Raw genomic sequence first — 57,671 nt, forward strand, 5'->3', positions numbered from 1 at the left:
GAATGTAGAGACGTTTCATGAAACGTCTCTACATTTTTTTGACGTAAAAATTAAAGAGGAGTCATCAAGGCAGATTTAGGATTAAGGTAGGTCTAAATAAATAAGTGATAATAGTTATATTTAGATGGGGCGGGCAGGATGCCCACCCCACAAGAAAACTGTAATTCTTGTAGGGTGGGCAGGATGCCCACCCCACAAGAAAACTGTAATTCTTGTAGGGTGGGCAGGATGCCCACCCCACAAAAAAACTGTAATTCTTGTGGGGTGGGCATCCTGCCCGCCTTAGTTTTCATTTTTATTTATATCTACCTACTTAACTCTTCACAATCGGACCAAAATCTGCCAACACTCGCGCATGATTTCGTAATAACCCCAAGAGATTTAAACGATTGCGGCGAATCTCCATATTTTCATCCATTACTAACACGCTTTCTGGTCCATCAAAGAATGTGCTAACTGTGGGTGCAATGTTACTTAAAGCATCAACTAATTGTTGATAATTGCGTTGTGCTTGGGAGGCTTTTGTTTGGGGAACTAGTTGGACGATCGCATCATAAAACCCTTGTTCTGATGGCTTTTGGAATAACTGGGAATTTACCACCAAAGTAGGTTCTAATTGTTGTTTATCTAAATCTCCTTGTGCTGCTAAACGAGTGGAACGATTCACAGTTTCGTAAATTTCATCTAACTTACCATTTTGGCGAATTCGTTGTAAGAAATCAGCCCGATTTCTCACATCTAATAAATCTTGCAAGGCGCGTTCTGTGTATTCTGGGTCATTTTCTCCCAAAACTGCATTCACTAAATCGTAATCAATTCCCCTTTCTTCTTGTAACAGGGTGCGAATCCGTTGAATGAAGAAATCTTGCAATTGAGATAACAATTCATCTGCGTTCGTTTTGGAAAATTTTGCGGCGAAATCGGCTACATTTTGCTCAATTAATTGTTGTAAATTTATTGGTAATTCTGCCGCCCAAGTAATGTTAACAATGGCATTTGCTGCGCGTCGTAAGGCAAAAGGATCGGAAGAACCTGTGGGTAACATTCCTAAGCCGAAAATGCCGATTAGGGTGTCTAGGCGATCGCTAATTCCCACCACTTGTCCTGTAACAGTTTCCGGCAATTTATCCCCCGCACCACGAGGTAAATAATGCTCAAAAATCCCTGTTGCAACTGCTTCAGTTTCCCCACTCGCAGCCGCATATTTTTGCCCCATTACTCCTTGTAATTCCGGGAATTCTCCCACCATTTGGGTAACTAAATCGGCTTTACATAATAAAGCCGATCGTTGAATATTGGTACTAGTTTCTGAGTTTAATTGCAATTGCTCAGAAATTTGTCCGGCAATCTTTTGAATCCGAGTTACTTTCTCACGAACTGAACCTAAATCTTCTTGAAAAGTGACTTTTTCCAATTGAGGCAAATAACTTTCTAAAGGCTTAGTTGAGTCAACTTTATAAAAATATTGCCCATCAGCTAACCTAGCTCGAATTACCCTTTCGTTTCCCCTAGCAATGATATCTGCTTTCCCTGGATCGCCGTTTGAAATGGTGATAAAGTAAGGTAGTAACTCTCGATATTCAGCAGTTTTGAAAATCGGGAAATAACGCTGTTGAGTTACCATTACCGTAGTAATTACTTCGGCTGGTAAATTCAAAAATTCGGCATCAAAATTCCCAACTACAGCAGTAGGGAATTCTACCAAATCTACAACTTCGGCTAACAAATCGGGATAAATTTCGGCCAAACCATTTTGTTGAGTGCCAGCGGTTTGAATTTGCTCGTTAATTTTAGCTTTTCGCTGTTCTGGACTAACTTGAACGAAAGCAGATTCTAAGCATTTAACGTAATCTGTGGCGGTGGGAATTGAGACTGTTTCGGGATGTAAAACGCGATGTCCTGGGGAGGTGCGATCGCTTTTTACCGTCTCTGAACCATTGACTATTTCAATTGGTAAAACCGCATCATCTAATAAAGTAACTAACCAACGAATTGGGCGAGAAAATCTAATATCGCCATCTCCCCAACGCATTAAGCGCTTACCTTCTAACTTAGAAATCCATTGGGGAATTAACTGAGTTAAAATTTCCGCTGTAGAACGTCCGGGAATAGTTTTGCGAACAAAAATAAAATCGCCTTTTTCTGTGGGACGAACTTCCAAAGCATCTAATTCTACACCTTGCTTTTTGGCAAAACCTTCTGCTGCCTTTGTCGGTTGACCATCCTTAAAACCTGTTGCTGCTGGTGGCCCTTTTACCTCTTCTACTCTATCAGCTTGCTGGGTGGGCAGACCTTGAACCAGAACTGCGAGACGGCGCGGAGTTCCGTAAATATCAATTTTCTGGGAGTTTAAGAATTGTTCCGCCAGAGTGTTCGGGATGATGGTTTGCCATTGCTGGATGGCGCTGGAGACAAAGCTGGCGGGGAGTTCTTCTGTACCGACTTCTAATAGGAAACTAGGCATAGACGGAAATGTTAGTAGACTAGCTAAAACAGTTTATCGCGATTTGATGCCTGATATTATGTCTGGCTAATCAGCTAACTCAACACTTTGTAGAGGCTTTATATATAACGTCTCTACAGAGAGTAATTCAAATTTAGAGATTTGATCGGTAACTTTTCCAGTTTAAGCTGGTATTTTCGGTGTGCGATCGCTTTTTTCGTCGGATAAGTCAGTTTGATGTGCAATTACATCTCGCGTTGCTTTGTAAGCTTCACTAAGAGTCCGAAAAGATTCTTGGGAAATTTTTTCGTCAATTAAATCTGTAGCAGCTTGAGCAAATACTTTATCCAGTTCTTCCAGACCAACTTTTGCTGGGATTTGCTTTTCTTGTACTGATTTCATTAATCCAATAATATTAGAAATATGGCGATCGGATTCATTTTTACGTCGTCTTTCTAGCCATCCTTTCACTTCCCAAAACCAAGAACCAACCAACAAAGCTACAGTTAAGATTAATGCTAAATAATCGGCATTTTCTTGAATAAAAGAAGGTTGATCTCGCTCGAAATATGCCAGGGAACCTGCATGAATAGGAATACCCGTTCCACCCGTCGTAGTCGGTCGAGTGATACTAGCAACTAAAGGGCGCACATCAGCAAATTCATCGGGAATATTATCAGCAATTTCTTGACGATGACTATCCAAAATTTCAGTAATTTGTCGCACAACTTCACTATCAACTTTCTCGCTAGCTAACAAAAGTCGTCGCACAGCAATTGTCGGCAAATTTACCTCTGGTATTGCCGGATTACTCCCCCGATACGCACCTTTGGGAATCACCGCTTCTTCAAATGCTGGATACTTAATTCGTAAAGCTGCACCCTGATCCAAAGGCAACAAACGTCCGTTATATTGTTGCACTAAATCGAGAATATTCTTATTACCTAGCCCCCGGACTCGAAACAGAGCATCCGCTTGATTTTGCCGAAAAGCCCGATCGGATTCTTCGCTGTTATTTCCTACAAAAATAAAGTCTTTTTCTTCCATTCCATAATGATTAGCAATTTGCAGAAAAGAATGATATTGCCCACCCCTTTGCCATAAAGCAATCCGCTTACCTTTAAGGTCAGCAAAATCCTTAATATCAGAATTTGCTTTAACTGCTAATTGAAAAGTATCTGGATATAAAAAAACTACAGTCCGCGCCGATCGTCCAGCCGGAATATCCGCTTGAGCAGTAGCTAATTGCGCCTCTCCTTTCTCCAACTTTTGGATATTTTCCTCTGTTCCTTTAGTTTCTACAACATCAATTTGGATCTGGGGATTTTTGGCTTCTACAACTCGCTCCAAAGCTTTACTAAGAATGTAGCTTTCGCCATCCTTGCTCCCAGCTACCAAAGTTAATCGATGTGTTTTAAAGTTACTTTCTAAGAAAAACCATCCGAAAGCACCAATTAAACCAATACTTAAACATCCCAAACCCAAGTAAATTAAATTATTTGCGGATATAAATTTGCTCCCCAAATTTCTCTGCATCTTACCGCACCTTTTTCCTCAAAATTTGCCAAATACAGATAATTTAGTATAATTTTAAGTTCTCAAAGCACTTTTTACCAGATCGCAACTCAACTCCATTCCTGACAGCAGTTAAACCGAGCCGTATATCTAATCAAGAATTAGGCAAAAAGGGCTACATTTATGGCTAATTGGTTACACAGCACTTTACTCTGGATGGGGGTAAATATTTGGAATAGCTGGCGGAAAAATTTTCCACATATAGAGCCTGATTTATACGGAATTAATCTGAATGGAGCCAATCTTAAAGGAATCAACTTAAGCGGTGCCAATCTTGGCCCTGCTGGGCTGTTCAGCGCCGATTTACAAGGAGCAGATTTGACGGGAGCATATTTAAATGGAGCCTGTTTAAATCGAGCCAATTTGAGTGAAGCTAAGTTAGAAGGGGCATTATTGCGTGCCGCAGATATGACCAGAGCTAACCTTACAGGTGCTAACCTCACCGGGGCATACCTCAACAGAGCAGACCTTTCCACTGCATTGCTAAGGGTGGCGAACTTGGCAAAAGCAGATTTGACGGGGGCATTTTTGCGCGGCGCATACCTAACAGGAGCAAATCTCCGAGGTGCGTATCTTAGCAGAGCCGACTTTACAGGCACTTATATGCGAGCGGCTAACTTGAGCGAAGCCGATTTAACTGCGGCGGCTTTCAGTGAAGCCGACTTAACTGCTGCTTTTTTAATCAGAACTCAAGCGCTTTATACAAATTTTAATAAAGCTAAATTTACGGGTGCTTGCATTCAAGATTGGAACATTAACAGCGCTACGTTATTAGATGATATTGTTTGCGATCATATTTATCTACAATATCATCAACAAGAACGTCGTCCTATTACTGGAGAGTTTGCACCGGGAGAATTTAGCAAGTTATTTCAAAAAGTTTTTGCTACTGTTGATTTAATTTTTCTGCATGGGATTGAGTGGCAAGCTTTCTCACTTGCTTGGGAAAATTTTCCTTCGGAAATAGCAGGTAATGAAATATCTATCCAAGCTATTGAACAAAGATTAGATGGTGCTTTTGTGATTAGGTTTAAAGTACCTTGTGAGACTAATAAAGCCAAAATTGAAAAAGTTTTAAAGTTACAATATGAACTAGCATTGCGAGATATCGATCGCCAATACGGCGACCAATTAAAAAGCCAATCTGATGAGATCGCTATTCATCGCCAACAAGGTGCTAATTTAATGGAGATTGCTAAGACTATGGCTAATAGACCGATCGATCTAAAAAGTTTAACAAACCCGGAAAATTTCCAGCTTTCGGAATCTGATTTAGAAGATGGAATTGGGAATAATCATGCTCAGGATTTTAACTTTAATTAGTGGGACTGGTGTAGGGGCGATTCATGAATCGCCCCTACACCAATCCCCTATTTAGTCACTTCTAGATAGATATGTTCCAAACTGATAGGTTGGCGGGAAATAGAAGCTAGAGAAATCCCATCAAAAGCAGCAATAATTTCTTTTAATTCTAAAGTTTTTGGGAGCCAAAATGCTAAGTCATTGCCATAGCGTCGATGAGGAAAACCTAATTCTGTGGCGCGAGCGATCGCACTTTCCTCATCTTCCGTTTCTATTGTAACTATTTCCGCTGCCGGAATTAACTTCTGCAACTCTGACAAACTTCCTTCTGCAACGATTTGCCCGTTTTTCAGAATCCCAATTTTTTGACAAATGCGTTCTGCTTCATCGAGTAAATGGGTAGTTAACAAAATAGTAATTCCCTGATTTCTCAAATTGCGAATTAACTCCCAAACTTCATAACGTGCTTCAATATCTAACCCAGTAGTCGGTTCATCTAAAATTAATAACTTTGGCTGATGTACTAACGCTACCGCAATATTTAAACGTCGTTTCATCCCGCCGCTGAGAGTTTCTACGGGGCTGTTTGCGCGATCGCTCAAATTAACCGCTGCTAAACATTTTTCAACCTGTAACTGGCGAAGTTTTCCCCCTAACCCATAAATTTGAGCAAAAAAATTCAAATTTTCTTTACAACTTAGCTCTTGATAAAGTAAATTTTCTTGAGGCGCTACACCAATGATGGATTTAGTTTTTTCCGAAACAGATTGATTGTTAATTTCAATCTTGCCACTATCTGCCTTAAGCAAATTACAGATAATATTAATCGTCGTCGTTTTACCTGCACCATTTGGCCCCAGTAAACCGTAAATTTCGCCAAAATTAATTTGTAAATTCAAATTTTGCAGAACTTGACGCTTCCCGTAAGACTTATTGATCTTTTCAATTAACAACATTACTTTCCCTGATAAAGTTAGCTTTTCTCAGATCCCCGACTTCTTCAGATCCCCGACTTCTTCAAGAAGTCGGGGATCTACAGGATCTACCAGATTCATAACCTACGTTCTACGCGCAACATCCGCCGATAAGATAACCAACCTGCACCAATCATCAAAATAGCAAACCCCAACAAAAACCAAAAATGAGAGGCAATTTCTGTAAATCCATTGCCATTAGCAGACACACCGAGTAGTGCTTCAGTCATGTGATAAATTGGGTTAAATTTAGCCAAGTCTAGCAGAAATTTCGGAAAGACAAAACTCGGAATAAATGCCCCTCCTAAAATTAATAAAGGTACACCAAAAGTTGCTACTAAAGCATTAATATCATCAGCACGACGAGCTAATTGTGTACCGAGAATAAATCCCACACCAACATAGGAGATAATACTGAGTAAAATAATTATTGCTCCCAAAAGGAGAGAGCCGTGAAATTTAGCTTCCCAGAAAGAGGCGATCGCATACACCAAAAAACTCTGACCAACACCTATGCAACAATGAGCAACGAAAATGCCCAAAAAATAAGCAGTTCCACTCAAAGGAGAGATAAACAAGCGCTTGAGCGTTTGCTGCTCTCGTTCCGCTACTACCGTAGTGACAGTACCACCCAAGCAGCTAAAAAACAGCGCCGCACCTACCAAAGTAGTTGGTGCAGCATTTTCAAAAGCCAAAGTAGTCGGTGTAGCATTTTCCAAAGCAAAAACCATTGACTGTTGAGCGCGTTCTGCAAAAATAAATCCGTTGAGTAAAAGCAGCGCAATGGGAAAAACACTCCAAAAAATCAGGCTACGTCGCCGTCGGAATAACTCAATTAAAATTCGCTGAGCCACAGCCAGCGTTTCCCGCCAATATTTCATCATTATGTGAGGAGTTAGCAAAGTAGTTCATGAATCAATTATCAAGATACGCCCAATTACCGACAATTTCACGACGTACTTTTATAAAAATGTTCGGTGTCGGTGCAGTTGGTGGTGTAGTAGGGTATTCCCGTTTTTCTAAGCCACAGCCAACCATTTTTCAACAGGATACCCTCGATTTGCCCCGTTGGACAAATAAACCAATTAGTGTCACTGTAGTTGGTGGAGGTTTAGCTGGGTTAGCCTGTGCTTATGAATTAAGCCAACGAGGTTTTCAAGTTACGCTATTAGAAAAATCGCCGCAATTAGGCGGAAAAATTGCCAGTTGGCCTATTCAAGTAGGCGAAGAAACTTTCATGATGGAACATGGGTTTCACGGTTTTTTTCCTCAATATTATAACTTAAAAAGTTTAGTCAAAGAACTGCAAATCACTGAAAATTTTCTCGATTTAAAATTTTACTCAGTTGTTTATCGAGATGCCAAATATCAACCCGAAGTATTTCGCCCCAGTCATTCTGCTTTCCCTTGGAATATAGTTGATTTGGCGGTTTCTTCTCATAACCGTTTGCGCTGGGGAATTAACCTGACAAAATGGGAACATTGGCAAGTTTTTCGCGCTATAACCGGATTTCAAACTGAAAGAACATTTCAACGCCTTGATAATATCTCAGTCGCGGAATGGGTAGAAAAAGAATTTCCTCGAGGATTATATGATTTATACTTTCTTCCCTTTGCTAAATCGAGTTTAAATGCTCCTGACGAAATGAGTGTTGGCGAGTTAATGCAATTTTTCCACTTTTACTTTTTCGGTAATCCCGAAGGTTTAGCTTTTAATGGTACTAAACAGGACATGGGAACAAGTTTAGTTCAACCGATCGCCCAAGCAATTCAAAGTAAAGGCGGAACAATTATCACTGATGCAACTGTGAAAGAAATTAGTGCATCTCAAGGTCAAATTGATACCTTAACTTATTATCAAGGTAACAATAGTAACGATGTGCCTTTTTGGGTAAGTCGCAATCAATACATTGCTGATAACCAAGTCGAATATTTTGGTGCAGGAGATGAAGTTTTTGCTATCCAAAATAATCATAAAGAAGCGATTTCCTTAACTTGTACTCACCAAGGTTGTACTGTACAAAAACAGGCAAATGGCGAGTTTCACTGTCCTTGTCACGGTGCCGCTTTTGATAAAGATGGTAAAGTGATTAAAGGCCCTGCTCAAAGAGATTTGGCGAAGTATAAAGTTGTCGATCGCCAATCCAATCAACTCCAACTAATCGCCACCAAAAACAACACCAACTTAGCTAAATCAACCAACACCATTCAAACAGATTACTACGTTTTCGCCACCGATGTTCCCGGAGTGCGCCAACTATTTACCCGCATTAATGGCGATGTTAACGACACAGTAAAAACCCAAATCGAAAAACTACCAGTTGCAGATCCCTTTGCAGTTTGTCGTTTTTGGTTCGATCGCGATTTCCCTTGGGAACAAAGTTGGTTTACCTCCCTATCCGGTTATCGCCTAACTGATAGTATCACCCTCTATCATCGCATACAAGACCAATTTATTGAATGGGCAAAGAAAACCGGAGGAAGCGTAGTCGAATTACACGCCTATTGCTACAAAGAAAAAGAGTTTCCCACTCAAGAAGCACTACTCACAACCTTTGAGCAAGAACTATACGAAATAGTCCCCGAACTTCAGCAAGCAAACATCCTCCATCGCGAACTAGTAAATCAAAAGAACTTCTCAGGTTATCCGCCGAATAGTTATGCAGAACGTCCCCAAACTACCACCGAAATTCCCAACCTTTTATTTGCCGGAGATTGGGTAAAAATGCCCTTCCCTTGTGGTTTAATGGAAAGAGCAGTTAGTAGCGGTTTATTAGCAGCAAATGAAATTTTGCACCGCCAAGGTTTGCAAAGACGCGCCTTGTTCACAGTCAATCCCGAAGGGTTACTAAAAATTTAAAGTTCCCCCCAAATGAACGCAGTAAACACAAATTTTATCTGCGTTCATCTGCGTTAATCTACAGTTAAAAATTTAGTTTTAAATCAGGTTTTTTTGTCATGAATGCTCTCTCTTCAATCAACAATAATCGCGACATTCGGAAATTAGGAATTAATCTAAATCATTGGTATGTCGTCACCCAAATTAGCGAATTAAAAAACCAACCTTTAGGCGTTACTTTGTGGAATCAACCAATAGTAATTTACCGAGACAACACAGGTAAAATTCACGCCTTAGAAGACAGATGTCCCCATCGCCAAGTTAAACTAAGTCACGGAACAGTTATCAACAATCACCTAGAATGTGCTTATCACGGTTGGCGGTTTAACGCTGCTGGCGAATGTGCCGAAGTACCCTATTTAGCCGCAAATCAAAAGTTACCCAATTGTAAAATCCGCAAGTATCCCGTAATTGAAAAAGATGGCTTTATCTGGATATTTCCAGGGGATGAAACCTTATCAAATATAGTTTCGCCTTTAGCATTACCAGAATGGGAACATCTTAATTATATTGTCAGTTATACAGGTTTTGAATGTCCATCTCACTATTCATTTTTAATCGAAAACCTCATGGATATGTATCACGGACATTTGCATAAAGATTTGCAAGCTTGGGCAAATCCTGTGTTACAATATATTGATGAAGACGAAAACAAAGTTCATGCTCATTATCAAGCCCAAAGCTATTACCGAATCAACAGAGAATGGGCAGTTTTACAGTTATTTATTCCCGCTTTACGACAGTTGCATCCTGAACCTTTAGACGTGAGTTATATTTATCCCCATTGGGTAGCAACATTAGGGAATGATTTTAAAATTTGTTGTTTATTTTGTCCGGTAAGTGAAATAAAAACCCGCGCTTATTTAATCCATTTCACTTCTTTAAATGCCTTTGACAAATTACACATCTTACCTGTGTGGTTTCGCCGCTTTGTCAAAAACATTTCCTTTAATGCAGCCAAAGGTTTACTTAATAACTTAGTGCGTCAAGATTTAGTGATGATTGAAGAAGAACAACAAGCTTATTTGCAACATCCCGAAAGGAAGAATTATGAATTAAACAAAGCCTTAGTAAGCGTACAAAAACTAATAAAAACCCAAGTCGAAAAATCAATATAACCGTAGGGTGCGTTAGCGCAGCGTAACGCACCATTCCTGCTAACTGAGATCTTGCACCTGCGTTTTAGCCCGCCTGCGAAGCGAGGGGGGAATACCAAATACAGGCGCTTGCAGCTGCGTAAGGGACTAGGAAACCCGAAACCTCGCGCAACTTAATAGGGCTATATATCATAGAATATAACCACAGAGAGATGCGTGATTATGGTCTGCTGCCTCAACCCCGATTGTCAGAAACCTTTCAATCCTCAAGGGACTAAGTTTTGCCAGACTTGTGGCTCAAAACTGGTGTCTCTGCTGAGAAATCGCTATCGTGTGATTCAACCAATTGGTAGGGGAGGATTTGGACGCACCTATTTAGCTGAAGATGTAGATAAGTTAAATGAACGCTGTATCGTTAAGCAATTTGCACCGCAACTGCAAGGAACTGGCGCACTGCAAAAAGCTGTAGAATTATTCGAGCAAGAGGCAAAGCGACTGCAAGAACTGGGAGAACATCCGCAAATTCCGACTCTGTTTGCCTACTTTGAAGAAGACAAATATTTGTATTTAGTGCAGCAGTTTATTGAAGGTCAGGATTTGTCGAAGGAGTTGGCACAGCAAGGAGCTTTTAGCGAACAAAAAATTTGGCTACTTTTAAACAATTTATTGCCAGCTTTTAAGTTTATTCACGAACGCCAAGTAATTCACCGAGATATCAAGCCGGAAAATATTATTCGCCGCACTAACAATGGTCAATTGGTTCTAGTTGATTTTGGTGCGGCTAAGTTCGCAACTGGAACTGCTTTGCAAAAAACGGGAACGGTGATTGGCACTCCAGGTTATGTTGCACCTGAACAAAATGTGGGTAAAGTAACTTTTGGTAGTGATATTTATAGTTTGGGAGTTACCTCTATTTGTCTGCTAACTGGAAAAGATCCTTTTCAATTATTTGATGTTGATGAAGGTGTTTGGGTGTGGCGAGAACATTTAAATAGTCCAGTTAGTGATTCGCTTGGTCAAATCCTAGATAAAATGTTGGAATTTGCCCCTAAGCGACGTTACCAATCAGCTGATGAGGTACTTTATGCGCTCAATCCTAATACGGTTGTGCCAAAACGAAATCAAACGTCTTCATCAACATCTCAAAGTCAGAATTCCAGGTGTTTGCGAACTTTAACTGAACATTCAAATTGGGTTACGTCTATTGCTATCAGTGCTGATGGACAAACTCTTGCGAGTGCTAGTTTGGATGGTACTGTCAAAATTTGGAATATCGATAGTGGTCAACTGCTTCGCACTCTTTCTGATAATAAATCAGGTGCAGTTTTATCAGTTGCGATTAGTCCTGATAGACAAACTCTTGCTGCTGGTTGTGAGGATGGTAAAATCAGGATTTGGAATTTTCTCACAGGCAAACTTTTTCGCACCCTTGGTAATTGGGGTACTAAACATTCGGGAGGTGTTAACTCTGTTGCTATTAGTTCAAACGGACTGGTTCTTGCAGCTGGTAGTACAGCTAGCAACACCATCAAATTGTGGAATCCGAACACAGGAGGAATGGGAACACCTCATGGTGACTTTCGTCTGATGGAGGGCGTTACCTGCCTTGCTTTTAGTCCCGATCAGCAGATAATTGTTACTGGTCAATACACACTAATCAAGATTTTGAACTTAAGTTACTTGAACCGAGTAGCTAATTCATTGACATTGAGAATGGCGGTTCCTACTCTTTCTGGACATTCAGGAAGTGTTCGTTCTGTTGCTTTCAGTCCTAACGGAAAAACCATTGCTAGTGGGAGCGAAGACAAAACAATTAGGTTATGGGATATCAACACTAAAAAATGTACTTGGGAAATACCTGGGCAGCATTCTGCCTCAGTTGATACTGTTGCCTTTAGTCTTGATGGAAAAATTCTTGCTAGTGGTAGTGCAGATAAAACAATCAAACTGTGGAGTATAGAAGACCCTATTAAAAATATCGGCACTCTCACTGGTCATTCTGGTGCAGTTAATTCTGTTGCTTTCACTCCTGACGGTCGAATTCTCGCAAGTGGCAGTTCTGATAATACAATCAAAATTTGGCAGGTGTCTGTTTAAATTCTGCTATCAGGTAGTAGAGTGCGTCAGAAGTTCACATTTTCTATCATCAATTTATCACCGAACTCTGAGGCATCTTACAACAGAACAAGGGTTTTATAATAGGTATAAAATGAAATCATGGAAGCAACACCAAAGGAAATTCGACGTTACATTACGCCAGATGGCAGAATTCCTTTTTGAGAATGGTACTATTCGCTGCGCGATCGCAAAACTCAATATAAAATCGATACAAGGCTTGAGCGAGTTGAATTAGGAAATTTAGGAAACTATCGTTCAGTTGGAGAAGGTGTATTTGAACTAAAGATTAATTATGGCCCTGGCTATCGAATTTATTTTGGACAAATAGGAACAACAATTGTACTTCTCTTTTGTGGAGGAGATAAAAGCACTCAACAAGAAGATATTAACAAAGCTAAGGAGTATTGGGCAGACTATGAAAAACGTGAAAATGCCAACTAGTGATAGCTACCGTGAGTTTCTCATTGAATGTCTCAAAGATTCTGAACACGCTGCTGGTTATATTGAAGCTATTTTAGAAGAAGAAAATCCTGAACCGGAACTTCTCCGAAATGCGCTGAGAAAGGTTATTGAAGCTTGGGAAAAGAGCGATCGCCTTTCTGAATCAACAAAACAATTGCATGAAAAGCTCGATCGAATCCTAACAGAAAGTAACGCTACCGAAATTTACACCTTTGTCCAATTACTAAATGAACTGGGTTTCCAACTCACGATTACACCCAAAGAAACCCAATCCTAACTAGCAAATCACTCGAAAAAATTATCTCTTAATCAAGAGTGGGCGCATAAATAAATAGCCAGCACCAAAAGCTGTGACTACAATTAAAACGATCGCCAAAGTCAACCACCAACCATTAATTTCTGCATTGCGGTCTAACTGACTATTCCGCCGATAACGCCCTTGGGCTTGTTCTGTCACCAATTTTTCTTGAAAGATGGGGATCATAGACTCGCCATCGTCAAAAGCTTCTACTCCCAAAGTAGGGGAATTTGCTGGTGAATTTGGGTAAGGACGTTTATTTAATTGTCGTAGATAAGAAATATCTATCGAATCCGATCGCATTTCTGGATGAATAAAATCCGGCTGACGAATTCCCGGAACAGAAGCATCAGCTACCTGCTTTAGATATAGAGCGGAATGAACAACCTTTTCAATTTCCCGGCGCAATTGTTGATTTTGTTCATACAACTGCTGATTTTGGTTATTCAACGATTCCAGCATCACCCTTGTCGCTTGCAACTCGGCTGCTAGTTCGCGATAAATAGAAATTGGTACCGACCGAGCATTGTTTCCAGCTGATGTGGGGATATTCTGACCACCATTTCCTGCATTTTGGTGGGGTTGCTTGGGATTGAAATTTGGCATCATAAGTTTTGCTCTAACTTAAAGTTAGGTCAGCCAGAGGCAACCTGTTTAACAGTCTCTCGACTAAGCTTAATTGCTTAGATTTCCACTACGCCTAAGAATAGTCCCACTCAGGATAACATAAGAGCGATCGATTCCATAAATTTGTTTTTACTATAGCAGGGAACAGGCAAGTAAAATAGGTTCAAAAATCAGTCTATGCTTACGAGCGTTCTGACGACTGCGATAACAGGGGAAAGAAGTGTCCTACTGGCCCTTGACCTTTACCAATACTGAGAGCGGATTTTAAAGCAGTAGTAACATAATCTTTAGCTAATTGCACGGCGGTTAATAAATCTTTTCCTTGTGCTAGATTAGCGGCGATCGCAGCTGCTAAAGTACAACCAGTGCCATGAGTGTTGGTTGTTTCCACCAGCGATGTAGTTAGAGTTAAAAGCTGCTCACCATCAAACCAAACATCCACACCCCGCAAATCTCCCGACATTCCACCACCTTTGACCAAAACCGCTTGTGCCCCCAGTTTGTGAATGCCTTTAGCCGCTTCCTGCATATCTGCTAAACTTTTAATTTCCCAACCGCCCAGCATTTGCGCCTCGTAACGATTAGGAGTCACAATTTTTGCTTGGGGAATCAACTGCTCGCGCAAACAAACAACCGCAGCATCATCAATTAACTGAGCTCCGGCGCGAGATACCATTACTGGGTCAACTACCAAATTATCAATTTTTAACTCTCTGACTTGCACAGCTACAGCCTGAATGATCTCCTGATTGAGTAACATTCCAGTTTTTGTAGCTTGCACCCCAATATCTGCCACTACTGCCTGAATCTGAGCCACTACAGCTGCCGCAGGTAGGGCATCAACTCTGTTTACGCCTAAAGTGTTTTGGGCTGTCACACAGGTAATGGCGCTAGTTCCGTGAACGCAGTGAAAGGCAAAAGTCCTTAAATCTGCTTGTATTCCGGCTCCGCCGCCACTATCTGAACCTGCGATCGTCAAAGCTACTGGTACACTCAATGCAGTTTCCCTTGTCATACTGGAGAAAGTTTTACTTTGTGAAAGCAGGTCGAGAAACCCAACTCCTTAATGTTTTTCTGTAACTCTCCATCAGGGTTTTTCTCCTGAGAAATTACCTGCGAAAACTCAAACAAGGCGGTTTCTCGATGCAAACTTCAAGAGAAACGATATTAGTTGTTTCTCTTTCTGCGGAGAAACTCTGGTATATCTAATCCAGGTTGTTCTAATGGAGGTGGTTGCCTTTCTGGTTCAGGTCTGAGATTAACGGCATTTGCAGGTTTAACTGGTGGCTGATTTTGATGCCTTGCAGTTGGGCGTGTTTGCTGAGCCGCTTGTGGCTGCTGAGCTTCCCCACTAAACCCGGTGGCAATTACCGTAATTCTGACTTCCCCTTGCATTTTGTCATCAATCACTGCACCAAAGATGATGTTAGCGTTGGGATCAACAACGTCGTAGATAATTTCTGCGGCGGCATTCACTTCATGTAAGGTGAGGTCGCTACCACCAGTAATGTTAAATACTACACCTCTTGCGCCTTTGACGGAGGATTCTAGTAAAGGAGAAGAAATTGCCGTAGAAGCTGCTTCGCTAGCCCGTGATTTACCAGAGCCCACACCGATTCCCATTAAGGCCGATCCGGCATCTGCCATGATTGCCCGGACATCAGCAAAGTCTACATTTACTAATCCGGGGATAGTGATGATATCGGAGATGCCTTGCACACCTTGACGGAGGATGTCATCGGCGGTGCGAAAAGCTTCTTGCAGGGGGGTATTTTCCGGCACTACGGAGAGGATGCGATCGTTAGGGATAATAATCAACGTATCCACCCGACTTTGTAAAGCCGCAATCCCTTCTTCTGCTTTGTTAATGCGTTGTCGTCCCTCAAAGAAAAAAGGACGAGTTACTACACCTACTGTCAAGGCACCCGCTTCTTTGGCGACATCAGCTACGACTGCTGCTGCACCCGTACCTGTACCACCACCCATGCCAGCAGTAATAAACACTAAATCTGCGTTACCAACAGCAGCAGTTAGTTCATCACGAGATTCTTCTGCTGCCTTTTGACCAACTGCTGGATTACCGCCAGCACCTAAACCACGAGTTAATTTTTGTCCGATTTGCAAGCGTCTGGGGGCAGATGATAAAGCCAGGGCTTGAGCATCGGTGTTAATTGACCAAAATTCTACTCCTGAGAGGTCGCTGGCGATCATGCGGTTGACGGCATTGCTGCCACCGCCACCAACACCTATCACTTTAATTTTGGCTACCCGACTCGGTACGATTTCGCCGCTGCGTGCTTCTTCAGCCATATCTTTGGGTTCGCGAACTTGACCAAACTGAAATCCAGTCATCATATAAGGATTACTAGCATCCATTCCTGGTGCCAACCCCTGTTGTCCCTCTGCTTGGGAAACTTTTTTTGCGAGCCCCTGTCTATTATTAAGAATCATTGGAATCAAAAAATAGTGCCTAAACAACTTTTCAATTCTAGGTAGCTCAAGTCAACTATAGGCTAAGGTGGTTGAAAAACCAATAAATAGTGACAAGCTGATTGATTATATAGCAAGTTTTGCTAACCTATAGCTTATCGCTGTCTGTTAAGGTTTAGTGTTCTTTTTGAGCGAATCTTTAGGTTTTGCGCCGACTCTGAGTCGAGTTGAGTCGTTGGATATTGTAATTGAATAGCGGGTGAATTGGGGTCGCTTAGGTCAATGTAAGCAACTGGGTGTCCATCAACTTCCTTTGACAATTGGCGCATTTGGTCTAATACTGCGAGTTGGTCGGCGAACTGAGAACCATATATTCCCAAATGCACTGTACCGATGTCGGTTTGCAGGATTACATTAGCTGGGTTTTGCCAGTCTATTTCAGAAATTTTGACGGGGGAGCGACGCAATACTTGATACATTTGTCCCCAATGGGGTAAATATTTTTGGCGATCGCCAATTATTCGCAGTGTGGGCAGTGGCAGGGGTTGTCCGGCAGAATTGTAGTTTTCTATTGGTATCCAGGTTCCTTTGGCATCTATTAATCCCACTGGTACTGTTTGAGGTGGTAGAGGTGGAGGAGGGGTTGTTTCCTCTGGTTTACTTGTTTGATTTGAATTTGCTTGATTTGTCAGGGATGGGGTTTGGGAAGTTGGGGGTGTGCTGGGATTTACCGAGACTGCTGTTACCACTGGTTCCCGTTCTTCGACTTTGACCGTTAAACTGGGTGGAAATAGCTGGCGGCTGACTGATGCTTTGGCTATCAATGCTTGCTTTGTTTCTAGCTGTTGAGCTACTGTTTTTGGCTCGATTCGTAGTAATGACTGGGGATAAGTCAAGGATAGCAAAGAGCGAACTCCTTGGTCAGAAAGAATTTCATTGCCTTCAATGTTGACTTGTTCGGGTTGTTTGATCACCCATACTGGTTGGGTAGCCCCCCAGCCTAAACCACCTGCTAAACTACTAATTGCTAAAATGCGCCAAATTCCACAAACTAGCTGCCGTCTTCTTTGACGACGCAGTGTTTTTCGCCTGTGGGACAATTCTGATGAACTAACCGATAGGATGCTGGTCATACTAATGCCTCGAATGCCTGAAGTAATGCTGCTAATTGATTTGCTGTTGCTGAGTTTTACTTAGTAACTATTCTGGAGATGGTTTTGATTTTAGAGGTAATGGGGATGGGGAATATTAAAAATTGTGTGAGTTTGGCTATAGATTACTTAATTATTTTGCCATCTATCTGTTGATTGATTTCCTTTCACCGATTTGATGTAAACAGTTCGCTTATATCCCTCGTTTAAAAACGAGGATTTTACGCATCACTCTGATAAGTTTGGCAATTGGGGGATTTTCGATCGACAGCGATCTTCAGCTAAAATCACTTTCATTGTGAGTTTACGAATCTCCGGGAGTTTAAGACCAAAATGCTCGACTTGCTGTTGATGACTGCTTTGGGTTTCTTGGGAAGTTTTGGTCATTGTATCGGAATGTGTGGGCCTTTGAGTGTGGCTTTTTCCCTTTCCCAGAAGCCAAAGCTGGGTGCGAGTTGGCGACAACAATTATATTTTCATAGTTTGCTCAATTTAGGGCGAATTTTGAGCTATGCGTTGGTGGGTGCGACTATTGGGGCTTTTGGTTCGGTGTTGATTGCTAGCGGACAAATGGCGGGAATCGATAGTGTGTTGCGGCGATTTATTGCTGTGTTTACGGGGATCATGTTGATTTGGTTTGGTTTGGCCCAGGTAAAGCCGGATTTTCTGCCTCCGATTCCGATTTTTCACCCTTTGACTCAGGGGAAGTTGCACGATCGCTTAAGTAAAATCATGCTAAACCTCTCTTTCCAAAATCGTTGGTGGACTCCAGCAATTTTGGGGATGGTTTGGGGTTTTATTCCCTGTGGTTTTCTCTATGCTGCCCAAATTAAGGCGGCGGAAACTGGTAGTCTTTGGATCGGTGCGGCGACGATGTTGGCTTTTGGGTTGGGAACTTTGCCGATGATGTTGGGGGTGGGGGTTTCGATTTCTGGTGTGAGTGCGAATCGGCGCTCTCAGTTGTTCCGCATGGGTGGTTGGATGACGATCGCGATCGGTGTTTTAACTTTACTCCGCACTGGTGATACGATGATAGACTTCACCAGTCACGGCGCTTTACTATTTTTAATGTTGGCTTTAATTGCCCGTCCAATTAGCAGAATTTGGCCCCATCCTTTGCGATATCGCAGGGCTTTGGGTGTGGCTGCTTTTGTCTTAGCTTTAGCTCATGTTGCTCATATTTTAGACCATACTTTGAGTTGGAATTTTAACGCGGTTTCGTTCATGTTGCCTTTACATCAATTGGGTATGGTGACGGGGATTGTGGCGTTAATATTAATGATTCCGGCAACGGTGACGAGTTTCGATCGCTTTCAGAAAAATTTAGGCAACCGTTGGCGACAAATTCATTTATTAGCTGTGCCAGCTTTTCTGTTGTGTGCGATTCACGCTGTAGTGATTGGTTCGCATTATTTAGGTGGGTTGCAATGGAGTTGGGAAAATAAGTTAAGGACGGGGATTTTAATATTAGTTAGTGTTAGTGTTTTGTTGGTGCGATCGCGCCAATTCTGGTCAATCTTATCTTTAGAAAAATTCTATGCTGCACCGCTTAAGGCTGAATAAAACTTTGGCGACCATCCTATTTTTCGGATTAGCAATTACTCCGGTTTACGCACATACTGTAAAAGTCGCTGAAGATGTGGGCGGAACTTTACACATTGAACCCAATGATAATCCGAAAGCGGGTGAATCTTCGGAAACTTGGATAGCGCTAACTCGGAGAGGAGGAAAAATAGTCCCGCTAAAAGATTGTAACTGTAAAATTGAGGTTTACAGTAAACCTCGCACTAAAGCATCTGCTCCTTTGTTAAAACCTGCTTTAAAACCTATTTCAACTTCTCAATATCAAGGCATTCCGGGAGCAGATATTGTATTTCCTAAACCGGGAAATTACGAAATACAATTAAGCGGCACTCCCAAAGCAAATACAAATTTTAAACCTTTTAAATTAACTTTCCCGGTGACTGTTGCTGCTGGTAGAACTGTGGCAGCATCAACACCTAGCCCGAAAGCGGTGAATTCGCCAAATCAAACAAATCAAAAGCTCCAAAAAAATACCGGAGAAACAGATAAGAATGCTGGATTAACTACAGAGAAAAAACCAGGAATTAATCCTGCATTACCTTTAATTATTACTGGCGCAAGTATCGCCGGAATTGGGGTACTTGGGGCAGTTTTGCAAAAGAGAAAATAGGCAAGCAGGGGAGATAGGGAGGTGGGGAGGTGGGGAGGTAGGGGGAGTATTTTTTCCCCATCTCCCCATCCCCCCATCTCCCTATCTCCCTACCTCTACCTTCGGTTAGCCCATTTTGGCAGAGGCGCTACTCATGAAGCTGGTTTGGTTTTCAAAGTCTAATTGTTTGACTTGATTGAAGATATCTTGAGCTTCTGAGGAGAGTTTATAATTGTTGGGCATGGGAATAATGCTTTGGTTTTCCATGCCTTGTGCGAGAATGTACCAAACACCTAATCTGGCGCGAGGATTTAAAGCGCGGTATTGTTGAACGATTTCGTTGTTTGCGCCTGTAACAATGTCGCGTTGTGCTTGCAGTTGTTCCTCGTGAGAGAATTGCTCAATGCGATCGACAATTGCTTGAGAAAGTTCTAATCCTGCTGTTTTAGGATCTGGGGTAATACCGCGTTTCATTTCTTCGTAAACAAACCACAAAACAGCCAATTGATCGTCTGCATTTAAGCGGCGCAAAGCGTCAACGATTTGTTCTACGTTAGCTTGAGTATAAGTCATTTGATTCTCCAAAAATTACGTTTGCTTTTGAACACGCTCAGTGTTGACAACTAACTGTGCTAAATTCGAGAACCGCCCGCTGGTTCTGTTCCCATTGGTAAAACTGATCCCCGCAGAAAATCAATTTGTTCTTGGAAACTTAAGCCTTCAATTCTGCCTAATAAGTCTTTTCCTGCTTGGGGAAGTTCATAGTTAGGAGGCATGGGGATAATAGTAGCGTTCTCCATTCCTTGCGCTAAGAAATACCAGAAAGCTAATTTTGTTTCGGGACTCAAAGAACCATATTCGCGGCTAATTTGAGTGTTAGCTTTGGTGGCGATATCGCGCATTACTTGCAATTGTTCTTGATGGGGAAGTGCTTTAACTTGGTTGAACAAACCTTGAGCAATTTCCGATCCAGAAGCGCCGGGAGCGGCTGGTGTAATTGATTTTCCAAGCTTGGTGTAAACAACCCAAAGTAATCCCAATTGGTCGTCTACATTCAAGTTTTTTAGTGCTTCTTTACCTTGGTCGTAAGCGCTTATATTGCTGACTGTCATTGGTGTTTTGCTGATTGTTAACGAACATTTACATATTGAAACAAACAGCAAGATTAATACCCCTACAAAAGGACAGAGACTTTGCAGGGGATCAAAGAAAAGCAAGTCTTTCTCAAGACAGATGAAGGTTTTAAACGGCGATTTTTTCCAGTTCAGCGGTGATTTCTGTGGTTTCTAAATCTCGCCCAATTAGGACTAATTTGGTTTGTCTTGGTTCGGTTTTTTGCCAAGGTCGATCGTAAAAGTATTCTAAGCGATCGCCAACTCCCTGTAATACTAAACGCATGGGTTTGTTCGGCACGGAAACAAAGCCTTTAATCCGATAAATCTCTAATTTTTGCACTAGGTTTTGTAATTTATCGACTAATGTTTGGGGTTGGAAGTTGCCTTCTAAAACAAAGTGAACTGAGTTAATTTTATCGTCGTGTTCGTGTTCTTCTTCTGTGTCATGGTGACTGGGACGAGTTTCTAAATTATCTTCAACTGCGGCATTAAAACCTAGCAGTAATTCGGGATTTATTTCGCCTTGTTTACAAGGAACTAACTTGACAGCAGAACGTAATTGTTGTTTTAACCATTTCTCAACTTGAGTTTGAGTTTGGTTGTCTAGTTGGTCAACTTTACTGAGCAATACTAAGTCAGCACAGGCTAATTGGTCTTCAAATAATTCTTCGATCGGTGTTTCATGATCTAAATTGGGATCGGCTTGTCTTTGAGTATTTAAAGCGTCGAGATCGCCAACTAAATTTCCTGAAGCAAGGGCTTGGCAGTCTACTACTGTAATGACACCATCAACGGTAGCACCTGTGCGAATTTCGGGCCAACGGAATGCTTGAATTAAGGGTTTAGGTAAGGCTAATCCTGATGTTTCAATTAAGATACAGTCTAAGTTTTCCCGACGTTTTAATAATTCTTGCATTGTGGGCAAAAATTCTTCTTGAACGGTGCAACAAAGACAACCGTTAGTAAGTTCGACAATGTTGTTATTGGCTTCCTCTTCATCACAAACTTGACAGGAACGTATTAATTCTCCATCTATTCCGAGTTCGCCAAATTCATTGACGATTACGGCAATTTTTCGACCTTGATTATTTTGTAATAAATGGCGAATTAAAGTGGTTTTACCACTGCCGAGAAATCCGGTAATAACTGTAACGGGGATTTTGTGCATTTTTGGTTATTGGTCATTGGTCATTAGTCATTAGTTCTAGGTTAAGAACTACTCTTTGATATTACATCTAACTGTTAACAAATGACTAATGACTAATGACTAATGACTAATGACGACTAACTGATTAGGACTAAACTGAGGATGGGAATCATGCTAAGTTGTGGTGGGAATTTTTGCTGATGGGAAAAGCTGGAAGCTGAAGCGGTGGAAATTTTATACAGTGAAAGAGAATTTATGGGCATAATTTTTTCCTCACAGAGCGATCGCACAATCACTGTTGATGGGTATTCTGATTACAGTAGCTACCTGGCGACAGTATCAACTGAGCTTCGGTATTTTACCGCACTGTTAGTTGTTTGGGAAAGTGTCGAGTAACATTTTTATTCATAAATGTTGCAAATTGTTTTCTCAAGGTCGTCTGTTGTGGAACTATTATGATTGATTTAGCTTCAGCATATTTGTAGATTGAAAAAATGAGGAATCCTGTCAATTTGTTTAGATCATCTAGGGCGGCAATCTTAGCTTTTTTGTTATTAGCAGGTATTTTAGTTGCCGTTTCGCTTCCGGTTTTTGCTGGCGGCCCTCCCCGGCGAAGTCAACAACAAATCAGTCAAGAACGTTTTTTGGAATGTACTGAGGTTAGTGGCGATGTGACTTATTACAATAATGGTTTTCTCAAGCAAGTACAACGTCAAGCAAAAGTTGGCGATCGCATTTCTCGTCCAGGCCAAGGAATTAGAACTGGCGGTAATTCTAGTGCCACTTTAGCAACTGATAATGGAATTGCTAATAGTAGAATGTCACAAAATTCTAATTTGTCAATTAGAAATTTGGGTAGGCAACCTAATGGTGCTACTACTACGGAATTAAGGATGAATCAAGGGCAAGTTCGCTCAAAAGTGCGCCGTTTTACAAATCCTAGATCTAATTTTACAATTCAAACACCTACTGGGGTTGCTGGTGTCAGAGGAACGGATTTTATCGTCATAGTTCAGCCGGATGGCGAAACACAAGTTATCACAGTTGAAGGGTCAGTAGCAGTTAGTGGAGGAAAGCAAAATCAGCAGGTTACGGAAGAAGTTAATGCGGGAAATTATGCGATCGTTAGACCAGGAAATCCACCGACAAAGCCTGCTTCATTTAATGGTGATGCCAGAGTTAGTTTAGAACTTTTACCAGCACCGGAAACTGGTAAAGTCCGGGTAAGTGGTGTGGTAAATCCGATTAATTCTGTTTTTCTGGAAGGGCAGAGTTTGCCAGTTAGTCCTACGGGTGAATTTGAAGCTGTTGTTTCTTTCCCTGCACAAGGAGTTCTGAGATTACTGGTGCGTACTCCTTTAGGTGAAGAACAAGTTTATGAGTTGAAATTACCGGAAAATTAGAGATAATGGACTTAGTTAAAAATGCAAAATAACCAATCAAATTTTGCATTTAATCGTCAGGGTTGCATTGAGATTGCCAATTTAAGATGTGAGATTGCCAATTAATAATATGAGGCGATTTAACATCTTAACTTGAGAAAAATCGGGGTTTACCAGCAATTTCAAAGTAGTAATTATGCTATCTAAACAATTAATTTGTGGACTGCGCCGTTACTTTTGCCATAGTTCGCCCTGGCTGACTGGTGCAGCAGCGACAATTATATCTTTGGGAATGTGGCAATTAAATGCTTGGCAACCTTTGGAAAGAGTGGGTTACAAATTGCTATTTCAAATTCGCGAAACGGGGGTTTTATCTCAACAGGAATGGGATAAAAGAATTGTTGTGATTGCGATCGATGAAAAGAGTTTGCAGAAATATGGTCAATTTCCTTGGCAACGCGATCGCTATATTCCCCTGTTGAATGCTTTACAAAAATCTCGTCCAACGGCAATTGGATTTGATATTAAATTTGTCGATCGTAGTGATAAAGATGCTGAGTTTGCGAAAGCGATCGAGCAAACTGGTAATGTAGTATTAGCCAGAGCATGGGACGATCAAGGAAAGCCACTGGTACCTGTACCAGAATTAAGTGAAGCTGCTAGCGATCAAGGACATATTTCCCGTCAAGTTGATGGCGATGGCATTACTCGTCAAGCCCCAATTTGGATAAATAGCGAAGATTTTTCTCTTCCTAGTTTGGGTTTGACAATGATTGAAGTTTACAATTTAAATCAGACAAAACAACCTATTTCTCTACCACAACCTATAAATCAACAATTTCAAAACATCTGGTTAAATTGGCCTGCAACTGTAGTTTCTTCTGTTAATAATCCCCAAAAATCATCTCCAACAACTTATTCTTTCGTGGATGTCGCGGAAGGTAGAATACCTAGTGATAAATTTACTGATAAATTTGTGTTAGTTGGGTTTACTGCCTTAGCGTTAAACGATCCATTGCGAACACCTTACAACTCAGAACCTCCGACATCTGGAGTTTACTTTCATGCAGCAGTAATTGATAATTTGATCAATAAAACATGGTTAAAAAAATTACCTGATGGTCAGGAGTTTTATCTACTAGTTTTGTTAGCATTTGGGGCTAGTTGTCTATTTTTTGGCAGTGATTTAAAGACTAGAATAATTTTAATTGTTATCTTACCGATCGCTTGGTTTGGAATTGCTAATGTAGTATTTGCTTTTTATCAATGGTGGATACCGATCGCCGCCCCAATTGGCACAATATTAATAGCAGCAGTTGGTTTACAGTTGCGAGAACAGTATGAAAAACAACAATTAATGAGCTTATTTGCCAAGCACGTTTCACCGGAAACAGCCCAATTAATTTGGCAGCGCAAAGAAGAAATAATCGAAGATGGAAAACTGCAAGCGCAAGAATTAATAGCTACTGTATTATTTATGGATATTCGGGGGTTTACTACTATTTCTGAAAACTTGAAACCGCGAGAATTACTCAGTTGGCTAAATCAATATTTAGATGTTATGACTAATTGTATTATGGATCATGGTGGGGTGGTAGATAAATATATCGGAGATGCAATTATGGCGGTTTTTGGTGTGCCTTTTCCCAACACAAAACCAGAGGGAATTCGCCAAGATGCGCTAAATGCGATCGCCGCTTCTATTGCTATGCACAGCCGCTTAAGACAACTAAATAAACGCTTAAAATCCCAAGGTAAACCTGTAATTGAATTTGGCATTGGGATTCACACAGGAATGTTAATTGCTGGGAGTGTGGGAGGAACAAGACGCTTAAATTATTCCGTAGTTGGAGATACGGTTAACGTAGCATCTCGACTAGAATCAATGAATAAAGAATTAACGGCTGATAAACCATTCAAAATATTATTAACAGATGAAACTTTTAGTTATGTTAGCGATCGCTACCGAGGGGAACAAGTAAAAACCATCCAACTTCGCGGTAGACAACAAGAAACCATGATTTACACTATTCTAGGTAAAAAGAAACGTTCGTTGTCAGGACTTTAGTCTTAGAAAGCACTCAATACTGCTCGGTTAACGATTTTCCCCTTTGTAGGGGCGAAGCATTCGGACAGAAAATTTAGGGTTTGAGTCATAAATTGTCGCCCGAATGCTTCGCCCCTACTCTTAACTTAAATACTTTCATTAAGATACACTGTCATTTGTTGTACCCGAATTCCTAAAGGTTGCCAATTAGGATTTGATGAAGTGAAAGTGCCATCTCCCATAACTGCTTGATACTGTCGAGGAAATTTTTTCGCTGCATCAGGTGCAGGTGCTACCTGTAAGTTTAATTTGCCTTTATAATTCGATAATTTGGTATTTTCCAGCAAAATTGTACCGCTATAATCCCAAGCAAGTCCGTAAAGTTTAAACTCACCTAATTGTTTTCTTAATTCTGCAAGGGAAGTGCCTATACCGATGCCTTGAGGCGTTTTCCAAGCTGAACCAAAATCCCGAATAGTAGCAGGTCTAGTGCGTTTTTCATCCGCCCAAACTACTGTAAATGACCGTTCTTGTCCCAGGTTAACGCGAGTAGCAGGAAATTTCCCCATTCCTTCAGGGCCAAAAATTGTTTTGTCTTGCAAACTTGACGCGCCAAACAGTTTAGTTAATTCTTGACGGCTGGTATTTTTAGTAATTGGGCCAACTCTTTCTCCGGGAATTACTAAGGTGTCTCTTAATGGGTTAGTTTGGGTAATTGTAAATTGCTGGTTTGGGCTTTTAGCTACTGCTAAATAATTGCTTGAGTAACCAATTAGTAATGATAATCCAACAATTACGAGGTGTTTCATAGTTTGATCTAATCGTTTTAACTTTTAGATGTAAAACTCTAGGGTTTTGTTCCCATTAATTAGTGAAGTTAAATAAGCTGTAGGAGAAACTGATTATTTCCCCTGTAAAGATGTGTGTTATATCCTACTGTCTTGGCTTGGGAAATATTATTGGGAGAATCATCAACTAGTAAACAGTCTGCTGGTTGAAAGTTGTTTTCCTGAAGTGGTAAGTAGTAAAATCCTAATCCGGCTTCTTTTACTAAGTTGCGATCGCTAGAAAAATACAATCCATCAAAATAAGCTTTTAAGTCTAAGCTTTCTTCAATTAGCTGTGTTTTATCAATGCCACTATCGGAAATAATTCCTAAAAAATACCGCTTTTTTAGTTCGGGTATGATCTGCCATAATCCCTGATTTAAGTCGATAGTTAACAAGCTTTGTTTGGCTAATGCTACATCAGTTGGGTCAAAGCGATCGGCAATAAATTGTCCCCAAAACTCTGCCGGAGTAATGTCACCTGCAAGGTATTCTATTTCAAGCGGAAAATAGTGCTTTCGTAGGCTTAAAGGATCGTTTAATTGCTTGAGTTTTGCTGTTTCTGTTGCTGCTAAAATCTGATAAACTAATCTGATAGAACGTTTATCTAAGACTCCATGATAGTCGAAGTAAATTGCTTTAATCATTGAAGTGGCGATCGGTTTTATCAATTGATTAACAATTTAAGTCAAAGAAAATCTGAGACTTTCTTTGACCAAAAAAACTTTGTTAGTTAAATCAAAAAATCACTCTTTTGGTAACATTTCGCTGACAACTTCATAAAAGTCTGTTACGGGCGTAGCAGCAAACAAAGGTGACATTTGTTTCAAAATTTCTTGATAGGCTTCCGATTGATTTTCGCCCATATCTTGTTCGCTTTCCCAAAAGATTATGGCAATACCTTTATCAGTGTTGGGAATTTGTAACAAATATGCGCCCTGAAAACCATGATCGTAAGTAGAAATTGCTTTTTCGTAAAGTTGTTTAGCTTCTTCAAATTTACCAGGTTTGAATTCTCCTACAGCTACGTAGGCAAACTTATGTCGCAAAAAGTCTAGAAATTCTGACATATTCTACTCCTCTTTTTGTGGGCAATGCACAAAGTTTAAGTTTAGCTTACAAGTGTAATTTGGTGAAGTGCTGACGGGTAAAGTTTTTTTTTCACCACAGATGTCCACAGATGAACACAGATGAAAACAGATGTTTTTATTGTTGGTGGCGAAAGTTTTTTTATAACGCAGATGAACCGCAGATGAACGCAGATGAACGCAGATGTTTTTTAGAGATTTTTTGATTTTCGCAAAGGTTTGGCTCTTAATTAAAATTAACGTCTTTTGCGTTTCGCTTCTACCTTCTATAAGAAATTCCCAGGTTTTTTTAATTGCCTGGGAATTCAAAAAACCTAACTATTATGAGAGAGCAATAGCAGGTTTGTAAGTTTGAACTGCTCGCATATATTGAGCGCGTTCAAAGGCTGATTCGTCTGGACAATTGATTTGACTCATGCTACCAATCATCTGTTTGACTGATTCATATTCATGTTCGATCATCCAGTGTTTCATTTCGTTTTCAATGTCGCGAATATGGGCGATTCCATGACGCATTAATACTGAACAAATTTGGGTGATTTTTGCTCCAGCCATGAGCATTTTAATCACTTCTTGTCCTTTGTGAATCCCGCCTGTTGCCGCTAATTCTGGGCTAATTCTTCCGTACAAAATCGCTATCCAACGCATCGGTAAACGCATGGCTTGGGGTGTACTTAAAAGAACGTTTGGGCGAACTTCTAAGTCTTCAATGTCAATGTCTGGTTGATAGAAACGGTTGAATAAAACCAGTCCATCTGCACCTGCTTCTTCCAGTCGTTTTGCCATGTATGCCATGTTGCTGAAGAAAGGACTTAATTTGACAGCAACGGGAATTGTTACGGCTGATTTTACGGCGCGAACAATGTCAATATAATTTTGTTCGACTTGTGCGCCACTCATGTTGAAATCAGTAGGCACATAATAGATGTTTAATTCGAGTGCATCTGCGCCTGCTTGTTGGATTTGGCTGGCAAAATCTGTCCATCCGCCGATCGTGCTACCGTTAAGACTGGCGATAACCGGAATATCAACCATTTGTTTGGCGCGGCGAATATGATTTAAATATTCTTCTGTGCCAACGTGGAAAATTTCTGGTTCGGGAAAATAGGTGAGTGCTTCGGCAAAAGATTCGGAATGATAAGTTAGGTGATGGTGTAATTCTTCCCGTTCTTGCCGAATTTGTTCTTCAAACAAAGAGTGCAAAACTACTGCACCTGCACCCGCATCTTCCATTTTTCTAATGTTGTCTACATTCTCGGTGAGGGGTGCTGCGGCTGAAGGTACAATAGGCGATCGCAACGTTAATCCCAAATAATTAGTAGTTAAATCCATTCTATTTCTCCTAATAAATCAGGCAACCTTTCGGAACTGAAAGTTAAAGACTGGGGATTGGGGATGACAGGCAAGATGCCTGTCCTACGGGTTCCCCTGCCTTTCAATTAACCTTTTAACGCTTCGGGTTTTCCGCCTGTTGTTTCTTCGCCTGTGTCGGAACTTTCACCTTTTTTGCTATGACCATTATGACCGTTGCCGTTAGTAGTATGTAATTGACGGGCGGCTAAATATTGGTACATTTCCCAACGAGAATTTACGTCTTGTTGTGCTTCTTGAAGTAGCCGTTTTGCTTGTTCCGGTTTGCTAGCTGTTAACATCTTAAACCGGGTTTCAGCATACATATATTGCTCGAGCGGAAGTTTCGGCGATCGACTGTCTAATTGCAGCGGGTTTTCACCTTTAATTGCTCGTTCTGGATTGAAACGATACAATAGTTTGGCACCAGATTCTACTGCTGCTTTTTGTTGCTGCATACCAGTGGTCATGTTAATACCATGAGCAATACAGTGAGAGTAGGCAATAATTAATGATGGGCCGTCGTAAGCTTCTGCTTCTAAGAATGCTTTCAATGTATGTTCATCTCTTGCGCCCATTGCTACGTTAGCAACATAAACATTGCCGTAAGTCATAGCAATTAAACCCAGGTCTTTCTTAGCAGCAGGTTTACCAGCAGCGGCGAATTTTGCTACTGCACCACGCGGGGTTGCTTTGGACATTTGTCCGCCAGTATTTGAGTAAACTTCGGTGTCCAAAACTAAGATATTTACGTTACGTCCGCTAGCAATTACGTGGTCTAATCCGCCGTAACCAATATCATAAGCCCAACCGTCTCCACCGATGATCCAAACACTCTTCTTGACGAGATAATCTGCGAGAGATTTTAGTTGTTTGGCTTTGGATTTAACGCTGTTATCCGATGCTGAATTAATTACTTCGTCTAAGCGTTGTTTTAAGGCTGCAACTTTTTCCCGTTGTTCCCAAATGTCGGCTTCGTTCTTTTGTTCGTTGTTGAGGATTTCGGTTACTAAAGTTTCGCCAATTTCGCTGGCTAATTTCTTCAGTAATTCGACGGCAAATTCGGTTTGTTTGTCGATCGATACGCGGAAACCTAAACCAAATTCGGCGTTGTCTTCAAACAAGGAATTCGACCAAGCTGGGCCTCTTCCTTCGGCATTTTGTGCCCAAGGTGTTGTGGGTAAGTTACCACCATAAATTGAGGAACAACCTGTGGCGTTGGCAACTACCATGCGATCGCCAAATAACTGACTAACTAATTTCAAGTAAGGTGTTTCACCACATCCACCGCAAGCACCTGAGAACTCAAACAAAGGTTCTTGCATTTGTTGTTGATTAATCTTGTTCAACTTCAATTCGCGGCGGTCAGGATTTGGCAGATTTAAGAAGTAATCCCAATTCTCCCGTTCTGGTTCTCTTAATGGCAATTGTTCTGCCATATTAATCGCTTTCAGTTTCGGTTGAGATTTATTCTTCGCTGGGCAAACATCCACACAAACACCGCAACCTGTACAATCTTCTGGTGCTACTTGAATGGTGAATTTTAAGCCTTTCCAATCGTGGTCTTTAGCGTTGGTACTCTTGAAGGTTTCTGGTGCGTTTTCTAATTCGCTGGGTTCGTAAACTTTGCTGCGAATTACGCTGTGTGGACATACCATCACGCACTTACCACATTGCACGCAAACATCGGGGTCCCAAACAGGAATTTCTTCGCAAATATTGCGTTTTTCCCATTTCGATGTTGCTGTGGGATAAGTACCATCAATTGGCATGGCGCTAACCGGAAGTTCGTCGCCTTTCTTAGCAATAATTTGACCTAATACTTCGCGTACAAATGCGGGTGCTGTGTCGGGTACTGGTGGACGGAGAACTATTTCGCTATCTATTTGATCAGGAACTTTAACTTCAAATAAATTATCCAGACTATTGTCGATCGCTTTCATGTTTTTCTCGACAATTTCTGGTCCTTTCTTACCGTAGGTTTTCTTAACGGATTTCTTGATTTGGGCGATCGCTTCTTCTCTTGGTAACACTCCCGAAAGGGCAAAGAAGCAAACTTGCATTACTGTATTAATCCTTCCTGCCATGCCGCTTTCTCTAGCAACTTTGTTGGCATCGGAAACGAATAATTTCAGTTTTTTGTTGATGATGGTTTCTTGGACCGATCGCGGTAATTTACTCCAAACTTCTTCCGGCCCAAAAGGACTATTTAACAGGAATGTTGCCCCAGGTTTAGCAATATGCAACATTTCAAACTGTTCTAAAAATCCCCACTGGTGACAAGCTACAAAATTAGCTTGACTGACTAAATAAATTGAGCGAATTGGATTTGGCCCAAAGCGCAAGTGAGATACTGTTACCGATCCAGATTTCTTCGAGTCGTAAACAAAATAACCTTGGGCGTAGTTGTCAGTTTCTTCGCCAATAATTTTGATTGAATTCTTGTTCGCGCCAACGGTTCCATCAGCACCTAAACCATAGAATACTGCTCGAACTACGCTATCTGGTTCTATGCTAAACTCTGGGTCAAATTCTAAGCTGGTGTGGGTAACGTCGTCGTTAATTCCCACTGTAAAATGATTCTTCGGTTCGGCAACAGCGAGATTATCATACACAGCTTTAATCATCGCTGGAGTGAATTCTTTGGATGATAAACCGTAGCGTCCACCGACTACTTTAATGCCTGTCCGATTTTCTTCGGTTAAGGCAGTAATTACATCTAAATAGAGAGGTTCGCCACCTGCGCCCGGTTCTTTGCAACGGTCTAAAACTGCGATACTCTTAACAGTTTCGGGTAATGCTGCTACTAAGCGTTTGGCATCCAACGGGCGATACAATCTAACTTTTAATACGCCAACTTTTTGATTTACATTGTTGAGATAGTCGGCGGTTTCATGGGCGGCATCGCAACCAGAACCCATTAAAATAATCACTCTTTCCGCTGCGGGATCGCCGTGATATTCAAACAGTTGATATTGCCGTCCAGTTAGTTTGGCAAAATCATTCATTGCCTTTTCGGTAATGTCTACACAAGCTGTATAAAATGGGTTAACTGTTTCCCTTGCTTGGAAGTAAACGTCGGGGTTTTGTGCAGTTCCTCTTAATACTGGTCGATCGGGTGATAAGGCTCTTTCGCGATGAGCAAATACTAACTCGTCGGGAATTAGCGATCGCATATCATCTTCGGTCAACAATTCTAATTTTTGTACTTCGTGAGAAGTGCGGAATCCGTCGAAGAAATGTAAGAAAGGAATCCGTGATTCTAAACTAGCTGCTGTAGAAATTAAAGCGAAATCATGTGCTTCTTGTACTGATGCGGAACACAACATGGCAAAGCCAGTGGAACGCGCTGACATCACATCGCTATGATCGCCAAAAATCGAAAGTCCTTGAGCAGCTAAACTACGGGCGGCAATATGAAATACTGTAGGCGTTAATTCGCCAGCAATCTTATACATATTCGGGATCATTAATAATAATCCCTGAGATGCCGTGAATGTTGTTGTTAACGAGCCCGTTTGTAGCGCCCCGTGAACTGCACCAGCAACGCCACCTTCGCTTTGCATTTCTACTACTGATGGCACTGTTCCCCAAATGTTGGGTTTATTTTCTGATGTCCAGGCATCCGACCATTCTGCCATCGGTGAAGAAGGCGTAATCGGATAAATGGCAATTACTTCATTTAAACGGTAAGCGACATAAGCTACTGCCTCGTTACCGTCGATCGTTGCATAAGTTCTTGTAGTCATTATCTCAAACCTTTGTTAGCCACTAGGTTTTGCTTGTTTTTTTACAGAATTCCGTTGGTATTTTTTCTCTGCCTAAATTCTGTAAGCCTTGTTTATCTTTGGCTAAAATCACCCATATTTTTAGTCACCACACTGTTGAAACAGGTGATTATTAAGCCTTATTAAAACAACTTTGTAGTTGCTTTTTCTATTGATAAACCAGGTACGAAATCAACCCAATCCTTTACTCATAAGCATTAACGGAGAATTTTTTCTCAGGGTAGTTCCCTTATTGCTCCTTCTTTTATCATCTAACCAAAGATGGATTATGGGGACAACTTTTTAGTATTTTTTAACGCTGCATCAAGATTTGGTAACAATTTATAATATTCACAGAAATAAATGTAATCTTTGCAACGATCGCTTGCTGAGAATTAATAAACTGATTAATAAACTGAGAGGAGAATAACCACTCTGATAAATATACAAGTTAATTTAGTCTGATTTGCTACTAATTGCAGCTAAATCTCTCAGTGTTTATTCGGCTGCTTCTTGGTCATCAATAAAGGCGCAAAGCTTACATAAATAAGCAGATAATCATCTATTTTGGGCTTTGGGAACGTAGGCGAGATTAACTTCTTTAATCACACTGCCAAAGCTAACTCTGCCAGTTTTTGTTCCAGAATCGTCACCGTTAATACCCTTTGGGTATTTATGATTAGTCATTTCTGCTTATTTATAAGTCTTTGGTAATAGGTAATAGGTAATTTTTTCTTTACCTATTACCCGTTACCCATTACCCATTACCTACCTTATTAGACATCATACATCCGAGCTTCTAGAGCGTCTGGAAATTCCTCGCAATACTTGTCAAATGAAGTTTTTTCCAGTTTGCTAGCGCGTTGGTGGGCGGCTTCAGCTTCGAGTTCTTCAACGATATCCCAAGCAACAGCGCATTCTCTAGAATTTGGGCCTTTTTCTGCACAAATAGCACGGGCATTGGCAACTGCTTTTTGGATTTCCTCTTCAAGGAAATTTTGTTTGGGACGTTCTACAAAGTCACCTTTACTGAGAATATCAGTAATGGAAATTATGCCCATCAATTCATTTTTAATTACTGGCGCGATGCGAATGTTGGTATTAGCAAATAACCGCGCCACATATTCTACACCCAGGTCAGGATTGACCACAACGCAAGGCTTGGTCATAATTTCATAGACACGCACTTTTTTCGGGTCTAGACCAAAAGCTGCTACTTTGTAAACAATGTCACTATCTGTGACGATGCCGTAAGCATCTTGGTCGTGGCGACGCTCGACAATCAGAGTGTGCAACCCTTTTTCTCGCATCAATTTTACTGCTTCCTCTGCTGTCGATGAACCACGAATAGTGACGACTTCTTTGGTCATAATATCTGATGCTTTTAACATTTTTCTACCTCTAATTTGGATCAATCGCCATTAGTAATTATTCCTGAGAGATGAGTCTTTTGTCAAAAACTAATGGCTAAAAACATTAGTAGTAAATTGATGAGTAATGTGTTCTTCTAAACAACTATAAAAAGTTTCCATTTGCCAATCTGTACGAGCAGAAACTTCCAGGGTAGTTGCTTGAGGAACGACTCGTTTAATGTTGGCGATCGCTAATTCTCTGTTAAACTCTACCACTTCATCAATGTCAACTTTGTTAACATTTACGCTCTCAACAGTTTGAAACATGGTAGTATATTTTAACGGTTTATCTTCTCCCAGAGTTACTGATAGTTAACTAAGGTGTGAGTCCTCACTTACGATCATAAGCCGCAGAACCAACTAACATTACCGACCTTTTCAATAATTAACAATTGGATGCCTTTCAGGTTAATTTGGGCGATCGGTTTGCGATCGTGCGATAACATAAGCATTTTCCATTAAGCTAACTTCGGGCATTTGTAAAATTAAACTTCCTAATGATGAGTTTGCTGACGTAGGATAAAATCAATTTTTTCTAAAGCTTGAAAAACTCCTTGTTCTGCAACCGGAGAAAGAGTTTCTCCCATTTCAAAATTAACAGCTGGTACGTTAATACACCAAGCATGGGGATGGGAATTGTAGAGAGTTTGGGAAAGGGCGAGAAGCGATCGGGGATCGACATTATGGGTCATACTTTTTCCCGTTTCTTCTGCTTCTATTGTTAATACTTGCACCTCCTGAACATCGGGTAATTGACAAGCATCGACAAAAATTACACCATCAACATCTTTAATTGTGTCTGCTATTTCCGGCGTTAATTGATGCAAAGCTAAAGATTTAACATTTGGTACACCCCAAGCTTCTACTTCCTGAGCAACGCGAGGGCCAATGCCATCATCACTACGTAAATCGTTGCCGTAACCAATGACAATGAAAGACTTATTTAGAGTCTGTAATGTCGCGGAAAGATTAGAATTCATCTTATTAAAGGAAGATTACTAACTGTTATTTTAACAATACTCCACACTAACTTCCTTTTGTTTTGCTTGCAATATTTTTACTAATTCTTCTACCAAACTACGGCGAATTGAAATGTTTTTCGGCAAGAGGGGATTTTGATAAAAATCATTAATTTTCTGCCCCACTAAAAACAAGATAGAATCAGCATTTAAAATTTCTCTAGCTAACATTACTGCGCCATTACTATCTACTGGTAATCTTGATGGATCGCAGTTGCTATCTCTTAGGAGTTCGATCGCCTTAGAAATTGTTAATATGCCTTCTGTGACTAAATCTATTTCTTTTAATTTGCCGATCGGAGGCAGATCTTTTCGCATTGTAGCAATATCCATTTCAATAGTTTCACCCAGATATTTAGCCACAATATTACCTGTAGTACCACCACAAATTATCTTCCGTCCATCAAATTTTAATAATCTATCCACATAAGTTCTATCTTTAGTTTTTTCCAAAGGTGGGCCAGTAAATACCATTAAAGGATTCCGCCGCCGCAGATATAACCCCACAAATGTAGCATCATCTCCCATTTTCCCTCGGTAAAGAGAATGAGTTTCACTAATTACATGATGAACAATATTTCGGGCTGTATTCACTTGTCTAATAAACAATTCTTCAATATATTTAGAAATACTATCCCAACCCCAACCAAAGTTAAGAGTTTCTCCTAATCCAGCGTAAAGTACGCCATCACTAACAGCGCCCAAAAAATCCCCCCTTTCCAAATCACCCTCACAAAAGGTAATTTTCTTATCTAAAATTTGTTCTTTCTTTGATTCTAATTGAACTAACTTACCCTTCTTAAAATAGAGAATGGGAGGATTATCAAAATTAATTACTTTAAACTTATTAGTTTCGTGATCGATTTGAATCACCGTAAAGGTAGCGTAAGCAATCTTCCTTACCTGACAGATGGGTAAAGTGCCAATTACAGTTTTAATCACTTCTTCAAGTGGCACATCAGCATTCAACATTGTGATCAGAATTTCTGCCGTGAGAGTAGCGAGAATATTTGCTTTTACGCCACTTCCTAAACCATCAGACAACACAATAGTCGTTTTACTTCCAGCGCGGCGAAATTTGACTTTATCGCCGCAAAGTTCTTCCCCCTTTTTATTCAAACTGAGGTCGCAAATATCCAAAAAATTATCCATCTTCAGAAATCTCCCGTTCTAACATTTTGACTATTTTAAATAAGCTAACCTTGGTTTCTGCGGTAGTTTCACCTAGTAACCCAGCAATTTGTTGGACTACTTTCATTTGATTGTCTACCACTTCATTTACTTTAGCTAAGGTCTCACTTTTTAGCTTCATCATTTCTTTTTCGCGATGGATTTCATGGGTAATATCCACCATGATACAGGCGATCAAATCTTCATCTGGAATCGGAAAAATTACCTCTTTTACATACATATCAAGTTCCGAGTATTCTACTTCTGGAACTCGAATTACCTGTTTTTTTTCCCAGGCTTTTTGAAAATCTTTGACATCATTGAGAACTACTGTTGCTGGTTGACCAATGATCTCCTCTCGGTCTACTTGAAACATTCGACCAAATGCGGGATTAACCAGCGTAATTTGCATTGATTGATCGATCACAATTAAGCCGTTTGGGTCATATTCCCAGAGAAGTTCCCAAAGAGACTTTTCACTTTTTTTCAACACATTATTTCCTCGCTTTTAAACTATATTTGGCAAAATTTCTTCAGTGAATTTTTGCTCAATGTTATCTGGACTAATCTTGATAAATACCTTGTCTCGAAATTTCATGACGATGCCATCACTACAAGTTTCCAAGCAAAAGGAACCTTTTAACTCTACTTTGTCTTCTAAGTGATATTCGATAATCATACTTTGGAGTTTTGGCAATACTTCATAAACTCCTAATTGATGACAAGCAGAACCCATACAAAGGTATAAATTTTCTTTTTTCATATTCTTTGGGGACTGGGGACTAGGGACTAGGGATTGGGATTCCTTGTAAATTAAATATCCCCGAATTAATCAAGTTAAGTTATGTAGGGTGCGTCAGAATTGTAAAATTAGTATTTTCGCCTAAATTTGTCGTTTCTGACGCACCCTACCAAGCTGTTAATTACGATAAACTTCGTTAACAACTGTGCCATTTGCGGCGATTAATTCGATATGCAATGGCATTTGTCCAACTGCGTGAGTGGAACAACTTAAGCAAGGATCGAAAGCACGAATTCCTGCTTCGACACGGTTTAACATTCCTTCGGGAATTTCGTTTCCGTGAATGTAATGTTTAGCAATTTGGGTAACGGTTTTGTTCATTGCTAAATTATTTTGTCCGGTAGCAATAATTAGGTTAACTTTTTGAATTAAACCGTTTTCATCTACCTGATAATGGTGGAATAATGTGCCTCTTGGTGCTTCGCTAACACCAACTGCTTCTAAGTTATTAACACCTGCATCGGCGCGAACTCGACTAGAAACTACGTCGGGATCGTCTACTAATTGTTCAATTTTTTCGATCGCCGCCAATATCTCCACCAATCTCGCATAGTGATAAAAGAAAGAGGAGTTTGCAGCTTTTCCACCTGCGCGATCGCGAAATTCCAACAATTCTTTATCTGCTGCTGGCGTACCAATATTATTACAAACATTCAGTCTTGCTAATGGCCCTACACGATAAATTCCATCAGGATAACCTAAATCTTTGTAATAGGGAAACTTGAGGTAAGACCAAGTTTCCACTGCTTCACCAATGAAGTCTTTGTAATTATCTTCACTCAGTCCGTCAGCCACAATATTGCCTTCACTATCGACAAAACGTAGATGTCCGTCGTAATGTTCCCACTCGCCATTTTTGCCGACTAAACCCATATATAAAGATGGGAAAAGACCGAAAGCTTGGACTTCTGTTGTGAGATTATCTAACATCCCTTTAAACAGATTTAAAGCTAATTCTATGGTTTGGCGAGATTCGGGTAAGCGATCGCGAATCCAAGTCCTTCCTTCTTCGGAAAGAGGCGATCGCACACCACCTGGAACCGCCCAAGCTGCGTGAATTTTCCTCGCGCCTAACCATTCGATAATTTGTTGTCCAAACTGACGCAAACGAATACCTTTTCTGGCTAATTCTGCATCAGCGGCAATTAAACCAAACACATTTCTAGTTGCGGGATCGCTATCCCATCCTAACAAGAAATCGGGGCTACTGAGATGGAAAAAACTTAAAGCGTGAGACTGAGTAATTTGTGCCAAATTCATCATTCGGCGCAATTTGTCGGCTGCTGGCGGAATTTTTACGGCTAAAATTTTATCGCCAGTTTTTGCGGAAGCTAACAAGTGACTTACTGGACAAATACCACAAATTCTGGCTGTAATTCCTGCCATTTCACTCATCGGGCGACCTTCGCAGAACTTCTCAAAACCGCGAAATTCGACTACATGAAATCGGGCATCATCTACTTCGCCAGCATCATCTAAATAAATCGAAATTTTGGCGTGTCCTTCTATGCGCGTAACCGGGTCAATAACTACTGTTTTGGACATAAAATCCTCTTGAATCTTTGCTCTACTTGCTTAACTACGACAGGGGTGATTTTGTCTCATTCTTGTCCAAGGTTGTTGGGTATTCCACACTCCTAAACCTGCTTTTCTTGCTGCTGCTTCGGCACTCAATAAACCGTTGCTTAAATCAGGACAATCCTTTAAATGTCGGCAATAAGCAACTGCTTTACCTTCTCTGACCATTTGAATATTGACAGAGTTTCCGCCCGTCAATACTTCAGCAACCACACGATTTCCTGCATTTGTTCCTGTATCTTTTATGGTAATATTGCTTCCCGAAGGTAGTAATTGTTGCAGTCGGTCTTTGCTTTGTTTATAGAAAGGACTGTCCCTCCTTTCTGGCGCATCAATACAGGCAAGACGAATTCTACATTGTTGAGGATTTCCGTTTAGTGGGATTCTGCATTGTGCCATTTTTACATCTATGGTATCGCCATCTATCACCTTAAGAACGATTGCCGACTGTCCCGCAGCAGCTAAGGAAGAGTTCCCCAAAAATTGGCTAACGATACCACCGATGAGTAAAAGTAACAACAGAGTAATTAGCCCTTGCCAAAAAATGTGATTTTTGTAGTTTTTTCTACTCATAAAACCCTGATTTTTTAACTTTTACTATCAGTGGGTTTTAGTCATTTGTCATCTGTTATTTGTTATCTTTAACTTCCGAACCAATGACCAATGACTAATGACCAATGACAATTAACCAAATTTGAGCATTTCTCGCCCTTCCATTACAGGTTGTTCTCCCCTTAAAAGTGGTTCTAATGCGGCTTGAATTCTTGGTGCAGAGGGCGGACATCCGGGCAAGAACATATCAACTTTAATTACCTCATGTACCGGGCGTACTTTATCAAGTAATTCGGGAACAATGCCGGGAAAATTTGGTAATTGTGGAGTTATATCGCCCAATTCCAAATAACAGCGCCTGAGCACCGGATCGGTCCCTTTGATCATGTTTCGCATTGCTGGAACATTAGCCGTAACAGCACAATCACCGAAGGAAACTAAGAATTTAGTTCTCTCTCTAACTTTGAGAATTAACTCTAAATTTTCCTCATTGGCGATCGCACCTTCCACAAAACAAACATCCACATTTTCGGGATATTCTTTAATATCTGAACCGACAGGACTGTAAACCACATCGACTTTCTCAGCTAAATCAATTAACCATTCATCTAAGTCGAGAAAAGACATGTGGCAACCAGAACAACCAGCCAACCAAACTGTAGCGAATCTTATCTTGTCCATAATTTTTGCTCCCGTGCGGTAACGATGAAATCTAACTTGCTGCGATCGCGATCCATTTCTCCCACAGTTACGCCCTTACGGAAGATCGCCCCAGTCGGACAAGCTTCCACACATTTACCGCAACTAGTGCAAGCATCCACCGTGCCCCAAGGTTGATTTAACCCAGTAATCACCTTAGCTGCTGCGCCACGAAAACCCACATCCCAAACGTGAGCACCTTCAATTTCATCGCAAACTCTCACGCATCTTGTACACAACACACAACGGTTATGATCGATGCCAAACTCATCATGAGAAACATCAACATCGCGTTCCGGGAAACGATAGGGGAAACGAGAATGATCCATCCCCATTTCTATTGCTAAATCCTGCAATTCACAATTCCCATTCGCCACACAAACCGCACAAACATGATTACCTTCCGAAAACAACATTTCGATAATCATTTTGCGATATTCCTTCAGCTTCGGAGTGTCTGTTTGCACATCCATTCCTTCCGAAACTTCCGTCACACAAGCAGGTAAAAGCCGATTAATTCCCGCAACTTCAACCAAACATAATCGACAAGCACCAATATCAGAAACACCGTCCAAATGGCACAAAGTCGGAATTCTGATCCCCGCTTCCTTAGCCGCTTGTAATAACGTCGCGCCCTCTTCGATCGCTATTTCCTTACCATCAATCTTCAAAGTCTTAACAGACATAAACCCTCCCTTTTCTTCTCTGCGTCCTCTGCGTCTCTGCGGTTCAAATCCCTTAAAACTCTAACCATGAACAGCAACCTTTCCATTAAGAACTCCCTGCTTCAACAAAGCCAAATATTCCTCACGGAAATAACGCAAAGTGCTCAAAACTGGATTAGGTGCCGACTGACCTAAACCGCACAAACTAGTAAACTTAACCATGTCGCAAAGTTCTTCCAACTTCACCAAATCAACCTCAGTCGCTTCGCCCTTCAAAATCTTAGTTAAAGCCTGATACATTTGCACCGTACCAGCGCGACAAGGGATACATTTTCCACAAGTTTCGCCCCGACAAAATTCCATATAAAATTGGGCAACTTCCACCATACTTGTGTCTTTATCCATCACCACCATACCGCCAGAACCCATCATCGATCCGACTTTAGCGAGTGATTCATAATCAACAGGAGTATCCAACAAAGAAGCAGGAATACAACCGCCAGAAGGCCCACCTGTTTGCACAGCTTTTACTTCGCCGCCTGGAATTCCGCCGCCCATTTCCTCAACTATTTCGCGCAAAGTAATGCCCATTGGCACTTCAATTAAACCGTTATTTTTCACTTTTCCAGTGAGAGCAAAAATCTTGGTTCCTTTGCTTTTTTCGGTGCCAATACTAGCGTACCATTCTGCACCTTCGCGGATAATTACGGCGATATTAGCGAAGCTTTCTACGTTATTAATTAAAGTTGGACAATCCCAAAGTCCCGATTGTGCTGGATAAGGAGGACGAGGGCGAGGATTTCCTCTACCGCCTTCAATGGATGCAATTAAAGCTGTTTCTTCGCCGCAAACAAATGCACCTGCACCGATGCGAATGCTCACTTTAAAGTCGAAATTTGATTCAAAGATTTGACTGCCTAAAATGCCGTATTTTTTAGCTTGTTTGATGGCAGTTTCTAATCGTTCAATGGCTAAAGGATACTCGGCGCGAACGTAAATGTAACCTTCGCTTGCGCCAACGGCATAAGCTGCGATCGCCATTCCTTCCAAAACTCTGTGGGGATCGCTTTCTAGGACCGATCGATCCATGAATGCACCGGGATCGCCTTCATCACCATTGCAAACTACATACTTTTGTCCGGGTGGCATTTTCGCCACAGTTGCCCATTTCAAACCTGTAGGATAACCTGCGCCACCTCGACCCCGCAAACCGCTTTTAGTAATTTCTTCTACTACTTGTTGCGGTGTGAAATCATGAATCACTTTATATAGTGATTGATAACCACCAGCAGCGATATATTCTTCTATTCTTTCGGGATCAATTTTGCCACTAGTTTCCCGAACAATTCGCACTTGACGAGCAAAAAATGGATGTTTTAAATCGCCTTCTGGTGCAGTAGGAATACCACCACCATTTAAAGCATTAATAATACTTTCTGCATCGTTGGGTGTAACTTGTTCGTAAAGTTTTTCTTGGGAGACAATTTCTACTAATGGGCCATTGCCACAAAAGCCCATGCAACCAACGCCGACAACTTGAACGCGATCGCCCATTCCATGATCTTTAACCGCCGCTTCCAAATTCTTTTTTACTCCCATTGAATTGGCAGCACGGCAACCTGTAGAAGTGCAGCAATGAACGCGAATTTCTTTCTGATTAGCACGTTCCTTTTCCGCAATTTCTTGCAATTCTGTGATATCCATAGTCGTTAAATCACTAATTCGTCAATACTATTTGGTAATTGGTAAGTTTCCCAGGAATTAATTAGCAATTACTCCTGCTTAACTCCCCAGCCTTTGATTTTTTCTAGCGCTTCTTCAGGTGTAACTTTACCCGCTACTGTGCCATCAAAAACCACTGCGGGTGCAATGCCACAAGCACCAATACAACGTGCTGACATCAGCGACATTTGTCCATCTGGAGTAGTTTCTCCTTGATGAATTCCAGTTTTTTGTTCTAGTGCTTCTAAAACTTGTCCGCTACCTTTTACATAACAAGCAGTACCTAAGCAAACTACACAACTATGAGCGCCACTCGGTTTCAAAGAAAATAGATGATAGAATGTGGCGACACCATAGACACGGCTTAAAGGTAACTTCAATCCTCTGGCAACATAGAGTAATACATCTTCTTCTAAATAACCAAATGATTCTTGTGCTTTATGTAGTACTTCAATTAAGGCATCTTGACGGTGTTGATTACGCTTCATCGTAATGTCTAATGCCTTAAAACGCTTATCTCCGCTGGGATGTTCTTTTGTTGCTTTTTGTGGGTTTTTTGTTGTTGTCGATTGCATAGTTTATTTCCTTACGGTTTCGAGCTAGTATCTTTTAACGCCCAAGGTGTTTTTGTAGCTCATAACACATTCAACAAGTCAAACTCATCTAGCTTAATCTTTTCTTTCCTTTTTCTTAGTCTCTTATTTAAGAAAAGACGGATTTTTGGCTATCTCACTGGTCTTTTACTGTTGGTTAACTTGAGATTGTATGCTTGTGTTGCTTTTGTTCATGTAACATAACTACGCTTTGGCTTCTGACTTTAGTTTTGCATAATTACTTTCATCTGTGCTGATTTAAACAGCATTACTTAATGTTTGTAAATTTTATTTTGTAAATATCAATAACATTTCTCAACAGATAATAAACTAATGTAGTTAGATTGAGATTTAAGAAATAAAGAGTTAGCTTAGTAATATTTCTAAATAAACAACATTTATGTAGTTAAAAGCAAACAGGTAAAGACTTAATAGAAATAAACCCTGCACTTTGAGTGCAGGGAGAAGTAGATGGGGAAATTTTTGGTGAAAACTGCCGAAATTTAACCGTAGATATACTAATGTTCTACTACTACTGTTGTGCCTACTTTGACCAATTCAAATAGAGCAACTACATCAGGATTTCGCATTCTGACGCAACCGTGAGAAACTGCTTGTCCCATCACTCGTTCGTTGGGAGTACCATGAAAACCAATGGTATTTTTGCCATCAGTCCAAAAACCAATCCATCTCACACCTAAAGGATTATTTGGGCCGGGGGGAAAAATTTTCCCATTCCAAGGATGTTGCCAAGCTGGATCTTTAACCATTTGTATTACTTGAAATCTGCCTGTGGGAGTTTCCCAACCAGGTTTGCCGATCGCAACCGGAAAACTAGTTTTTACCTGATGATCTCGGTAAACATAAACGCGACGTTCTTTTAACTTAATCTTCAACCAAGTATCTTCAACTGGACTTACAGGAGATGGTTGCACAGTATCAGGAGTTTGAGTTGGTAATGCAGTTGTGGATACTACATGACCTTGGGGTATTAGCTGACTTTTCGCAAGTTCTACTTCCTTATTCCTGAAGATAGAGGCTGTAGCCAGCTGTTGAGTCCACAAAGTTAAAAATGCTGTACTAAAGCAGATTAGCAGGAAGCTTTTAGTTAATGCTTCTCCTCTCACCATTCCTTTCATTTGTTATTCCTAGCAAACGATATAACGAGAATTCAGACTTATGTCAGCTTGTCGGTTAGATCTTATAGTATTTTAATTTCCTACTCATGCTTTTTTAGTCAAAGATCCGCTATGTTAAATCAAGCTCTCTTGACTCCCGGTATAGCTGTTCGCGTAGCGTATCGGAGCTATTAGGGTTAGTAACCAGATCAATTGCTCTTGACAAATAAACCGACCCTCTGGAAACATTCTTGAGTAATTCATGTTAGGATTCAATTGGCCAAGAAATGGAGTCTTTTCGCGAAAAACCAGGTGCAAAGGACAAGTTCAAAGCCAAAGACGCGAGCAGTACGGTAGGGCATACCGGATTTTAAGCCTGTGGAGAGTGAGTAAGACTCGTTAATTTTGACATTAAAAAGCATCGCTCGATGAATCAGGAATCCCACGCTTATTGCTTGCGATCTAGCGGTGGGAGTGTCAAGAAGTGCTATTTGCTGTAGATGCGCTTTCTGCGGTTCTAAATAGCGCTAAAAAAGCCAGGTATTATTACCTGTCTATCCGTGACCAATGTCTATATAATAAAGTTCCCAAAAAAAGCAACTACCTCTGGCAACTGGTGAATTTTTAGTAGATATGCTCCGGGTAGCTACCAAGAACTGAGCAAAAGAGTTCTGTCTGTAGCAAATTCGTCTCCAAGTGAGGTTGTAATGGATGTGAGGAAAGTGAACGCATTGATGAGCAGGGGGGTATTGCTGTTGCTGACCCTGCTAGCAGTGCATCCAGCGATCGCTGCTGAACCACCTAGTACAAAACAAAGAAGTTATTGTGACTCCCAACAAGGGCAAGAAAGAAATCGCCTGAAATTAGACACGGGAGAGAAGCTGATTGGCAGAATAGTCAGCATTGTCGGCGATATAGCCACAATTAAAGCGGAAGACGGTCAATTTGAAGATGTTAGGCTGGATTTGGTGGATGCCGCCGTCCTGCCTTTGCGACCGGGAACGCTGGTGGAAGCAACAAGGTTACAGTGCGGTTACGAAGTGAGATTGTACAGACCACCAATTGCGGTAACACCACCGCCACCACCACCGCCACCACCACCGCCACCAATTCGCGGTCTTTGGTAATCAGGAGTGGATTTGGTGTAATAAATTCAACAATTGCTTAAGAAGTGATACCGTCAGTTATAAAGGCGGTATCACTTCTTATTTTTTGAGGCAAGATCGATCGTCTGTAGCAAACTTCCAAAGAAACGATATAATCCCAACTGAGTTTGTAGGTTTGTAGTAATGACTTTAGTCGTTCGCAAGGATGGGGTAGTGAAAATTAATTTGGTGGATCAATTGCGATTGAGTGTGGCAGTTTCAGCGGCAAATACAATTACTTATATAATTCGAGCGCTCAAACTAGGTGCAGCCAGTGTTTTACCCGGAGAAATTGCTAGTCGAATTCAACCAAAGATTTTATCTTTGTTGAGTCGCCAAGTGAAGTATGGCGTAATTATGATTGCGGGGACGAATGGGAAAACTACAACTTCGCGGTTGCTGCGAAAAATGTTAGAAAATCAAGGTTGGCGAGTTGTACATAATGAAGCTGGCGCGAATTTAGAAAATGGTTTAGCTACGGCGTTAATTGAACGGACTAATTTGTTCGGTAAGTTAAAGGCAGATTACGCGATTTTAGAAGTTGATGAAAATGTGATTCCCAAGGTTTTACCGAAGATTCAACCGAAGTTTATTTTGTGTTTGAATTTGTTTCGGGATCAGTTGGATAGATATGGGGAAGTTGATATAATTAGCCAACGTTGGTCAAAAGCGATCGCAACTCTCCCTCAAGATACAGCGATCATTGCTAATGCTGACGATCCGACTTTATCTCATTTAGGGCAGAATTTACAGCAAAAAGTTTTATTCTTTGGCTTAAGCGAACCGCAATATTATTTAGATGAAATTCCGCACGCGGTAGACTCAATTTACTGTCCAAGTTGCGGTGAATCTTTAAATTATCAAGGTGTTTACCTTTCCCATTTAGGAGATTTTGATTGCCCGAATTGCGGATTTAAAAAGAGCAAAGTTAATATTGATAGTAGCAAATGGCCGCAAATTCTCATCGGACTTTACAATAAATATAATACCCTAGCGGCTACGTTATTAGCGCAACAAATCGGCGTTGCAGAAAAAGTTATTTTAGAGACAATCAAAACTTTTGAAGCTGCTTTCGGACGGGCGGAAGAGTTAGAAATTTCGGGTAAGAAAGTGCGGATTTTGTTAGCTAAAAATCCGGTGGGGATGAATGAGACAATTCGCACAGTGAATGAGATTAAAAAAGCTGGTGGTGCGGCTACTACTTTGATGGTTTTAAACGATCGCATTCCCGATGGTACTGATGTTTCTTGGATTTGGGATGTAGATACTGAAAAGTTGGTTGCATCGGGGGGAAATATTGTGGTTAGTGGCGATCGCGTTTATGATATGGCGTTACGGATTAAGTATAGCCAAACTAACGGGAACAATGGCTGTAAATTGATCGTCAAAGAGGATTTATCGGAGGCGATCGCTACCGCATTAGAACACACCTCAGTTGGTGAAACTTTACACATTTTACCAACCTATTCGGCAATGTTAGAAGTGCGGGGATTGCTGACAGGTAAACAAATCCTTTAAATTTCCCAGGAGCACTTATGAAACTCGCATTGTTAGCTAATGTATTATTAGGTGTTGTCGTCGGTTGGCAAAATCCCAATCTGTTTTTGGTTTCTCAATCTGTACCTACAGACTTACAAAAACAAGTGGCATCTAATCAAAAAGCTTGTCAAATCTACGCTTACGTGATTGATAAAGATCCTCAAGGTTTAAATGTTCGCGCCAACCCAAATATTAACGGACAAATTTTGGGAAAATTGCCGACAAATACAGATGGAGTATTGGTTGATGTAATTGCTTCTCAAGGCAATTGGTTAGCAATTAATAAAGCTGAAGATGCGAGTGGGAAAACGGTTTTTACAGGGAAAGGTTGGGTTTACGCTTCTAAATTAGGCACTACTACTCGCGGTTATGATAAAAAGAAAGTTTCTGTTTATTCTAGACCCGATCGCGGCAGAAAGGAAATAGGAACAATTCCTTCTAATACAGGAGTAAAATTGTTAGGATGTCAAGGTAAATGGGCGTTTGTTGGTTATCAAAGACTTCAAGGTTGGTTAGCAGTTGACGATCAATGTGGTAATCCTTTAACTACTTGTTCTTAGTTTAATGTTTTTTTTGGAACCGCTACAGACGCAGAGGACGCTCCAGAGAGGAGAGGAGAGAAAAACGAGAATTATATGAGTAAGTCAAGGTTATTTTTAATTTCATCTGTGTTCATCTGTGTTCATCTGTGTTTCATCTGTGGTTTAATAGAAAATATTTCCGTCTCAGCGATTAATCTGAATTTAAAAACAAGCTTTGCACTTGACAAAATATCGCAGCTAAAAGCGATCGTTCGTTTGCAAAATATGGAACTACCACCGCCAAAAGTTTCAGGCGAAGCGACTTTACCAATGCGTTTAGTTGAAGGCGGACAAGTTTGGACTATTGATTTAAAATTAGGGGGAAAATCTGGCAGATATTTAGTAGATACAGGTGCAGCAACTTCGATGATTGCAACTCAATTAAGCCGAGAATTAAACTTAAAAGGAACTGTAATTCCCGGAGAAAGAGTGCAATTTGCTGTGGCGGGTAATGATTGCTTAAATATGGATGCTACCTTACATCGTTTACCGACTATAAATGCCCAAACTGCCCAAATCAATGATTTAATGGTTTTAGAATTGTCAAAGGCGGTAATTCCTGATGAATTAACAGGCGTTTTGGGAATGGATTTTTTTAGTCAGTTTGATTTAATAATCAATCCCCAAAAACAACAATTACAACTTTTGTCGCCTTCCGTGTTACCCAGAGCAGAGAAAAATCGTGCTATTCCTCTGCAAGGTAAACTAGGCGTTATGTTAGCAGAAGTAGAAATTAATGGGAAAGGGCCATTTACTTTTTTAATTGATACTGGCGCGGAAAGTATCTTTATTTCCCAGGAAGTAGCGGATAAATTAGCTGTCGATTCTAGTAAAATGCAAGATATCAGCGTGCAAGGTTTTTGCGGTTTAGAACCTGCAAAATCTCTCACACTTGACCAAGTTAAAATGCAAAATTACCAACTAAATAATCTAGAAGCAGTAGTTTTAAATACTTCAGTGTTGAAAGTGCTTGCAGTTGACGGAATTTTAGGGCAGAATTTCTTAAACCAGTTTATCCAACACTGGCGATTTGAACAACCTGCAAACGGCAAATTTCCGGCAAGAGGTAGTTTAGTTTTAACCCCATTAAAAACACAATGAACAATCAACAGATGGAATTAAAAATTGGTTGGCTTTATCCCACATTGATGAGTACTTATGGCGATCGCGGAAACGTCATCTGCATCCAACAACGCGCCCAATGGTATGGATTCAATGTACAAGTAATTCCCCTAGATTTGCAAGCATCAGTAACAGAAATTCATCAAGTTGATTTGTTAGTTGGTGGCGGCGCACAAGACAGACAACAAGAAATAGTCATGCGCGATTTAAAAGGTGCCAAAGCAACCGCATTGCGCGAGAAAATTGAAGCAGGAACACCCGGAGTTTTTACCTGTGGCGCACCCCAATTATTAGGTCATTATTATGAACCTGCATTAGGTCAAAGAATTGAAGGTTTAGGGTTATTTGACTTTGTAAGTAAGCATCCGGGAATTGACGCAAAACGCTGTATTGGTAACGTAGTTTTTGAAATTACTGCATCGAGATTAGCTGAAGAATTAAGAGCAATGTTAGGTAAACCGCCTGTAATTATTGGCTTTGAAAATCATGGCGGAAGGACTTATTTAGGTAAAGTTGAAGCGTTAGGAAAAGTAATCAGCGGTTACGGAAATAATGGCGAAGATGGGATGGAGGGGGCGTTTTATCATAATGCGATCGCTACCTATTCTCATGGCCCAGTTTTACCGAAAAATCCCTTTTTAGCTGATTGGTTAATTAAAACAGCTTTACAACAAAAATATCAGACAAATGTTGAGTTAAAATCATTAGATGATGGGTTAGCAATGCAAGCACGAGAAGCAATGTTTAAAAAGTTAGGAGTTAGCGAATTAGCCGCTTGAAAGAAATCATAAAAACTCCTTCTTCTCTGGAGCGTCCTCTGTGTCTGGAGCGGTTTGAAAATTTTCAGAAATATTCGTAATATTCAAAGGCTTTGAGTCCATTAAAATGGACTCGAAGCTATTAGCCCGGAAATTGATTTCCGGGCTAATAGCTCGCATCGCAGGTGCAAGATCTCAGTAAAGAATGCAGTTACAATTTAGAGCAAATACTAGAAAAAAACTTTTTCCCTGAAGAATCAACAGAATCAGAACTAAAGTAAACCCGATCGATTTATATAAGAAATCCCAGTCCCCAGTCCCCAGTGGTCGGGGCAATTCATGAATTGCCCCGACTTTACATCAAATTAAACTCTTTCATTGCTGGCAAAAAGTTATGATTTTCATGGCTGGGACGGCTAAGTTTAATTAAAGCAAAACGTTGCACAAAAGACAAATTTTCCCATTGTTCAATTGTAATATTTACCCCTACTTCCTTGGCTTTTTCTAACACCTCAGAAGGAATATTTTTGCTATCCATCCAAGCAGGATTTTGTTCAATTGCTAATTCGGACGCGGGCGATCCAGTTTGCTTAGTTACTAATTGCTGGAGAAATTCCCGATAGGTTTTTATTTCATTTGCGGTTGTACAGGGTAGGTCTACCAGTGCTTCTCTTTCTGCTAAATTAAAATGATTCCAATGGGATAATTTTAACTTGATTCCGCAAGTGTCCAATTTATACCTGACCACCATAGGAATACAGCGCAAGCTACTAACAAAATCTGCCTCGAATTGAAAGAATTTAGTGCTCATCACGGGATCTCTTATTTATAAAGCGAACGATCATGAAACTAATTGATAAAGCTAGAATAGCGATCGCTAAACCAATCAATTCTATGCCATCAACTTTCTCTAAATCTAAAATAATGATTTTTCTAGCTACAGCCACCAAAGAAGTGATAATAACTAATTCAACCTGAACAGCATGATTTTTCAGGTAGGCGGTAATATTTTCTAATAGTTCTAAAGCAATTAAAATATTCAGAAAAAAGCCAAAAATTTTAATAACAGTGGTCGAGAAAAACCCTACTGGTGGCTGAAAAAATAAGTCTTGCCATAAATAAACAATTAAGTCTACAACTGAAACTAAAATAACCGCAACCATTGCCAAGGAAAGGATTTTGGAGACTAGGCTTTCTATAACTTTAATAAAACCTAGAAACTCCTCATCGCTACTCATACGTTTCGCTTGTTTGGACAAGTCCCTGAAAAATCCCATTTTTTAGGTCTGCTTCACACAGAAGGTAACGGAGAAAGCATACTAGATTTTGGGGATATCAGTAAAGTATCAGCAGAGAGATTGTCTGCTGTAACCTTTGCCAATTGTACGGCGCAGGCTTTTAATTCTGGTTCAAAGGAAATTGGACAAGCTTCGGGATGGGTTAAAACGTTGGCTTCTGCGTCTTTTGCCCAAAGTGCGCCCCAGTGCATCGGGACAAAAACTGTTCCGGGGGCGATCGCTTGGGTGACTTTAGCGGGAAAACGGGCAACTCCGCGCCGACTCAGCACTTCGACTAATTCTTCATCTTGAATCCCCAATTTTGCGGCATCGCGAGGATGAATTTCGATGAAAGGATTAGGGTGCATTTGGGTAATTTTATCAATTCTCCCGGTGCGGGTTTGGGTGTGCCAATGTCCGTAAAGTCTGCCTACTGTTAGGACGAAGGGAAAATCTGGGTCTGGTGGTTCGGCTAATCCGCGAGAGTGGTATGCGGCAAAGCGGGCGCGTCCGTCGGGAGTGTGGAAACGATGGTCAGTGTAGAGTCGGGCGGGTGCGCCTTTTAATAGATTACCATCAGCGGGACAAGGCCATTGTTGAGGGCCTTGGGCTTTTAGTTTTTCGTGACTTAATCCTGTAAGATCGCAAGGTCGTCCTTTGGTTAATTGGGCAAATTCGGCGTAAACTTCGGCGGAATTAGTAAATTTAAATTGTTCGGTAAAGCCTAAACGTCTACCAACTTCGGCGAAGATTTCCCAGTCAGCTTTGGTTTCTCCGGGTCGATCGCGAAACGCTGAACAAAGTGTAACTCGCCGTTCCGAATTTGTCATAGTTCCAGTTTTTTCACTCCACTGGGCAGCGGGTAATAAAACATGGGCATAAGCTGCGGTTTCTGTTGGGTAATAGGCATCTTGATAGACGGTGAAGGGCGATCGTAACAATGCCTTTTTCACCCTTTCTAAATCTGGCATACTCACCGCCGGATTTGTTGCCGCAATCCACAAAAATCCCACTTTTCCTGTTTCTAAACCTTCGATCATTCCCCAAGCAGTAAGACCAGGTTTAGCAGCAATTCTTCCAGGAGGAAGTCCCCAAAATTCTTCGACTTCGGCGCGATGTTGGGGATTTTTTACCAGGCGATAACCGGGGAGAATGTGACACAAACCGCCAGCTTCTCTGCCTCCCATTGCATTAGGTTGACCAGTCAAAGAAAAAGGCCCTGCCCCTGGTTTTCCGATTTGTCCGGTCATTAAATGTAAGTTGTTAATCGTTTGAACTTTGGCAGTTCCTTCGGAAGATTGATTAACACCCATTGACCACATCGACAAGACACTTTTTGACTGTCCCCAATAACGGGCAGCAGTTTCTAATTCCTGAATTGTGATGCCGCATTTTTTCGCGACATATTCGGGCGGATATTGACTAATTACTTCTGCATAAGCGGGGAAATTTGCCGTACATTCATCGATAAATTGGTAGTCAATATGACCCCAACGTAACAATAAATGGGCAATTCCATTCATTAAATCTATATCTGTTCCAGGGTTAATTGCTAAGTGTAAATCTGCGGCTTCGGCGGTGGTTGTGCGTCGTGGATCGACGACAATCATTTTGACTTTGCCGTTGCTTTTTTTGTGATATTTCCGCAATCTGTTAAATATAATTGGGTGACATTCTGCGGTATTTGTTCCGATTAAAAACGCGCAATCTGTCAATTCTAAATCATCATAACAACAAGGAGGGCCATCGGCACCAAAACTTTGAATATATCCCGATACTGCTGAGGACATACAAAGGCGAGAATTGGCATCAAAATTGTTAGTACCGAGACAACCTTTGATGAGTTTTTGGGCAACATAATAATCTTCAGTTTGGAATTGCCCGGAACCATACATACAGATAGCATCTTCGCCTTGAGTGTAGCGAACTGTTTGAATTCTTTTAACTATGGTGTTGAGTGCTTCATCCCAAGTTACACGGCGAAAAGGTTGGTCTAAAGTTTCTCGCATCATGGGATAAAGTAAGCGGTCTTTGTTTAAAGATTCGGCAATTGTTGCACCTTTAACACATACCATACCTTGACTTGAAGGGTGGTTGCGATCGCCTTGTACTTTCCAAATTGGATATCCTTGACTGTCTCTATTTACAGGTTTTCCTGGTTGTGCTGGTGGAGACACTTCTAAACCACAGCCTACACCACAATAGGGACAAAGTGTTTTTGTTGAGTCAGTCATAATTTATCTAAAACCTTATCGTTAAAATTTCTTGGGGATTGGGGATTGGGGATTGGGGATTGGGGAAAGAATGCTTTTAATTTTCCCCGTTGCTTAATTTTTTTGTTAGTTGTTTTTTAATTAGCGATCGCCATTCCCCAATAACTTTTATTCCCCTTGTTCTTTTTCGTAAGCTAATCTGGAAGGAAGACTAGGTTTTTGCATCTCTGTTCCGGCGGCTTCGCCTTCATGATGTGCAGAGAAGGAACCTTTGGGTTCTTTGAGGAAAAACCAACAAAGGAAGGTAACTATTAAAGCACAAACCCCCAATGTTTGAAAGAAAATGGTGTTTCCTACTTGTCCTTCAGGTAACAAGCTAAACAGAGTTAAATAAGCGACTGCGCCAACGTTTCCATAAGCACCAACGTTTCCGGCAATTTGACCTGTAACTCGGCGTTTTACTAAGGGAACGATCGCAAATGTGGAACCTTCTCCAGCTTGGACAAAGAATGAGCAAAGCATTACTAATAGGATGGCAAATGGCAACCACCAATTACTACTAACTCCACCGAATAATAGATAACTAATTCCCATGCAACCTGTGAGTACAGTCATGGTTAATCTGCGGCTACCAAGTGTATCAGAAATTAAGCCACCACCGGGACGTGCTGCTAAGTTCATGAAAGCGTAGGAAGCCGCGATCGCACCAGCCAATATTTTATCTAAAGTAAAGGTATTTTCAAAGAATGTTGGTAGCATTGAAACTACTGCTAATTCAGAACCGAAGTTAACAAAATAAGTCAGTTCTAACAATGCTACTTGAGAAAATTCGTAACGATCTTCTGCGGGATAGCGTTTTTTACCTGTCACTAATTCTTTGTTCACTTCCCAGCATTTGTATCCTTGGAAAGCGTACAAACAAAATAGTAAAAACCAAGCAATATAAAGTTGGGTTTGGTTGAAGAAACCGACTATATTTAAGCGCCAAGCTAGAACAGCGAGAATCCCAGAAAGAGGAATATTCATTACCATCAAAAACCAGAAATCTTTTTTGGTGGTAACTTCAATGCCGCCGTGTTTTTTGGGACGTTGATAAACTTTTCCAGTGGGAGTATCTTGAACGTTGAAATAATAAATTGCGCCGTAAACAGCAGCGATGATTCCGGTTAGTGCGATCGCAAATCGCCAATTAATTTGACCTGCCGCCATTACGGAAGCAACTGTCGCAATTGTCGGTAAAGTAAAGGCTGCTGCTGCTGAACCAAAGTTTCCCCAACCGCCATAAATTCCTTCAGCTAAACCAATTTCTTTCGGCGGAAACCATTCAGCTACCATGCGAATTCCAATTACAAAACCCGCACCAACAATACTTAGTAATAAACGGCTAATTACTAAACTATTAAAATCTTGAGCGAAGGCAAACATTAAACAGGGAATCGCTGCATAAATCAGCAGCAAAGAGTAAGTAATTCTCGGCCCATATTTATCTAAAACCATACCGATAATAATTCGGGCTGGTACTGTGAGAGCTACGTTACAAATAGCTAGAGTTTTGATTTGTCCTACACTCAAATTCAACGATTCTTGTACTGCTGTGGAAAATGGAGCGAAGTTAAACCACACCACAAAAGACAGAAAAAAGGCAAACCAAGTCAAGTGTAAGATTCGGTATCTTCCTTGAAATGACCAGAGTTCATTTAACATTTCTACATTCCTTAAAACAAAGCAAGAGCCTAAAATTTAGTAAGAAAAGGTAGAGACAAGATATCTTTGATATCAATCTTGCCTAGACCTAATTGCGATTGGCTTTTCGCAAAATTGTCAGTTAATTAACTTTGGCTAGTGCGGAGTTTTGCGCCAAATTGGTTAATCAACAAATCCTGTAATACAGGTTTCAAATCTTCACAGGGAATTCCCTTTTTCACACAACTCCCTAAATGGGCATCTTTACCAACTGTTCCGCCCATATAAAGGTCAACACCTTCGACAGTTTTCCCATCTTTTCTAACTTTAGTTCCCATCAAACCAATGTCAGCAACTTGGGGTTGTCCGCAAGAATTTGGGCAACCAGTCCAATGAATTCTCACTGGTTTAGTTAGTGTTAATTCAGCATCTAATTCCTTAATCATTGCTAAGGCGCGATTTTTAGTTTCAATCAAGGCAAAGCCGCAGAATTGTGCCCCTGTACAAGAAACTAATGCCCGATTTAAAGGTGTCGGATTGATGCTAAATTTTTCTAGGATTGGTTCAGCTAAAAATGCCTCTAATTTGGCATCTGCAATATTGGGAATAATCAGATTTTCTTCAACTGTTAGGCGAATTTCTCCATTGCCATAAACATCGGCGATTCTGGCAAGTTCAAACATATCTGGGGCAAATAAACGCCCAATGGGAATATGTAAACCAACGAAGTTTAATCCTGGTTGTTTTTGTTTGTAAACGCCAATATGATCGCGTTTTTCCCAAACAATTTCGTCTTTGGCGGCTGCTGTTGCGAGAGGTTTTCCGAGTCGGTTTTCTACTTCTGTGCGGAATTGTGCTAAACCGATTTCATCAATTAACCACATTAACCGGGCTTTTTGCCGATTGGCGCGTAAACCTTTGTCGCGAAAAAGTTCTAAAATTGCTCTGCATAATCCTACAACATCGCTAGGGGGAACCCAAGCATTTAAGGGAATCGCAGCATCGCAACGTTTAGCAGAAAAGAAGCCGCCAACTAATACGTTAAAGCCAAAAGTTTCGTTTAAAAATGCGGGGATAAAGGCAATGTCGTTGATTTCGGCGTGAACGGAATTGTCACGACATCCGGCGATCGCAATATTGAACTTCCGAGGCAAATTCGTAAATTCTGAGTTACCTTCACCATGATTAGTAATCATGTCTTGCACTTGTTGACAAAGTTCTCTGGTGTCGAACAATTCATCACCATCAATTCCCGCCACAGGCGAACCTGTAATGTTACGAACGTTATCCATTCCTGACTGCACGCTGGTTAAACCAACGGCTTTCATTTTGCGGAAAATATCCGGTATATCTTCAATCCGAATTCCCCGTAATTGCAGATTTTGTCTGGTAGTAATATCAGCATTTCCATCGCTACCATAACGCTGCACAATTTCGCCTAAAACCCGCATTTGATCGCTGTTAATAATGCCGTTTGGTAAGCGCAAACGCATCATAAATTTGCCGGGAGTAACAGGACGGAAAAAGATTCCTAGCCATTTTAAGCGATGTTCGCGATCGGTTTCATCCATCGCTTCCCAACCAATCCGGGCAAATTCTTCTAATTGTTCCTTGACAGCTAAACCGTCTTTCTCAGCTTTGAATTTTTCAAACTTATTCTGAGTGCTTGTTGTTGGTGGTGTGATAGTACTTGTCATCAGTTATTCCTCCACTTAATTCCTTTATTTATCTTCAAATTCGTAAATTAAAACCTTAGTTACTAAGACCTATTTTTCGTTTCATGCTATGCGGCTAATCAGGCTTAGTTTGTAGATTTTGTTACAACTTTCTAGCTTCTGTCTAGTAAATCTATCTTTAGACAGAACGTTTCTTTTGGTGACAAGATATTTCATAAATAAAGGATAAAAAAACTGTTGGCTTAGAGAAAGATTTATTTAATTTTGTAAAACTTCTCCTTCTGTTTAAAACCCGCTATATTTCATCGATTTCTGTGATTTCGTAGCCTTATGTTCTTAAGTTTAGAGAATAAACAGAGGTAAACGGTATCTTTAGTAACAAAAAATCTTTCTTAATGAATATGTTGCATGAATAAAATGCTGTTTCTACATGATTTGGGGACTGGGGTAGGGGCAATTCATGAATTGCCCCTACGACTGGGGACTGGGAGAGTTTTGCTTTTGCGATTAGCCTTGGCGATTAGAAATCGCGGCTACACAAACTAAGTCCGCCTGCGCGGACTTAGGGAAATTTAAGGGTTTTGAAGCCTGCGTAGGCAGGCTTTGTTTGTGTAGCCACAGACTGGAAGTCTGTGGGCGATCGTCTTCCCAATCCCTACTCAACGTGGGCAAAGCGACGGAAGAGGAAGTCGAGGGCGTAGTTCCGCAGTTCGTAATATTGGGGGTCTTCCATGATTTGGGCGCGATCGCGTGGGCGAGGAAAAGGAATATTCATCACTTCGCCAATGTTGGCAGCAGGGCCATTTGTCATCATGACTAAGCGATCGGCAAGGAACAATGCCTCATCAATATCATGGGTAATCATCAATACGGTAGTGCGATGATCTCGCCAAATACTCAATAATTCTTCTTGCAATTCTTCCTTAGTAATTGCATCCAAAGCGCCAAAAGGTTCGTCTAAAATGAGGATTTCTGGACGGATAGCTAAAGCGCGGGCGATCGCCACTCTTTGCTTCATTCCTCCTGATAGTTGATGGGGGCGTTTGTGGGCAGCTTCTGTTAATCCCACCATTGCCAAATGTTCTTCAACAATTTCGTGTTTTTCCGCCTTAGACTTTTTAGGAAAAGCGGTTTTTACTGCCAGATAAATATTTTCGTAAGCTGTTTTCCAAGGCAAAAGGGCGTAATTTTGGAAAACCATCATCCGATCGGGCCCTGGTTTTGTAATTAAATTTCCCCGCAATCTAACTTCGCCCTCACTTGGTTTATTAAACCCAGAAACCATGTTTAATAAAGTTGATTTACCGCAACCGGAGTGACCGATAACGCAGACAAATTCTCCTTCATAAACGGTGAAGTTAACATTTTCTAATACCGGATATAAACCATTAGGAGTTGGATAAGTTTTGGAAACTTGATCGATCACTAAAAAAGGTTCGCGAGTGATTGTTTCTTGACGTTGAATGCTAGTGTTGTTGGCTGTTTGCATGGTTGTTGTTTGTTATTGGTCATTTGTTATTGGTCATTTGTCACTTGTCATTTGTCATTTGGAGGAATCTTTCACTAATGACATAAGACTAATGACTTATGACGATTTAAGCTGCTTCGGATCTAGAATCATCAATGATAATTTCTTGAACGCGGATTTCTCGGTGAATTGTCAGGCGTTGTAAATAACCGATCGGATCGTCAGGATTAAACACCATGCGATCGAACAACTCAAAACTTTGGCGATCGGGTTCAATATCCGGCATTCCTAATTGACGCGCCGCTTCACCAAATAAGTCAACTCGACGCACTCTTTCTAAAATTTCAATCCAATTTTTCGGGAAAGGAGTGATACCCCAACGCGCTAATTGAGTGAGAATCCATAGCCCTTCAACTCTTCCCGGACAGTTGGTATTATCGAAGTGAAATTGATTGAATCTGGGCAAAAGTTGCGCTGGTTCATCTGTGCCTCGGTTGTAAGCAGTTAAGAAACCGGGGCGGGTATATTCTAGTGCAGAACCAACATATTGCGGACGACAAATTAATCCTAAAATTTCTTCCCGATTGCGGCGATCGTCGCAATATTC

General features: G+C 40.8%; 52 protein-coding genes and 1 pseudogene (1 of these 53 running past the window's edge). 16 read left to right on the forward strand and 37 right to left on the reverse strand.

All coding sequences use genetic code 11. The features are described from left to right. Positions 1 to 313: 313 nt before the first annotated feature. Positions 314 to 2,464: a glycine--tRNA ligase subunit beta gene (glyS, locus tag ACE1CC_RS05865; RefSeq protein ID WP_413269538.1), complete on the reverse strand. Its 2,151-nt coding sequence runs from the start codon at positions 2,462 to 2,464 to the stop codon at positions 314 to 316. Between the two features lie 162 nt (positions 2,465 to 2,626). Then, on the reverse strand, positions 2,627 to 3,979 hold the full coding sequence (locus tag ACE1CC_RS05870; RefSeq protein ID WP_413269539.1) for a TAXI family TRAP transporter solute-binding subunit: 1,353 nt from the start codon (positions 3,977 to 3,979) through the stop codon (positions 2,627 to 2,629). Positions 3,980 to 4,141: 162 nt separating this feature from the next. Here ACE1CC_RS05870 and ACE1CC_RS05875 point away from each other — a divergent pair, with 162 nt between their 5' ends. Next, positions 4,142 to 5,341: a pentapeptide repeat-containing protein gene (locus tag ACE1CC_RS05875; RefSeq protein ID WP_413269540.1), complete on the forward strand. Its 1,200-nt coding sequence runs from the start codon at positions 4,142 to 4,144 to the stop codon at positions 5,339 to 5,341. Positions 5,342 to 5,388: 47 nt separating this feature from the next. Here the strand turns inward: ACE1CC_RS05875 and ACE1CC_RS05880 are convergent, their stop codons facing one another. Further along, positions 5,389 to 6,276 carry an ABC transporter ATP-binding protein gene (locus tag ACE1CC_RS05880; RefSeq protein WP_413269541.1) on the reverse strand — a complete coding sequence of 296 codons (888 nt, stop codon included), beginning with the start codon at positions 6,274 to 6,276 and terminating at the stop codon, positions 5,389 to 5,391. A gap of 95 nt (positions 6,277 to 6,371) precedes the next feature. Beyond that, positions 6,372 to 7,175, reverse strand: coding sequence for an ABC transporter permease (locus ACE1CC_RS05885; protein WP_459563809.1), 804 nt, complete (start codon positions 7,173 to 7,175; stop codon positions 6,372 to 6,374). Positions 7,176 to 7,204: 29 nt separating this feature from the next. Here ACE1CC_RS05885 and ACE1CC_RS05890 point away from each other — a divergent pair, with 29 nt between their 5' ends. The 5 genes and pseudogenes from ACE1CC_RS05890 (at position 7,205) to ACE1CC_RS05910 (ending at position 13,147) form a co-directional block, all read left to right on the forward strand. Beyond that, the gene (locus tag ACE1CC_RS05890) at positions 7,205 to 9,154 is read left to right on the forward strand and encodes an FAD-dependent oxidoreductase (protein ID WP_413269543.1); all 1,950 of its coding nucleotides are present in this window, start codon (positions 7,205 to 7,207) and stop codon (positions 9,152 to 9,154) included. Positions 9,155 to 9,252: 98 nt separating this feature from the next. Continuing rightward, a complete protein-coding gene (locus ACE1CC_RS05895) occupies positions 9,253 to 10,311 on the forward strand; it encodes an aromatic ring-hydroxylating dioxygenase subunit alpha (protein WP_413269544.1) in 1,059 nt (352 codons plus the stop codon). A 201-nt stretch (positions 10,312 to 10,512) separates the two neighbouring features. Then, positions 10,513 to 12,387, forward strand: coding sequence for a protein kinase domain-containing protein (locus ACE1CC_RS05900; RefSeq protein ID WP_413269545.1), 1,875 nt, complete (start codon positions 10,513 to 10,515; stop codon positions 12,385 to 12,387). Between the two features lie 120 nt (positions 12,388 to 12,507). After that, positions 12,508 to 12,849: pseudogene (locus tag ACE1CC_RS05905) on the forward strand (type II toxin-antitoxin system RelE/ParE family toxin). After that, on the forward strand, positions 12,824 to 13,147 hold the full coding sequence (locus ACE1CC_RS05910) for a helix-turn-helix domain-containing transcriptional regulator (RefSeq protein ID WP_413269546.1): 324 nt from the start codon (positions 12,824 to 12,826) through the stop codon (positions 13,145 to 13,147). Before ACE1CC_RS05905 ends, ACE1CC_RS05910 begins: the two are co-directional and overlap by 26 nt. Positions 13,148 to 13,168: 21 nt before the next feature. Here ACE1CC_RS05910 and ACE1CC_RS05915 read toward each other — a convergent pair whose 3' ends face one another. The 4 genes from ACE1CC_RS05915 to ACE1CC_RS05930 all read right to left on the reverse strand — a co-directional run bounded on the left by ACE1CC_RS05915 (position 13,169) and on the right by ACE1CC_RS05930 (position 17,358). After that, positions 13,169 to 13,777, reverse strand: coding sequence for a hypothetical protein (locus ACE1CC_RS05915; protein ID WP_413269547.1), 609 nt, complete (start codon positions 13,775 to 13,777; stop codon positions 13,169 to 13,171). Between the two features lie 199 nt (positions 13,778 to 13,976). Beyond that, complete coding sequence (thiD, locus tag ACE1CC_RS05920) at positions 13,977 to 14,810, reverse strand: bifunctional hydroxymethylpyrimidine kinase/phosphomethylpyrimidine kinase (RefSeq protein ID WP_413269548.1); 834 nt, start codon at positions 14,808 to 14,810, stop codon at positions 13,977 to 13,979. Positions 14,811 to 14,962: 152 nt separating this feature from the next. Next, positions 14,963 to 16,246 (reverse strand): cell division protein FtsZ, encoded by a 1,284-nt coding sequence (ftsZ, locus tag ACE1CC_RS05925; protein WP_459563808.1) that lies wholly within the window; start codon positions 16,244 to 16,246, stop codon positions 14,963 to 14,965. Positions 16,247 to 16,380: 134 nt separating this feature from the next. Next, complete coding sequence (locus ACE1CC_RS05930) at positions 16,381 to 17,358, reverse strand: cell division protein FtsQ/DivIB (protein ID WP_413269549.1); 978 nt, start codon at positions 17,356 to 17,358, stop codon at positions 16,381 to 16,383. A 351-nt stretch (positions 17,359 to 17,709) separates the two neighbouring features. Between ACE1CC_RS05930 and ACE1CC_RS05935 the strand changes: the two genes are divergently transcribed. Both ACE1CC_RS05935 and ACE1CC_RS05940 read left to right on the forward strand, forming a co-directional pair. Beyond that, the gene (locus tag ACE1CC_RS05935) at positions 17,710 to 18,939 is read left to right on the forward strand and encodes an urease accessory protein UreH domain-containing protein (protein WP_413269550.1); all 1,230 of its coding nucleotides are present in this window, start codon (positions 17,710 to 17,712) and stop codon (positions 18,937 to 18,939) included. Then, the gene (locus ACE1CC_RS05940) at positions 18,914 to 19,570 is read left to right on the forward strand and encodes a hypothetical protein (RefSeq protein ID WP_413269551.1); all 657 of its coding nucleotides are present in this window, start codon (positions 18,914 to 18,916) and stop codon (positions 19,568 to 19,570) included. The genes ACE1CC_RS05935 and ACE1CC_RS05940 overlap by 26 nt, the downstream gene beginning before the upstream one ends. A 105-nt stretch (positions 19,571 to 19,675) precedes the next feature. Here ACE1CC_RS05940 and ACE1CC_RS05945 read toward each other — a convergent pair whose 3' ends face one another. The 3 genes from ACE1CC_RS05945 to cobW form a co-directional block, all read right to left on the reverse strand. Beyond that, positions 19,676 to 20,122, reverse strand: a complete 447-nt coding sequence (locus tag ACE1CC_RS05945; RefSeq protein ID WP_413269552.1) for an orange carotenoid protein N-terminal domain-containing protein — start codon at positions 20,120 to 20,122, stop codon at positions 19,676 to 19,678. Positions 20,123 to 20,181: 59 nt separating this feature from the next. Continuing rightward, positions 20,182 to 20,661, reverse strand: coding sequence for an orange carotenoid protein N-terminal domain-containing protein (locus tag ACE1CC_RS05950; protein WP_413269553.1), 480 nt, complete (start codon positions 20,659 to 20,661; stop codon positions 20,182 to 20,184). A 130-nt stretch (positions 20,662 to 20,791) separates the two neighbouring features. Beyond that, positions 20,792 to 21,832, reverse strand: a complete 1,041-nt coding sequence (cobW, locus tag ACE1CC_RS05955) for a cobalamin biosynthesis protein CobW (RefSeq protein ID WP_413269554.1) — start codon at positions 21,830 to 21,832, stop codon at positions 20,792 to 20,794. A 204-nt stretch (positions 21,833 to 22,036) separates the two neighbouring features. Here cobW and ACE1CC_RS05960 point away from each other — a divergent pair, with 204 nt between their 5' ends. The 3 genes from ACE1CC_RS05960 to ACE1CC_RS05970 all read left to right on the forward strand — a co-directional run bounded on the left by ACE1CC_RS05960 (position 22,037) and on the right by ACE1CC_RS05970 (position 25,261). After that, a complete protein-coding gene (locus ACE1CC_RS05960; protein WP_413269555.1) occupies positions 22,037 to 22,207 on the forward strand; it encodes a hypothetical protein in 171 nt (56 codons plus the stop codon). Positions 22,208 to 22,305: 98 nt separating this feature from the next. Then, on the forward strand, positions 22,306 to 23,214 hold the full coding sequence (locus ACE1CC_RS05965) for a FecR family protein (protein WP_413269556.1): 909 nt from the start codon (positions 22,306 to 22,308) through the stop codon (positions 23,212 to 23,214). Between the two features lie 175 nt (positions 23,215 to 23,389). Continuing rightward, positions 23,390 to 25,261, forward strand: a complete 1,872-nt coding sequence (locus ACE1CC_RS05970) for a CHASE2 domain-containing protein (protein ID WP_413269557.1) — start codon at positions 23,390 to 23,392, stop codon at positions 25,259 to 25,261. 125 nt (positions 25,262 to 25,386) lie between these two features. Here ACE1CC_RS05970 and ACE1CC_RS05975 read toward each other — a convergent pair whose 3' ends face one another. From ACE1CC_RS05975 to ACE1CC_RS06065, 19 genes are all read right to left on the reverse strand, one after another. Continuing rightward, positions 25,387 to 26,049 (reverse strand): hypothetical protein, encoded by a 663-nt coding sequence (locus tag ACE1CC_RS05975; RefSeq protein WP_413269558.1) that lies wholly within the window; start codon positions 26,047 to 26,049, stop codon positions 25,387 to 25,389. 68 nt (positions 26,050 to 26,117) lie between these two features. Beyond that, complete coding sequence (locus ACE1CC_RS05980; RefSeq protein ID WP_413269559.1) at positions 26,118 to 26,714, reverse strand: HAD family hydrolase; 597 nt, start codon at positions 26,712 to 26,714, stop codon at positions 26,118 to 26,120. Positions 26,715 to 26,813: 99 nt separating this feature from the next. After that, positions 26,814 to 27,137, reverse strand: a complete 324-nt coding sequence (locus ACE1CC_RS05985; protein WP_413269560.1) for an antibiotic biosynthesis monooxygenase family protein — start codon at positions 27,135 to 27,137, stop codon at positions 26,814 to 26,816. Positions 27,138 to 27,476: 339 nt separating this feature from the next. Continuing rightward, complete coding sequence (locus tag ACE1CC_RS05990; protein WP_413269561.1) at positions 27,477 to 28,487, reverse strand: dihydroorotate dehydrogenase-like protein; 1,011 nt, start codon at positions 28,485 to 28,487, stop codon at positions 27,477 to 27,479. A gap of 107 nt (positions 28,488 to 28,594) precedes the next feature. Beyond that, positions 28,595 to 32,254 carry a pyruvate:ferredoxin (flavodoxin) oxidoreductase gene (nifJ, locus tag ACE1CC_RS05995; RefSeq protein ID WP_413269562.1) on the reverse strand — a complete coding sequence of 1,220 codons (3,660 nt, stop codon included), beginning with the start codon at positions 32,252 to 32,254 and terminating at the stop codon, positions 28,595 to 28,597. 576 nt (positions 32,255 to 32,830) lie between these two features. Further along, positions 32,831 to 32,959 carry a hypothetical protein gene (locus ACE1CC_RS06000; protein WP_413269563.1) on the reverse strand — a complete coding sequence of 43 codons (129 nt, stop codon included), beginning with the start codon at positions 32,957 to 32,959 and terminating at the stop codon, positions 32,831 to 32,833. Positions 32,960 to 33,048: 89 nt separating this feature from the next. Continuing rightward, the gene (locus tag ACE1CC_RS06005) at positions 33,049 to 33,663 is read right to left on the reverse strand and encodes a CP12 domain-containing protein (RefSeq protein ID WP_413269564.1); all 615 of its coding nucleotides are present in this window, start codon (positions 33,661 to 33,663) and stop codon (positions 33,049 to 33,051) included. A 69-nt stretch (positions 33,664 to 33,732) separates the two neighbouring features. Further along, positions 33,733 to 33,951, reverse strand: coding sequence for a P-loop NTPase family protein (locus ACE1CC_RS06010; protein ID WP_413269565.1), 219 nt, complete (start codon positions 33,949 to 33,951; stop codon positions 33,733 to 33,735). A 227-nt stretch (positions 33,952 to 34,178) separates the two neighbouring features. After that, positions 34,179 to 34,664 carry a hydrogenase maturation protease gene (locus tag ACE1CC_RS06015; RefSeq protein WP_413269566.1) on the reverse strand — a complete coding sequence of 162 codons (486 nt, stop codon included), beginning with the start codon at positions 34,662 to 34,664 and terminating at the stop codon, positions 34,179 to 34,181. 30 nt (positions 34,665 to 34,694) lie between these two features. Beyond that, positions 34,695 to 35,861, reverse strand: coding sequence for a SpoIIE family protein phosphatase (locus tag ACE1CC_RS06020; protein ID WP_459563810.1), 1,167 nt, complete (start codon positions 35,859 to 35,861; stop codon positions 34,695 to 34,697). Next, complete coding sequence (locus tag ACE1CC_RS06025) at positions 35,848 to 36,366, reverse strand: PAS domain-containing protein (protein WP_413269568.1); 519 nt, start codon at positions 36,364 to 36,366, stop codon at positions 35,848 to 35,850. The genes ACE1CC_RS06020 and ACE1CC_RS06025 overlap by 14 nt, the downstream gene beginning before the upstream one ends. A gap of 15 nt (positions 36,367 to 36,381) precedes the next feature. Next, the gene (locus ACE1CC_RS06030; protein WP_413269569.1) at positions 36,382 to 36,636 is read right to left on the reverse strand and encodes a (2Fe-2S) ferredoxin domain-containing protein; all 255 of its coding nucleotides are present in this window, start codon (positions 36,634 to 36,636) and stop codon (positions 36,382 to 36,384) included. Between the two features lie 156 nt (positions 36,637 to 36,792). After that, on the reverse strand, positions 36,793 to 38,220 hold the full coding sequence (locus tag ACE1CC_RS06035; protein ID WP_413269570.1) for a Ni/Fe hydrogenase subunit alpha: 1,428 nt from the start codon (positions 38,218 to 38,220) through the stop codon (positions 36,793 to 36,795). Between the two features lie 30 nt (positions 38,221 to 38,250). After that, the gene (locus ACE1CC_RS06040) at positions 38,251 to 38,826 is read right to left on the reverse strand and encodes a thermonuclease family protein (RefSeq protein WP_413269571.1); all 576 of its coding nucleotides are present in this window, start codon (positions 38,824 to 38,826) and stop codon (positions 38,251 to 38,253) included. Positions 38,827 to 38,937: 111 nt separating this feature from the next. Then, positions 38,938 to 39,486, reverse strand: a complete 549-nt coding sequence (locus tag ACE1CC_RS06045) for an NADH-quinone oxidoreductase subunit B family protein (RefSeq protein ID WP_413269572.1) — start codon at positions 39,484 to 39,486, stop codon at positions 38,938 to 38,940. Continuing rightward, positions 39,474 to 40,190 carry a bidirectional hydrogenase complex protein HoxU gene (gene hoxU / locus ACE1CC_RS06050; protein WP_413269573.1) on the reverse strand — a complete coding sequence of 239 codons (717 nt, stop codon included), beginning with the start codon at positions 40,188 to 40,190 and terminating at the stop codon, positions 39,474 to 39,476. The genes ACE1CC_RS06045 and hoxU overlap by 13 nt, the downstream gene beginning before the upstream one ends. Before the next feature lie 60 nt (positions 40,191 to 40,250). Beyond that, complete coding sequence (nuoF, locus tag ACE1CC_RS06055; RefSeq protein WP_413269574.1) at positions 40,251 to 41,873, reverse strand: NADH-quinone oxidoreductase subunit NuoF; 1,623 nt, start codon at positions 41,871 to 41,873, stop codon at positions 40,251 to 40,253. A gap of 68 nt (positions 41,874 to 41,941) precedes the next feature. Then, complete coding sequence (gene hoxE / locus ACE1CC_RS06060) at positions 41,942 to 42,466, reverse strand: bidirectional hydrogenase complex protein HoxE (RefSeq protein ID WP_413269575.1); 525 nt, start codon at positions 42,464 to 42,466, stop codon at positions 41,942 to 41,944. 536 nt (positions 42,467 to 43,002) lie between these two features. Then, the gene (locus ACE1CC_RS06065; protein WP_413269576.1) at positions 43,003 to 43,623 is read right to left on the reverse strand and encodes a L,D-transpeptidase; all 621 of its coding nucleotides are present in this window, start codon (positions 43,621 to 43,623) and stop codon (positions 43,003 to 43,005) included. 734 nt (positions 43,624 to 44,357) lie between these two features. On the opposite strand from ACE1CC_RS06065, the gene ACE1CC_RS06070 reads away from it, so the two are divergent. From ACE1CC_RS06070 to ACE1CC_RS06090, 5 genes are all read left to right on the forward strand, one after another. Further along, a complete protein-coding gene (locus tag ACE1CC_RS06070; RefSeq protein ID WP_413269577.1) occupies positions 44,358 to 44,729 on the forward strand; it encodes a hypothetical protein in 372 nt (123 codons plus the stop codon). Positions 44,730 to 44,891: 162 nt separating this feature from the next. Further along, complete coding sequence (locus ACE1CC_RS06075; RefSeq protein ID WP_413269578.1) at positions 44,892 to 46,265, forward strand: MurT ligase domain-containing protein; 1,374 nt, start codon at positions 44,892 to 44,894, stop codon at positions 46,263 to 46,265. Positions 46,266 to 46,282: 17 nt separating this feature from the next. Then, positions 46,283 to 46,846: an SH3 domain-containing protein gene (locus ACE1CC_RS06080; RefSeq protein WP_413269579.1), complete on the forward strand. Its 564-nt coding sequence runs from the start codon at positions 46,283 to 46,285 to the stop codon at positions 46,844 to 46,846. 75 nt (positions 46,847 to 46,921) lie between these two features. Next, positions 46,922 to 47,968, forward strand: a complete 1,047-nt coding sequence (locus ACE1CC_RS06085; RefSeq protein WP_413269580.1) for a retroviral-like aspartic protease family protein — start codon at positions 46,922 to 46,924, stop codon at positions 47,966 to 47,968. Continuing rightward, positions 47,965 to 48,768, forward strand: coding sequence for a type 1 glutamine amidotransferase (locus ACE1CC_RS06090; RefSeq protein WP_413269581.1), 804 nt, complete (start codon positions 47,965 to 47,967; stop codon positions 48,766 to 48,768). The genes ACE1CC_RS06085 and ACE1CC_RS06090 overlap by 4 nt, the downstream gene beginning before the upstream one ends. 334 nt (positions 48,769 to 49,102) lie before the next feature. Here ACE1CC_RS06090 and ACE1CC_RS06095 read toward each other — a convergent pair whose 3' ends face one another. From ACE1CC_RS06095 to ACE1CC_RS06125, 7 genes are all read right to left on the reverse strand, one after another. Next, positions 49,103 to 49,558, reverse strand: a complete 456-nt coding sequence (locus ACE1CC_RS06095) for a nitrate reductase associated protein (protein ID WP_413269582.1) — start codon at positions 49,556 to 49,558, stop codon at positions 49,103 to 49,105. Then, complete coding sequence (locus tag ACE1CC_RS06100) at positions 49,548 to 50,024, reverse strand: phosphate-starvation-inducible PsiE family protein (RefSeq protein ID WP_413269583.1); 477 nt, start codon at positions 50,022 to 50,024, stop codon at positions 49,548 to 49,550. The genes ACE1CC_RS06095 and ACE1CC_RS06100 overlap by 11 nt, the downstream gene beginning before the upstream one ends. 14 nt (positions 50,025 to 50,038) lie before the next feature. After that, positions 50,039 to 52,258, reverse strand: a complete 2,220-nt coding sequence (locus tag ACE1CC_RS06105) for a molybdopterin oxidoreductase family protein (RefSeq protein WP_413269584.1) — start codon at positions 52,256 to 52,258, stop codon at positions 50,039 to 50,041. 147 nt (positions 52,259 to 52,405) lie between these two features. Then, positions 52,406 to 53,941 (reverse strand): MFS transporter, encoded by a 1,536-nt coding sequence (locus ACE1CC_RS06110; protein ID WP_413269585.1) that lies wholly within the window; start codon positions 53,939 to 53,941, stop codon positions 52,406 to 52,408. 125 nt (positions 53,942 to 54,066) lie between these two features. Beyond that, entirely contained in the window at positions 54,067 to 55,617 is a 1,551-nt protein-coding gene (locus ACE1CC_RS06115; RefSeq protein ID WP_413269586.1) for a ferredoxin--nitrite reductase, read from the reverse strand. Positions 55,618 to 56,251: 634 nt separating this feature from the next. Beyond that, positions 56,252 to 57,085: a nitrate ABC transporter ATP-binding protein gene (locus tag ACE1CC_RS06120; RefSeq protein WP_413269587.1), complete on the reverse strand. Its 834-nt coding sequence runs from the start codon at positions 57,083 to 57,085 to the stop codon at positions 56,252 to 56,254. Positions 57,086 to 57,191: 106 nt separating this feature from the next. Next, positions 57,192 to 57,671, reverse strand: partial view of an ABC transporter ATP-binding/substrate-binding protein gene (locus ACE1CC_RS06125; RefSeq protein ID WP_413269588.1) — the 3' portion only. The gene runs 1,554 nt beyond the window's last position; only the last 480 of its 2,034 coding nucleotides appear in the window; its start codon lies beyond the right edge, outside the window; it ends in the stop codon at positions 57,192 to 57,194.

The sequence above is a fragment of the Floridaenema aerugineum BLCC-F46 genome (assembly GCF_041929345.1).
GTDB lineage: Bacteria > Cyanobacteriota > Cyanobacteriia > Cyanobacteriales > Aerosakkonemataceae > Floridanema > Floridanema aerugineum.

Coding starts and splice junctions, on each gene's coding strand:
- glyS (WP_413269538.1), bottom strand. CDS start 2,464: ATGCCTAGTTTCCTATTAGAAGTCGGTACAGAAGAACTCCCCGCCAGC.
- ACE1CC_RS05870 (WP_413269539.1), bottom strand. CDS start 3,979: ATGCAGAGAAATTTGGGGAGCAAATTTATATCCGCAAATAATTTAATT.
- ACE1CC_RS05875 (WP_413269540.1), top strand. CDS start 4,142: ATGGCTAATTGGTTACACAGCACTTTACTCTGGATGGGGGTAAATATT.
- ACE1CC_RS05880 (WP_413269541.1), bottom strand. CDS start 6,276: ATGTTGTTAATTGAAAAGATCAATAAGTCTTACGGGAAGCGTCAAGTT.
- ACE1CC_RS05885 (WP_459563809.1), bottom strand. CDS start 7,175: ATGAAATATTGGCGGGAAACGCTGGCTGTGGCTCAGCGAATTTTAATT.
- ACE1CC_RS05890 (WP_413269543.1), top strand. CDS start 7,205: ATGAATCAATTATCAAGATACGCCCAATTACCGACAATTTCACGACGT.
- ACE1CC_RS05895 (WP_413269544.1), top strand. CDS start 9,253: ATGAATGCTCTCTCTTCAATCAACAATAATCGCGACATTCGGAAATTA.
- ACE1CC_RS05900 (WP_413269545.1), top strand. CDS start 10,513: ATGGTCTGCTGCCTCAACCCCGATTGTCAGAAACCTTTCAATCCTCAA.
- ACE1CC_RS05910 (WP_413269546.1), top strand. CDS start 12,824: ATGAAAAACGTGAAAATGCCAACTAGTGATAGCTACCGTGAGTTTCTC.
- ACE1CC_RS05915 (WP_413269547.1), bottom strand. CDS start 13,777: ATGATGCCAAATTTCAATCCCAAGCAACCCCACCAAAATGCAGGAAAT.
- thiD (WP_413269548.1), bottom strand. CDS start 14,810: ATGACAAGGGAAACTGCATTGAGTGTACCAGTAGCTTTGACGATCGCA.
- ftsZ (WP_459563808.1), bottom strand. CDS start 16,246: ATGATTCTTAATAATAGACAGGGGCTCGCAAAAAAAGTTTCCCAAGCA.
- ACE1CC_RS05930 (WP_413269549.1), bottom strand. CDS start 17,358: ATGACCAGCATCCTATCGGTTAGTTCATCAGAATTGTCCCACAGGCGA.
- ACE1CC_RS05935 (WP_413269550.1), top strand. CDS start 17,710: ATGCTCGACTTGCTGTTGATGACTGCTTTGGGTTTCTTGGGAAGTTTT.
- ACE1CC_RS05940 (WP_413269551.1), top strand. CDS start 18,914: ATGCTGCACCGCTTAAGGCTGAATAAAACTTTGGCGACCATCCTATTT.
- ACE1CC_RS05945 (WP_413269552.1), bottom strand. CDS start 20,122: ATGACTTATACTCAAGCTAACGTAGAACAAATCGTTGACGCTTTGCGC.
- ACE1CC_RS05950 (WP_413269553.1), bottom strand. CDS start 20,661: ATGACAGTCAGCAATATAAGCGCTTACGACCAAGGTAAAGAAGCACTA.
- cobW (WP_413269554.1), bottom strand. CDS start 21,832: ATGCACAAAATCCCCGTTACAGTTATTACCGGATTTCTCGGCAGTGGT.
- ACE1CC_RS05965 (WP_413269556.1), top strand. CDS start 22,306: ATGAGGAATCCTGTCAATTTGTTTAGATCATCTAGGGCGGCAATCTTA.
- ACE1CC_RS05970 (WP_413269557.1), top strand. CDS start 23,390: ATGCTATCTAAACAATTAATTTGTGGACTGCGCCGTTACTTTTGCCAT.
- ACE1CC_RS05975 (WP_413269558.1), bottom strand. CDS start 26,049: ATGAAACACCTCGTAATTGTTGGATTATCATTACTAATTGGTTACTCA.
- ACE1CC_RS05980 (WP_413269559.1), bottom strand. CDS start 26,714: ATGATTAAAGCAATTTACTTCGACTATCATGGAGTCTTAGATAAACGT.
- ACE1CC_RS05985 (WP_413269560.1), bottom strand. CDS start 27,137: ATGTCAGAATTTCTAGACTTTTTGCGACATAAGTTTGCCTACGTAGCT.
- ACE1CC_RS05990 (WP_413269561.1), bottom strand. CDS start 28,487: ATGGATTTAACTACTAATTATTTGGGATTAACGTTGCGATCGCCTATT.
- nifJ (WP_413269562.1), bottom strand. CDS start 32,254: ATGACTACAAGAACTTATGCAACGATCGACGGTAACGAGGCAGTAGCT.
- ACE1CC_RS06000 (WP_413269563.1), bottom strand. CDS start 32,959: ATGACTAATCATAAATACCCAAAGGGTATTAACGGTGACGATTCTGGA.
- ACE1CC_RS06005 (WP_413269564.1), bottom strand. CDS start 33,663: ATGTTAAAAGCATCAGATATTATGACCAAAGAAGTCGTCACTATTCGT.
- ACE1CC_RS06010 (WP_413269565.1), bottom strand. CDS start 33,951: ATGTTTCAAACTGTTGAGAGCGTAAATGTTAACAAAGTTGACATTGAT.
- ACE1CC_RS06015 (WP_413269566.1), bottom strand. CDS start 34,664: ATGAATTCTAATCTTTCCGCGACATTACAGACTCTAAATAAGTCTTTC.
- ACE1CC_RS06030 (WP_413269569.1), bottom strand. CDS start 36,636: ATGAAAAAAGAAAATTTATACCTTTGTATGGGTTCTGCTTGTCATCAA.
- ACE1CC_RS06035 (WP_413269570.1), bottom strand. CDS start 38,220: ATGTCCAAAACAGTAGTTATTGACCCGGTTACGCGCATAGAAGGACAC.
- ACE1CC_RS06040 (WP_413269571.1), bottom strand. CDS start 38,826: ATGAGTAGAAAAAACTACAAAAATCACATTTTTTGGCAAGGGCTAATT.
- ACE1CC_RS06045 (WP_413269572.1), bottom strand. CDS start 39,486: ATGGACAAGATAAGATTCGCTACAGTTTGGTTGGCTGGTTGTTCTGGT.
- hoxU (WP_413269573.1), bottom strand. CDS start 40,190: ATGTCTGTTAAGACTTTGAAGATTGATGGTAAGGAAATAGCGATCGAA.
- nuoF (WP_413269574.1), bottom strand. CDS start 41,873: ATGGATATCACAGAATTGCAAGAAATTGCGGAAAAGGAACGTGCTAAT.
- hoxE (WP_413269575.1), bottom strand. CDS start 42,466: ATGCAATCGACAACAACAAAAAACCCACAAAAAGCAACAAAAGAACAT.
- ACE1CC_RS06065 (WP_413269576.1), bottom strand. CDS start 43,623: ATGAAAGGAATGGTGAGAGGAGAAGCATTAACTAAAAGCTTCCTGCTA.
- ACE1CC_RS06075 (WP_413269578.1), top strand. CDS start 44,892: ATGACTTTAGTCGTTCGCAAGGATGGGGTAGTGAAAATTAATTTGGTG.
- ACE1CC_RS06080 (WP_413269579.1), top strand. CDS start 46,283: ATGAAACTCGCATTGTTAGCTAATGTATTATTAGGTGTTGTCGTCGGT.
- ACE1CC_RS06085 (WP_413269580.1), top strand. CDS start 46,922: ATGAGTAAGTCAAGGTTATTTTTAATTTCATCTGTGTTCATCTGTGTT.
- ACE1CC_RS06090 (WP_413269581.1), top strand. CDS start 47,965: ATGAACAATCAACAGATGGAATTAAAAATTGGTTGGCTTTATCCCACA.
- ACE1CC_RS06095 (WP_413269582.1), bottom strand. CDS start 49,558: ATGAGCACTAAATTCTTTCAATTCGAGGCAGATTTTGTTAGTAGCTTG.
- ACE1CC_RS06100 (WP_413269583.1), bottom strand. CDS start 50,024: ATGGGATTTTTCAGGGACTTGTCCAAACAAGCGAAACGTATGAGTAGC.
- ACE1CC_RS06105 (WP_413269584.1), bottom strand. CDS start 52,258: ATGACTGACTCAACAAAAACACTTTGTCCCTATTGTGGTGTAGGCTGT.
- ACE1CC_RS06110 (WP_413269585.1), bottom strand. CDS start 53,941: ATGTTAAATGAACTCTGGTCATTTCAAGGAAGATACCGAATCTTACAC.
- ACE1CC_RS06115 (WP_413269586.1), bottom strand. CDS start 55,617: ATGACAAGTACTATCACACCACCAACAACAAGCACTCAGAATAAGTTT.
- ACE1CC_RS06120 (WP_413269587.1), bottom strand. CDS start 57,085: ATGCAAACAGCCAACAACACTAGCATTCAACGTCAAGAAACAATCACT.